The sequence below is a fragment of the Candidatus Hepatobacter penaei genome, from assembly GCF_000742475.1.
In the GTDB taxonomy this organism is placed as follows: domain Bacteria; phylum Pseudomonadota; class Alphaproteobacteria; order Holosporales; family Hepatobacteraceae; genus Hepatobacter; species Hepatobacter penaei.
Genome location: NZ_JQAJ01000001.1, coordinates 1 through 57,671, shown reverse-complemented (window position 1 = coordinate 57,671; position 57,671 = coordinate 1). Strand labels below are relative to the sequence as shown.

Sequence of the window (57,671 nt, the reverse complement as noted above, 5' to 3'; positions counted from 1 at the left end):
GGCAAAATTATGACCATCCACCATTACCACGTGCCAACCGGCCGCCTCAAAACGGGCACGCTGGTTTTCTGATGTGCTGAGCGATGTGGGGCCATCAATGGTAATGCGGTTATCATCAAAAAGAACCACAAGCCGTGACATTTTCATATGACCCGCGAAAGAGATGGCTTCTGCAGACAACCCTTCCATCAAACACCCATCCCCGGCCACCACATAGGTCCAGTGGTCACACACGTCTGTGCCAAACTCGGCGCGTAACAAGGCTTCGGCCAACGCCATGCCCACGCTATGCCCCAACCCTTGGGCTAAGGGCCCGGTGGTCACTTCCACCCCAGGCGTGACCCCATATTCAGGGTGCCCAGGGGTCCGGCTGTGCAACGTGCGAAAGGCCTTGAGATCCGCTAGCGACACCTCAAACCCCGTCACATGAAGAAGACTGTAAAGCAGCATCGACCCATGCCCCGCCGACAACACAAAGCGGTCACGATCAGGCCATTCAGGGTGGTTGGGCGCTACATGCAAAAACTCACCCCACAACACGGCCATCACATCGGCCATGCCCAGCGGCAACCCCGGATGCCCCGAGCCCGCGTTCTCAATGGCGTCAATAGACAAAAGACGCACACTTGCTGCCATGCGTGTAAGCTGGGAATCTGTTAACAATGCCATCTCAACGTTTCACTCTTATCCCACGGCCCTTACGCACGTAAGCCTTTTACAGCCACAAACGATGACGCCCCCAGCGCACTGCGCCACAGGCAAGCCCGATTTTCACAACATCCCCCAACAGAAAGGGCATCACCCCCACCTGAATGGCCACCGGCCACCGCACAAAGGAAGACAGCCACAAACACCCCCACGAAAACACCACCACAAGCCCCACAAGGCACAAGGCCACATGACTGGTGAGTGTATCTAAAGAAAAAGCTTCCCGCAGCCACGCCATCACATAAGGCGCTGCCACCATGCCCATCAAATAACCGCCGGTGGGCCCAAAAAGGCAGGGCAACCCCCCGGCATAGCCGGCAAACACGGGCAACCCCATGGCCCCCATCCCAATCCAGGCAAGAAGCGTGGCCAAGGCCCGGCGCGAGGAATAAGACAACCCGATCACCAGCACCACACAGGTCTGAAATGAAAACGGCACCGGCGCCCACTGCAAGCTGATCTGAGAGCCCGCAAACAAGGCGAACACACCGCCCAGCACCCACATAAACGACGCACTCTCAGCGCGCAAAACCTTTTGAAACATAAGGATCTCCCCATACGCTCTTCCTCACGCCCACTCTAGACCAAAAAAGGCACCCTTGCCAAGCAAAAAATAAAGCCTGACACAGCGTTGACGCAAGGAACAAACACAGATTGATGACAACCTTCACGCCCATCAGAGCCCTGTCCCCGCCCCCAAAGAAACTCCCCCCAAAGGCCCTCTCGCTCGATCATTTTCTGAGAAAAAAAAGACCCTATGCCCCTATGCCTGGTCACAAAGATGGATCGTGCAAAGATGTAAAGAGATGTTGCCTTTGAGGAAAAATCCCCATTTTCTGACGTGTTTCTTCCCTGCCTTCTGGTAACCAAAACTGTGCGAGCAAGCTATTTGCCTACACCCATCCTAAAAAACAGGCAGGCGAAGCTATATCTGTTGACTTTTTGTCAAAAATAAGCTCGAATCTTCGTGTTTTTTGTCATCTCATAGGTTTGACGCCAAAGGGGTCGATCATGCGTTTTTTACATTTCTTTTGTGTACTGCTCACCCTCGCCACACACCAGATGGTGTGGGCGCCGCCACCTGAGGCGAAGGACGCCAGCCCAGGCGATGGCCTCTTACATGAAGCATTAGGGTCGGCCCAAAGGCCCCTCACCGTACACCAGGCCAAAGAACGCATAAAAGACTTGAGCGAGGGTGACGAGCGCGACGTCTTTTTGAAAATAATGCCTTATGGGGGCTCATGTAGAGACGGGCACATAGTCGGAGAGGTCTCTTCTTCTGGTGAAGGGCGAGATCTCCACGAATTCCTAGAGGACTCGGGTTGGGGAATGACCGTGTGGAACATAGATGAAGGAGAGCTGGAACAGGTCGCAGGGGTTCCCCTTCCTGTTGCAAGGCGCGTCACCCACCTTGAGTACACGCACACACATACCACATTTGTGGACTGGCGCCTCTGGCCAAGACTGAAGCATCTGTCCATCGACGATCAAGAGTTAATGGCTGATAGGAAACAAGGTCAAGGGTTACTCGTTGAGATGGGCTTGCTGACCCTCTCTAAGGACAATCAACCTCAATGCCTGACCCCGGGGTTGGCAGCGTTACATATAAAGCGCATTTTTTACAAAGAGGTTGACAACATCGCGTACCTATCCTGCATGCCAAGCTTGGTTACATTGTCGCTTGGCGCTCAGCCCCTCACGCAAGACTTTGTTCATGCTTTAGAGCAAATGGAAGCTTTGCGCATCTTGCATATTGACAGGACCGACATCTCTGATGATACGGCGTGGGAACGCTTTGTGGGCCTACCCCTTCAAACCCTGGCATTAACATTAGACAATAAAAATAAAGACAAGGTATCTGGCCAGTTAGTAAAGCTATCAGACATGAAGGGCCTTCAAAGCTTAAGCTTAACGTCTCATGAGGGGCTAGAAATCCCTATGAAGCTTTTTACAAAAACGTCTATGCCAGCCTTGCGCAAGCTGCATTTGTCTTGGTTCTGTGTGACAGGGGAAAAAGAAAGACCCGGACAATATGAAAAGTGGAAACAAGATAACTTCGAGCTCACAGACGTTAGCCTTCACGAGGTAAGATGGCTCAGTCTACTGACAGCGCAAAACCTAACGCTCTAACGACTTACCGTTTCTTGTGGTGCGTATGAAGACGATGTGGTGGATAGAGGACCAGCTTTCAAAGGCCTGAAGGTTGGCGAACTTTCATTGACGGATGCATGGATGGATGTCCGCCCCTCGTCCATAACAAGGCTTTCTCTTTACAACCGCGTAAACCCAAGCATTTGCGACCAAAAGGCGGCCTTATCTTTCTTGACGCATCTTACATGGCATCACATGGATTTCGAAAATGGCCCCGACATACTAGAGAAGATAATCGCGTGTGCACCCAACCTTAAGGTTCTTTCGTTAAGCATAGATGCCATCATCACGCTGAATCTGAGCCACCAACATGACCTTGAAGAGCTGCGTCTTGAAGGGGGCTGGCGTATCCAAAGGGACCCAGAGAAGCCTGGGGAATCAGAAAAACCTTTTCCTCACCTGCATCATCTAACCCTTTTTATCACCAAGCATTCTTTGAATGAAAAAGAAGAAGATAAGGAAAAATCATTAGCGCACTTGCTAAGGCTCGCCCCCAACCTAGAAAGACTGGATCTTGCCAAGCAAGCAGACATAGAGATAGAGGATATACTCTCCGTCATCCGGGGCGCAAACCTGGGGCAGTTGACCAGCCTGACCATGATAGGAGACGATCTGGAGGCAACGTATGCGCTGCGTCCTGAAGGGTACACACCCCTTACTCTTTCTGAAGAAAGTCGGACATTCCCGCAGGCACCCAAGTTGGCGCGTTTTTCTGTTGAGGGGTTTGATGTTAGCACCAACCCGCTTGAGGGCGCCTCAAAAGGCACCGAAGGCCTGAGCAGAAAGAGCGATGCCCAAGAAAGTGCCACCAAAGACGACGGCGCTGATCGCCACGGCCAGGGCGACACCCACGTGGACAGTGAGGGTGCCGCGGAAAGCTTTGACCAAGCCGGGGGTGACCAAACAGCCTACGACCAGAGAAAAGACGGCACCACCTCATAAAAAAGGGGGTACGCTGGACAGTTAAAGACCCGCATCAAGAGCACCCCACCCCCTGGCCGCCACACACCCTGGCATCAAAGCGGTAGGGCGGGATCTGTGTGCCTTAAAGGGCCTGCCGGGCCACCTTAAAGGATCGGCCGCCGCCCCTTAAAAGGTCTGCGTGTCTCAAGATCTGTGCTTTACAACCCGTTCCTTACGATCTGTTCCTTGCGATCTGTCTTCACCGTCTCTTTGCCGGGCCGGCACATGGGTTGTCATGCATGGGATAACCCCGTTGGTGACCCGTTAGGGAAGGTGGTTACCTCACCAGATTGGCCAGCACAATGGCTGGCTTTCTGACCCCTCACCCTTGGCGCCACCCTTACCCCCCTTCACCGATCCGCGGTGAACCACAAACCACCCACGACCCCGTGCGAGAAAATCAAATGTTGGTAGCTCAAGCACGGCTAGCTCAAGCTCTGGCAGATCAAATACTGGCAGGTCCAATGCTGGCAAATCACACAGTTAAGTGATTGAAAAAATTGACATGTTGGCATTTTTGTTTTACTTAGACATAAAATATCACCTCTTTTTTTACTCTGTGAGACCTTTATGATGCGCTTGCTCTCTTCCTCCGTTTTTTCTGTGCTGTTGGCGCTGGCGTCCCTTGTCACGCCCTTAGGGGCCGCTGACCCGTCCCAGCCTGACAATCCACAAGAGATCATGCCGGCCACGACCGCTTCGGCGTCATCTGCCACCACGGCGTCTCCTCTTGACACCAACACCATTGATCACCTTGCCAAAGGGTGTCTCCTCACTCAGATGACTGTCCGGTACCAAGACCAACATGCGTTACGCACCTTTTTGGGGGGATCAGGACAAGGGGGAGAGGGATCCCAGGTCGTCACAAACATTAAAGAAGCGGGCGAACGCAAGCTTTCCATCGACGGGCTTTTTGAGCAGATGGAGCTCGGTATACCAAAACAGGAAACATGGCAGAGGGAAAAAATAAACTACTCTCTTTTTCTCACCGGCGTTGGATTTCATGCTTTGCAGCACCTCACAAGCGAAAAGCTTACCACCCTGAGGCTTACCCGCTCACCTCTTTCTTATTATGACACTGCTCGCCTGCACCTGCCTTCTTTGAAGGTATTTTTTTGTGACGGGGGTGGTGATCCCCTTGCCCATTGGCGTAAGAATTTCTTTCTTCCCAAACTCCTGCCTCAAGTGCAGATCGTCTCTATATCTCCCCTTCTCAGCCTTGATCGCACCCTGTGTGAAGGTGATAGACCCATTGTACTTTCTTGCCCGCCCCTATTAGGATATGCCGGCCAGGATTATGGGTATGAAGATCTACAAACACCTTCCTTCAAAGAACAACATCCCCTTGTTCTCATTGAAAAATTCAAGACCCCTGATGGGAGAGAATGGGATCAAACCCATTGCCTTAAGCATGGTTTTTTCTACAAAAACCAGCCCAACGACTGGGGCATCACGACCGACCCTTTTTGCATCATCTTTCGCCCGCCACCTAGCCCGAAAGGTGAAGAACTTTCTGAAGACGAAAGACGTAAACAGCTAACACACTTCACCCCAAGTGCGCCACAAGACGCCCGCCCCAGCCAGGAGGGTGAACCCAAGGCAGGGATGTTGGACTTACCTGAGGAGCTCATCCGCCATATTGCAACGTATCTAGATGATCACGATACACTCAGCTTTGGCCTATCGTGCAAATTTCTATGCACCTTGTTGGATATAGATATGTCCACCCTTGGTCTATCGCCCTTAGCGCGTTATCTTACCTTGGCTTCACGTGTAGGGTTGTCTATTCCTCAAGACTATGCCACAGCACAAGGCATCACACAGCTCTATGTGCCTGCTCTCTCCTATCAAAAGGAAGAAGTGAAGGTTTCTGATCACGAGATTCATATCGTCCCTTATGTATGCCTTCAGATGCGTGATCTTGAGGGAAAAGAGGTTGTGCACACAAAACTTTTTATTGATAGGCGTGGGTACATGCGTTTGCCTGATGGCGACCTGGAAACAAAGATACATAACTATATGCATTGCCATCTTCATACTTCACAGACCTGTAAGCCCGAAAACCGTGTCTTGAAGGTTGGTCCTTTTTATGCAAAACCGGCACCTTCGACGGATATACTAGATGACAGCTATGTTATTCCCATTCTCAATCATCGTTTCCAACAGTGGTGGGTGGGCAATCTTGAGTCTATTTTTAAACATAACCCTGACGTGCTGATCAACATCCGTGGACCCAAGACACCCACCGCACAAATGCCCTCAGCACCTCTCATGAAAGATCCGGCGCCAAGCACGGAAAAAGACGGCAGCGTGTAGAGGCCCAGGTGGGGCGGCTGTTTCGTCTTTGGCCCCGCCGCCTGCTTGTCAGGCACGTAAAAACAGCTTATGCTCGACACCACCAAGGCATGGGAGATGTTCTTATGTGGTCTGTATGTTTTGTCAATGGGTTATCGTTATTGAGGTGGCTGGCCTCACCGCTTCTTGTGTGGATGCTGTTGCGGCCGCATCCGCTGTGGGTGGGCGCATTTTGGCTGTTTACAGGGGCGGCGCTCACAGATTTTTTAGATGGGGCGGTGGCCCGACGTTTTGGTGGGCAAACCGATGTGGGCGCCATCCTTGACCCGGTGGCGGATAAGTGTTTGGCCTTGGCTCTTTTTTATCTCCTGTGGTCGTGGCAACTGGTGTCACCGTGGCTGTTGGGGGCGATGATGGCGCGCGATGTGCTGATTCTGGGCGGGGGGGCTGCCCTTAAAGCCCAAGGCATCACCTTTGTGGTGAAACCCTTTTTTGTGGGCAAGCTGCACACTGCTTTGCAGTTTTTCTTTGCCTTCTTGTGCCTAGGCTATGGGGCCTGTTTTGCCATGGCGCCTTCGCCGGCGTTTGGATGGGTGCGTGTGTGCCTGGGCGGGCTGTGGCTCACCACCTTGACATCACTTTTCTTCTATGTCCGTTGGGGGGGGCAATTGTGGATCACATCTTCAAAGGCCGCCTGATTTGGTCGGCCCTTTTTATCGGGGTTTGTGCGTTTTTGTATATGGTGCAAGACGCGTTGGGGCCTTTTTTGTTTGGCCTGGGTCTGGCCTATGTCTTTCACCCGCTGATTGACAGGTGTGAAGCGCGCCTGGTACCGCGGTGGCTTTCTAGCTTTGTTCTTGTGGTGGTGACACTGGCTGTTTTTGCGGCTTTTTGGTTGTTGTTGCTGCCCTTTTTGGGATTTCAGCTGCAAAAACTGTTTTATAAGTTGCCGCTCTACACCAAAGAGGCACTGGATTTTGTGCGCCCGAAAATGGCGATCATCCTCGAAAAAATCCACACAGACCCTGTCTTAAAGCAATCAGAGCTGATGGTGCCCAAGGCCTTGCAAAAAGCCTTTGTCTGGGGCACGGACCAGGTCTTATTTTTGCTGTCCAACGCGCAGGGCATCACCCGGTTCTTGTTTTACACCTGCGTCACGCCGTTTGTCATGTTTTATGGCTTGCTTGAATGGCCCACCATCGTGGCCAAAATCAAAAACCTCATTCCTCATGGCGTGCGGCCCCGGTGGATGGTATTTTTTGAAGGGCTTGATCAGAGCTTGAGCGGCTATATCCGCGGACAGCTGTTGGTGTGTTTATGCATGGGCACGTACCTGGCCATGGCTTTTGTAATGATGGGGCTGACCCATGGGTTTATGCTGGGGGTGCTGACAGGTGTTTTGATCTTTATTCCCTATCTCGGCATGACGCTCGGCACCCTATTGGCTGTGATTTTAACGCTGGTGAACACGCCCAGCCTCACCACCTTGATCGTCTTGATGATTGTGCTCATTGGCGGGCAGTTGCTGGAGGGGTTTCTCTTTATCCCGTTCTTTATCGGCAAGCGCGTGGGCCTTCACCCTGTGTGGGTGCTGTTCGCCATCTTTGCGCTTGGCACCCTTTTTGGGTTTTGGGGGGTGTTATTGGCCTTGCCGATAGCTACGTTTGTGCATGCCCTGATTAAAGAGGGGCTGGCTTTTTATCAATCCACAGCCTTTTTTCAGAAAGCCCCTGCCAAGTCTTAAGATGGTGCACCAAATCCTTCTTCCTCTCGATATTCAAGATCATGACCGAGACGATGCATTTTTTGTGGACCACACCAACCAACAGGCATGGTCGTGGATCCAAGCGTGGCCTCAGTGGCCAGCGCGGGGGCTTTTTCTGTATGGCCCGCCTGGTGTGGGTAAATCGCACATGGGCCGCGTGTGGGCCAAACGAGCTGGGGCACACATCTGGTCACCCTCACACGACATGAGCGCCCTTTATGACGCCCCGTCGCCCCACGTGTTGATCGATGATGTCAACGCGCACACGCGCACCAAAGCCGACGCTGATCACATGCTTGCGGCCTATAACATCCTATGTGAACGAAAGGGGTCGTGTCTTTTTCTGGGCAGCCCGCCCCTCTTCAACACCGACACATGCTCGCCTGATTTGATTTCGCGCCTTAAAACACTTATCACCATTGGCCTGCCCCCACCCAGCGATGCCTTGTGGAAAAAAATTATGCACAACCTGTTTCACAAAGAGCGCCTCACGGTCTCTGAAGATGTGGTGCTCTTTTTGATGCGCCGGCTTGAGCGATCCATGGGACAAACGCAACAACTTGTACGCCACCTGGCCTCAGAAAGCCTGCGTCACAAAAGACCCGTCACCATTGACCTGATCAAAAACGTGTGCGAACACATCCCTGCTTTCTCATAAGGGACACCTCACAGGTCTTGTCAAAAAAATTATCTTATCGACACCTTGGCGACGCGCAAGAAAATAAGGTAGACTGTCAGCAAAGCTGGATCAATGGCAGGACCACGTCATGACTTCACTGTTTTTGGTTGTCTTTTTTTCTTATTTTCTTGGCAATGTTTTTCCTTCTCTCATCCTGTCGCGCGTGAGGGGCTATGGCGATGTGCGCCACAAAGGCTCTGGCAATTTAGGCGCATCCAACGTATGGCGGTCGGGGCACAGGCTTGATGGTGTGATCACCTTTTTAGGGGATGCCGCGAAGGGGTTTTTAAGCTTGCTAATCGCCTATGCCATTGAACCTTCCTCTTTTATCTTAGGGTGCGCCAGCGTCAGCGTTTTGATCGGCCATATTTGGCCTGTCAGCCTTGGATTTAAAGGGGGGAAAGGGGTGGCCACCTTCTTTGGCATCATGGCGTTTTATGCCTGGCCTCTGGCCCTTATGTTCGTGACATTCTGGGCTCTTATTTGCGCCCTCAGCCGCACAGCCTCTTGGGCTTCATTGATTGTGGCCTTGATGGCTCCTTTTCTTTTTGGCGTGCTCTTAGACGCCGGGGTCGGCATATGGGTGGGGTGCATGAGCTTTTTGATTATCATCGCCCATAGAGATAACATTCTCCGGCTTATGCACCACAAAGAGCACACCGTCTCATAAAAAAAGGGAGAAAGGATTTTTTGGTTATGCACGCACCTTATCTTGACAATAAGGAAAAAATGGCCTGGCTGCGCCTGATTCGCTCTGAAAACGTCGGGCCCGTCAATTTTCATCACCTGCTGCACCGCTTTAAAACAGCCCAGCACGCCCTGAAACGCCTTCCACAAATGACACTGAGGGCAGGCCGCACCCAACCTCTTAAGATTCCTTCCCAAGATGCTATCGAGCAAGAGTATGAGAAGATCCAGAGTCAAGGCATTCACCTCATCGCCTTTCCTGAAGATGCTTACCCTGAAAGATTGCGCGCCCTTCATGATGCGCCACCACTGCTGATGGCGTGGGGGGATCTATCCTGGCTGAAAAAAGACATGTTTTCGATTGTGGGCGCCCGCAATGCCAGCGCGCTGGCCCACAAAGTGGCCTTTGAATTTGCCCAAGCGTTAGGGCGTGAAGCCATGGTCATTGTGTCAGGCCTGGCGCAAGGTGTGGACAGCGCTGCTCACAAAGGCTCTCTTGATACAGGCACGGTTGCTGTGCTGGCCCAAGGCATTGATCACATCTATCCTCCCCAAAATAAAGAGCTGCACAGATCCATTCAAGACAAGGGGTTGTTGATCTCTGAATCTCCCTTAGGCACAGAAGCGCATGCCACCTTGTTTCCAAGGCGAAACCGTCTTGTGTCGGGGCTATCGTGGGGGGTGCTTGTGGTGGAGGCTTTGTTACAATCAGGCTCTCTTTTGACCGCGCACTATGCCACAGAACAAGGGCGTTCTGTGTTTGCCATTCCGGGTCATCCTCATGATCCGCGCGCCGGCGGGCCTAACAGCCTGATTGCCCAGGGCGCTAAACTCACCCAAACACCACAAGATATTCTTGAAGAATATCACCACATGAAAACCCACGCCATCAGCCATGTACAAGAGGACGCGGCCGCTTATGATTATGTGGTTTCTGACCACGATGTGGAGGCGGCTTGCCATGAATTGACAGGGATGATCTCTGCCACCGCTGTCTCCATAGAAACCCTTGCACACACCTTGGGTATGCCTTTGCCTTTAATGCAAGCAGCCTTGACAGAGCTGGAGATTGGCGGACTCATCACCAGCGATGACCGAGGGCATGTGTATAAAAAAATGCATGCTGCCTAAAAAAAGACTTACTTTTTGTTAAAAAAACAGGTATACAGCTGGATCACGTTCATTGGGAAAAGATGCTGTGAATCTTGTGTTGGTAGAGTCTCCTGCAAAGGTGAGGAGCTTGAGTCGCTATCTTGGCAAACAATTTACTGTCATGGCCACCTATGGCCACATGAGAGACTTGCCCGCCAAGTCAGGCTCTGTGGATCCAAGTGACGATTTTCATATGACCTTCCAGGTGGTGGACAAAAATAAATCCCATCTAGATAAAATTGAAAAAGCGGCCCAAAAAACATCCACGCTTTTTCTCGCCACCGACCCTGACCGCGAAGGGGAAGCCATTGCCTGGCACGTGGTTGAACACCTTAAAACCAAAACATTGCCCCCCACCGTTCAGCGCATCACCTTCAACGCTATCACCAAAACAGCAGTTCTAGAGGCCCTGAAAGCCCCCCGTGACATTGACCAACACCTGGTGGATGCCTATCTGGCCCGCTTAGGGCTTGACTATCTCGTGGGCTTTACGCTCTCGCCCCTTCTGTGGCGCAAGCTGCCTGGGTGCCGTTCCGCAGGACGTGTACAATCAGTAGCGCTGCGTATGATTTCAGAACGGGAATATGAGATTGAACGGTTCAAGCCTCAAGAATATTGGACCCTTGCTGGCTTGTTCCAAAAGGAAAGACATGATGTCAATGCCTCTCTCTTCATGCTGGACGGCAAAAAATTAGAAAAATTTTCCCTCACCAGCGAAAAAGATGCGCAGGCTGCAGTTAACAAAGCCGAAGCACCGTTTTATACCCTGTCCTCCATTGAAAAAAAGGAAGTCAAACGGCACCCCGCCCCCCCTTTCATGACGTCTACCTTGCAACAAGAGGCCTCCCGCAAACTGGGATGGGGCGCCACACAAACCATGCGCGTTGCCCAAAAGCTTTATGAGGGTGTGAATGGCCAAGATGGCCTGATCACCTATATGCGTACAGACAGCAACACCATCACAGATGAAGCGCTCACCAAAGTGCGTCAGGTGATCGGCAAAACCTATGGTCAAGACCATGTCTCGCCTTCGGTACGTGTCTACAAGAAAAAAGCCCGCAATGCTCAAGAAGCCCACGAAGCCATTCGGCCTACCAACTTTGAGGCGCCCCCTCACACCTTGAAAACCACCCTCGACAAAGATCTGTGGGCTCTTTATGACCTGATTTGGCGCCGCACCATGGCCTCACAAATGGCCAGCGCCTTGTTTGATCAAGTGACGTTTGTGCTCGCCCACCCTGAAAACACCGCACACTTCAAAGCCACAGGACGCACATGCATGTTTCGCGGGTTTCTTGAGGTCTATCTTGAGGATAAAGACCCTGACGATGAAAAGGATGAAGGCGCGCGCACCCTTCCCCCCCTTAAGGAAGGGGATAAGCTTGACCTGAAAAAACTTACACCCTCCCAACACTTTACAGAGCCGCCGCCACGCTTTACCGAAGCCAGCCTCATTAAAAAAATGGAAGAGTTAGGCATCGGCCGCCCCAGCACCTATGCGCGTATCTTGCAAGTGCTTAAAGACAGAAGCTATGTATCTCTTGAGAAAAAACAACTGGCGCCCAAAGAGAAGGGCCATGTTGTCACCTCTTTCTTAACGCAATTTTTTACCCAGTATGTGGAAAACAACTTTACAGCCGGTATGGAAGCTTCTCTTGATGCCGTGTCACGGGGAGATAAGGCGTGGAAGGATCTTTTGAAAGAGTTTTGGGACACCTTCAAACACACCGTGGACAAAACCACAGAGCTCAAAACCGTGGATGTCCTCGAAAAGGTAGAAACAGCCCTTGAAGAACATCTTTTTCAAGGCAAAGATCGCACGTGCCCCACTTGCAAAAAAGGGGTGATGCACCTGCGTATGGGCAAATATGGACCTTTTTTAGGGTGCAATGCCTACCCCGAATGCAAGCATATGAAACCCCTGGATGCCTTAGACAGCCACACTGAAAATGATGCTGAAGAAGATACCTCCTTTCCCCGCAGTTTGGGCGAAGACCCGCACTTGCAGAAGGAAGTCACCGTCCGGCGAGGCCCTTATGGTTTTTATCTTCAGTGGGAAGGCGACAAAAAACCCAAACGCGTTTCTCTGCCCAAAGGGCTCTCGCCCCAACACATCACCCTTGAGGAAGCAACAAAATTAGGAAAACTACCCCTAGATCTTGGCCTTCACCCCGAGACAAAAGAACCCATTACAGGCAATATTGGGCGTTTTGGACCTTACGTTTATTATAAAAAGAAATTTATCTCTATAAAAAATATCGATCTATTGCTCGAAGAGCGCTTTCATGAGATTCTAGAGATCATTGCGAAAAAAGAACAGGCAGGAAAGAAAAAAGATGGTGGATGATGCTTTTCTCTTACGGGCGGCGCAGCTCGCTTATCTGAGTCTTGAACCTCATGAGATTGAGGGCCTTCGTGACGATTGCACGCAGATATTGTCTTTTTTAGATGAGCTTAAACAGGTAGATATGTCACATGTGTCGCCTATGATTATTCCCTGGCCTGCCAAGGCGCCGCTTCGTCAAGACACACCTCAACCCACAGCCGGCGCAGAAACCATCACGCGCAATGCCCCGCAAAAAGAGAACAACTTTTTTTGCATACCCAAGTTTATTACATGATTGTTAACGCCATCAAATAGGAAAGACAGAACTATGGATCAAGAGGTCAAAAAGGAAAGTCAGTCAATGGAATGTACATTGTCCCTACTCAAACCTGATGTTACGAAACGTAATCTGACGGGGCGCGTGAACAGCCGAATTGAGGAAGCGCACTTTGAAATTATTGCTCAAAAGCGTCTTCACCTCACCTTGGATCAGGCGGCTCGTTTTTACGACGTGCACAAGGATCGCAACTTTTTTGAAGATCTGTGTCGATCCATGTGCTGTGGACCTATCGTCGCGCAAGTGTTAAGGAAAGAGAACGCCATTGCTGACTATCGGTCTCTGATGGGGGCCACCAACCCCTCAGCAGCGCAAGATAACACGCTGAGAAAAGAATTTGGCGTTTCTATTGAGGAAAACTCTGTACACGGATCGGACAGCTTTGACACCGCCTGTAAAGAGATCCCCTTCTTTTTTAGCCAGATTGAGCTTCTGCCCTGGGTGAAGTAAACACCGCGATCCTTGTCTTGAAAAAAGACGCCGATTGTATTACCCTTAGAGGGAATTCTTCTAAGATAGTTGCTTGTGGTGGTCAGTAAAACCCCGGTTCCTTTCATGGCGCGCGCGACAGCCGTTTGGCTTTCTCAAAACACAAACCTGACGGACCAACAAATCGGTCGTTCGTGTGGCCTGCATTTTTTAGAGTTGAAACGCCTCAAAGAGGGCGGGCTTCAAGCCGAAAACCCGTTGCTTAATGGTCAGCTCACGCAAGAGGAAATTGATCGCTGTCTCGCAGACGAAAAGGCAACGCTTGTCTTTCAAAATCCTTTGCAAGGATTAAAAAAGCCTGGCAAAGAGCGCAAATATACACCCATTGCACGACGCCAAGATCGCCCCAAGGCCATCGCTTGGCTGATTAAGCATCATCCTCAGCTCAGTAATGCTCAGATTGCAAGCCTGATTGCCACAACATCGAAAACCATCCAAGCTGTGAAAAACCGGACGCACGTTTCAGAAGACATCCAGCCTCACCATCCTGTGTTGCTGGGTTTATGCACGGAAAAGCAGCTTCATGATGCCCTCGATGCTGTAAGCGTTGAGAAATCTGACCTCTCTTAAGTCAGCTTTCCTAGAGGAAACCGCGATTGCACACCTGTGCACTAACGTTTGAAAGCAAGTGACGTGAATGTTTTTGTTAAAAATAGACCCATGCCCGCAAACCGGCCTCTTTTTTTGAGGAAAGGTTTTTCTCTGCCTGCTTTTTTATGGCAAATGATCAAACCTTTTCGATTTTGGTCCTTAAGTATGGGGTTGGTGTCTATTGTGTGGGCCATCGATTTTTCTGTGCGCCCCTATTTATTGAAAGTTATGCTTGACCAAATTCAAAGCCTGCCTCCACAACAAGCCTATGCCCACCTTCTTAAACCAGCGGCTTTTTATATCTTTCTCACTTTTTTGATTGGGTGCATGTTTCGGTGGTATGATTTTGCGTGGATTCACCTGAATGCCCCCCTCAAAAGGCATGCGGGCCTTTTGCTGATGCAGCGCATGATGCGCCATGCGCATCCCTTTTATCAAACCCACCTCTCCGGCAACCAGGCCAACAAAATCCAAGATGTCATGAGCGGCATCCCTGACCTTCTTAAAATGCTTTCAGATCAGTTTTTGGCCCAATTTTTGGCGTTGCTCATTGCCATCACCACCCTGTGGACCGTGAATGTGCGTTTTGCCATCGCCTTAAGCCTGTGGTGCGTTGTCTATATTGGCGCCACCTTAATCTCTGCGCCCAAGGCCCAACATTTATCAAGAAAATATTCAGAAAAACGGGCATCTGTGTTGGGTTCAATCGTGGATCTGCTTACCAACATGGTGAGTGTGCGCTTTTTCACCGGCGAACATAAAGAAAAGCAAATCTTGAAGAAAAAGCTTTCCTCCCTTGTCAATGCCGCCCAGGGACGAGATTGGTTCTTTTTCTGGATTTTCTTTTTCCAAGGCATGTCGTTTGTGGCATATCAAAGTGCCTGCATTTTGTGGTTGCTAAACGGGTTTCATCAAGGGGGCGTATCTGCCGGTGATTTTGCCCTGATCTTGACCATCAACATCACCATCGTGGATCGTTTGTGGTCGCTCTCAAAAGATTTTTCTAAATTCACAGAGCTGCTGGGCAGCGTCACCCAAGGCCTGGCGCTGGTCTATACCCCCATTGAAATCAAAGATAAGCCGGGCGCCCAACCTCTTGTGGTAAAAGCCGGGCGGATTAGCTTTCAAAATGTACAGTTTCAGTATCGCGGGGAAGAGCCTTTGTTTCAGAACAATTCTGTCACCCTTCAAGCTGGGCAAAAAATTGGCCTGGTGGGCCGCTCGGGCAGTGGCAAAACAACCTTTGTTAACCTGATCTTGCGCCTTTTTGAAATTAAATCAGGCGTCATTGCCATTGACGGCCAAAACATTCAAGACGTCACGCAAGAATCGCTTCGCAATCAAATTGCCATTATTCCCCAAAGCCCCATTTTGTTTCACCGCAGCATTGCCGAAAACATTCGCTATGGACGCCATGACGCTACCAATAAAGAGGTGCTAGAGGCCTCTAAAAAAGCCCTTTCCCATACGTTTATCAAAAAAATGCCTGAGCAGTACGACACCATGGTGGGCGAGCGAGGACTCAGGCTATCTGGCGGACAACGTCAACGCATTGCCATCGCACGCGCCTTTTTAAAAGATGCCCCGATTCTTATTCTCGATGAAGCAACGTCTGAGCTTGACTCCCTCACAGAAAGCAATATACAGCAATCGCTTGAAACATTGATGGCCGGCAAAACCACCTTGGTGATTGCCCACCGCCTCTCAACCCTGATGTCCATGGATCGTATTTTGGTTTTTGATGATGGCAACATTGTCGCCGAGGGCACACACAAATCTTTGCTCAGAAAATCCCCGCTTTATAAAGAGCTATGGAGCAAACAGGTGGGGGACTTTCTAACCGGCAGCTAAACGTGCAACCAACGCCCCCGTGCCAAAGAGGTTTAGACAGAAAGACTTCAGCAGAAAGGTGTGAGCACCTCCTTAGGCACGCCTTTTAAAGGGGCTTTTCTAGAAAACATAGCTGACACCCACCATCACGGCATGGGCACGCCAATGTTTCAGGCTTTGGTTGATTTCCCAGCCCACACTGTCATAGGAAATGCTTTTTGCGCTTGAAAGATCTGTATAGAGATATTCCAAGTGAGCCGCTAAGCCCAGCAATTGGGCACGCAGCCCCAGCCCCAAGGACGGCGCCCACGCAGATGTTTTTGCGTTGTGCGTATAAACCGTTGATCCTGACACTTCCTGACGATAGGTATACCGCAGCTGATGCCAGCCAAACGCCACCTTGACATAAGGGCTCACCACCCCCAAAGACAGCCCACCGCTGACGGCCAGCCCGGACATCCACCCCTTTTGGAGACGACTGTATAAAATAGGCCCTACGGGGATCATCATCGATGCCGCATCACTCACAGATTGATCATAACCCACATAGGCTTCCGTGCGCACAAAGGGGAACAAAAAAGACCACTCATAGCCTGCAGACACATAACCCAGGGGGCCATGGCTGCGAAAGGATTTTTCATAGGCCAGCGCGAACGTATCCACCAAATCGGTGCGCTGACCTTGCGACGTTTGCATGCCCCCCATTACGCCCACACAAGGGCCGCTGGCCATGCCGTCGGCGCACCACGCCAACATGCAAAGACCCACACCCAGATATGGTTTATATTGTTTCTGTTTTGCGCCACAAATCCGCCCCATCATGCACCTTCTCCCAAAAAAACGTTGCCCATAGTGTAAAAGAAAACCACCCAAAAACACAGATTCTTAGCTAACCCTTTGTCTTTGCGACAAGCTAAGATAGCCTCTGCCACCATGTTCCCTGCATTCACTTTGTCAAAGCGGGAAGATTCTCACACCATAAAGGGCTATATATTTTCTTCCTCACGGCTTGGCTGCTGCATAAAAGAAAACGCGCGATGAAAGCTGTTTTGACATCTCTTCACGAAATCTTGAAACCCTTGTTTGCATGTGGCCACACGGGCTTTTATGCTCTCCATCAAACGGGGCTCGTCATCAAGATGAATACCCACAACAGGTAAATCATGTTCTGCAGCATAGCTCACAAAAGGTGCATACTGCGCCCACAATGACGAGGCTTTCAGCTCTTTCATGGTCTTAGCCGACGTAAGCACAAAAATGCCCGTCACATCCGTGTCATACGGTGTGTAAAAAATCTCATTCCATGGGCCCAAAAACCATGACGCCAACCACCCCTTTGTCATCACATCTTGAGGCCTTTGAATCCCTTGATTCATGGCAGCGTATAAAGACAAGTCTTCACAGTCACCGCTTTTATACACAAAGCGCTCTGTGCTTTGCAGCTCAATCGATTGCGGTGTGCTTAAGTCATGAGGTGAAGCCGCCAAGATATTGTGGCTTTTAAGATCAAGAATAAGCCCACCACGCCTTTCATCTGAAAAAAACATTCTCAGTGAAGACAACAAACCACATGAACAAGACGTGACCGTCGACACACCATGACCATCCAGCTCCCTGGCATCGATGGCTTTCCACAGATCGTCATCTTGCGCAATGTGACGCGAGTCATGATAGGCACTGAAGGTAACCCTTTGCTCTTTGGGCACACCAGATGCAACTGTCCTACACGCAAACGGTTTGTCTGTATGTACAGCACCTCGCGCAAGACCCACAGGATGAAACCATGCCACCTCATCCCAGGCCTCTAGTGCCTTCTTTTCCTTTTCTGTACGCGCGAGCGGCTTCTCAAAGTGAATCACCTGTGCCTTGTGCACATCTTGAGGCTCTCTGGGAATAACGTTTGCCAAACGATCCCGCTCCAGCTCTTTGAAGGCTTCGTTTTTGAGAATCGCAGCGCGCGCCTCCCGCCCCGGCAAATGAACCTCTACAACACCCTTGCGAAGCGAGGGGGTGAGCACTGTGTGCCCTTCTTGTAAAATATGCACCTCATGCACAGCCTCAACATGAAAGGCAAAAAGCAATGTAAAGAAAAAAAAGAAGAAGGCTCTCATACGCAATCCATCCCGATATAGCTTTAGAAACGTGCCCATGATGTCACCTTTGCACAGCTTTGTCCTCAAAGCGCCTTAACTGCCTCTGTCAAAAGGACAAAAAAATGATTTGCCAGCATTTTTATTAAAATTTTTTCTATATAGGCGGCTTCGTTAAGAAAAGAGATCACAAAAAATGGCCTTCTTTGCGAATGGCCCTCTTGGCGGACCTCGTCCTTGGGGAACTTTTTTTAGGCCCTTTAACAACATCTCCTGTGGATAAGCTTTTTTTGCTGGATCTCTTGCCAGGGCGCCCACGTTTAGCACCCTTGTGAAGACTTCTCTTGATTGTGCCCTTTGGTCATGCCTTTGATCGCGTCTTTTGGCGCCGCATCTGAAACGCTTACCCAAACGCTCGAACGTCAACGATGAAGCAGTATGGCGTCCCCTAGGGGATTCGAACCCCTGTTGCCGCCGTGAGAGGGCGGTGTCCTAGGCCTCTAGACGAAGGGGACATAAACGATGTCCAAAAACGCCAACGTTTTCCCCAGAGCGCACCTTACGGCGCCTCACCAGGGCCTATTCAGTGTTGCCGAAATCTGCGCGAAAGGCAAGGCCCCTTTTGGAAAGCTATCTTTCCTGAGGGTAAACCTTGCCTTATGACGCCCCCGCGAAGGCGAGGGTTTTTAGCTCATCACCCAGCGGTCGGACGGCCCGGCGCCGCCGAACCACCCGTATGGCGAGCGCTGATCGCAGGGGCTTCAGTCTTCTTGGTTTACTTGACGCCAGGACCTGCATCAGAGTGTGTGTTTCTTGGGCTGCCGATTTGGCCGCGGGCATAATCTTTGCTTTGTTGAATTTGGCCACGGGCATAGGTTTTTCCTCGTTGCAGTTGCGCGTGCGCTTCCTGCCTTAGCTCATCCTTAAATGCCTCTTTTTCTTCTTTGAGAAACATTTTTCCTTCTTTGACTGCTTCTCTTATGATGGGTTCCAGCTCCTTGTAGGCTGCATGCCCGGCTTTTTGTATCGCCCTTTGTGTTTTATGTTTCAATGCCCTGCTTTTTTTGGCAGGAATGAGGCCCTTGCGCCTGGCCTCAAGATCCCCCACAAAGCTTAACCCCATCACGCCCACAAGCGCCATCATCAATACTTTTTTCATACCATCTCTCCTATGCTGACAAAATTTGTCTCTATAAGATAATTTTTGACATAAGTCATTGAAAAATCATTAATTTTTCAAGAAAAGGTCATGAAAATCCTCAAACACTCACACAAGGCGCTTGCCTCACCCCCCTCACTGACGGGAGGCATGAAGGGGATCAGTGAAGATAGCCATGGGTGCGCAATGCATCCTGCGTTTCTGATACAAGGTTGTGTGCAATCCCTGTCACTTGCACACCGAAGACTTGAAGGGGATGATATATCTTCCATGCCTCCCACGCACATAAGGCGTTGGCAAGCTCTCTGGGGGCAAGATTGTCAGGGCCCAGCACCACATTAGCCCAAGTATGATTCTCAATAGGAACCCCTTGATAATCTTGAGGCATGGCACAAGACAAGCCCATATCTTGCATGAGGTAGGCTAACACACCGAACCCTTGATGGCAGCTTTGTGGATCCTGCCTCGCCCCTTCATCTGAAAAGAAGGTGTTCTTAATGCGCTGTATAGCCACGTGACGCATCCCTGCCCACAGTAAAAAGGCAGTATTGATGCGATGACGGTCATCGTTGTCCGCAACCGTTTGTTTGATGTGGTGAAGGGTCTTGAGCACCATAGCCTCTACAGCCAGCTCATTCAGGGAAAAAAGAGCTTTGGGAGATGCCAAAGAGTGGCCTTCTTCTTCAAAGATGGCCAAGTGCTTGTTAAACCCTTTGCGAAAGGCTTTGATGCGTTTGGCATCCCTGCCGCCGCCCCCTGGGCGCCCCATCAGCCACAAGGCATGCTTGATGGGATTCACAACGGCTGCATGAACTGATTGTTCTCTCCCCCAAGCATCCAAGGCCTGCGACCAACGCCCTGTGTCAGGGGCGCCAGCCGGTCTCAACCCCACACGTCGCCGTAACGACCCACGCCTTTCAATCAGGGGAGATGCACCACTTTGAGATCCAAGGCCTGGTAAGGAACCCGCGCTGCCCCTGAGTAAGGTGCCGGCCAGATGCTCATCCGTGCCGCTTACAAGGGCTGCAAAAGAGGTGCTCTCAGCAGATGTCCTCTCTGTGTCAGATAGAGGATTACCTCCATGAACGCCGAGGGATGTGGGGCAAGGGCGTTGCAACGCCCCCCACACAATGTGTTCTCCAGGGCTTGATCGATTGGCCTCAAGACGCCTTGCCACCTCAGACGTTAACCGTGTGCTTATCGTGGAAAATCTTGGTTGTGCCTGGGGGATAGGAGAAGATACAGACGATGCACCTAGGGGCTCAGAGCCACCACCGCTGAACCTCTGTGACCCCGCCTCCACAGCTGTTTCAGGGGCTTGCCTAAACTGCTCAAACGTCATGGGGGGATGCGTTGGAGGCAACGTTGCGGAAGAAGATGAGGGTAAAGGAGAAGGCCTTTGGGGCCTCTGTGGTGACGGGGAAGCCGATCGATGGCCACGCCCGAACACATTCCTCATGCGTGACAACGACCGTGATCGCGAGGCTCCTCCAGGCCCCTGCACACCAGGCGGCAACGTGGCAGCTTGACGCCCCCCCTCTTCAATGCCCGCAATAGAGGGCGCTGTCACGCGAATCTCAGGAACGGTCAGATGTGCGGTTGGAAGATGCACATTTAGACGGGAATCTCGAAGGGGCGCTGGATCGTCTCCTGCCGCCACGGGGGGATGCCTTTCCCCCCCTGTCCTTTGGTTCCTTCCCGATCTCAGCCACCTCAAGGGGGTCCCCAACGTGCTCATCAACTCTTGCAAGCGACCGGGCTCTCTATCACCTTCCTCGGTAAAGGAACCCGAGCGTGGGCGTTGTCCCCCGTGAAGGGTTGGCGTGTCTCCCAAAGAACGACGGCGCCTTATGTGCTCTCTCGGCCGGGGTGGAGGAAGGTCGCCAGGCCTTTGATCTTGACGCACACGCGCCTGATAAGCCTCATGAAGCCCGCCTTCAAATATCAATCCCTCTTGCCGTTGCGGTGCCCATCCCTGCGCATGGCAATAGTCTTCGGCGGACACATATCCCTCAAACACATTCCCGCTTCCCCAACACGATGGGTGGGCAACAAGCATAACAAAAAGAAACCACGTGGCACGCGCGTGCACCATGACCATTCCATCCCGATTTTGTCTCTTTTATTGTGTGTTCCTTTTGTTAAGATCAATATTCGTGACTTAGATGTCTCTTTTAAATATTTTTTATTTGCAAAACTCATGTCATCCGCGGCAAATCCCATGTCACCCGCGACCGCAACCAACCCTATCTCCACGCCATTTTCCGAGTCCACTCTTGCCGATCCTTGGATGGCTGTGCTATGTAGAAGAAGATGTTTTGAGTGGAGGGTTCTTGTGGGCATCAACCAACTGCTTGTTCAGGGTCCAAGTGCTGAGCTTTCGCGGTACATTCAATTGTTTCATACATTACCAGGCGCCGGCGCGCCCCTGCTTTCAGAGCTCAACAAGGTGGCTCACGCTTTGTGCGGGCACCAAGCCTGGCGTTTAATCACATCAGGGCTTCCCCGTCGCCAAGCGGCCGCCATTGTGGTGAGCGTGGCCCGCAAGCTTAACTTAAACAAGACCACCATAGCCTATCTTGATCTACTGACCTCCAATGGTCGTCTTGGCCTGCTGCCTGATTTGCTGCATTATCTTGAAGCCCAGCGCTATGAGACGGTTCATCTTGCCACATCAGCACCTTTGTCTGACACAGAAGTCAAAAACAAAACAGCTGCATTGGAAAACACGTTTCAAAAACCCGTTCGCTTGCATACCCATCACGAACCCAGCCTGCTGGCAGGCAGTGTGTGGGTTTGGCGTTCGAAAATGGTGGACAGCTCTTTGCGATCTGCCCTTATGCGCCTTAAAGAAGGCGTTTTGTCCCATGTTTAGGTAAAAGGAAATTGTTATGACCCTGTCGTCATCAGAGGCTCTCTCCGTTCTTCAAGACCACATCAAACATTTTGATCACATGACAGAAACCCGTGAGGTGGGCCGCGTCTTATCGCTGAGTGATGGCATTGCCACGGTTTGGGGCCTTGATGGCGTGAAATATGGGGAACGGGTGATTTTGGGTGACAACGTTCAGGGCATCGCCCTCAGTCTCCATGCAGAAACCACGGGCATTGTGCTGTTGGGCAGCGGCCAAAACTTGCAAGAAGGTGATTTGGCCAAACGCACAGGCGAAATGGTGGAAGCCCCGGTAGGGATGGGCATTTTAGGACGCGTGCTTGATGGCTTAGGTCGCCCCATTGACGGCAATGGACCACTGACGGATGTGTCAACGGCCTATATCGATGCTAAGGCCCCTGGCATTATTGAACGTGAATCTGTCTCCACCCCTCTTCAAACCGGCGTTAAAGCCATCGATGCCCTGGTGCCCATCGGACGCGGACAGCGAGAGCTGATTATTGGCGACCGGCAAACCGGCAAAACAACTCTGGCCATCGATGCCATCTTAAACCAAAAAAAAGCCTTTGACGCAGGTGATGAAAACAATCAGGTGCACTGTATTTACGTAGGCATCGGGCAAAAGCAATCCACCATCGCCCACCTTGTGCAGGTATTGAAAGAAAAGGGCGCGATGGCATACACCACCGTGGTGGCCGCCAATGCCTCTGACCCTGCTTCCTTGCAATACCTTGTGCCCTATGTGGGCTGCACCATGGGGGAATATTTTAGAGACCGGAGCAAGCACGCCCTGATTATTTATGACGATCTTTCCAAGCACGCTGTGGCTTACCGCGAAATGTCTTTGTTGCTGAAACGCCCCCCCGGACGCGAGGCTTACCCAGGAGATGTTTTTTATCTTCACGCCCGCTTGTTGGAGCGTGCCGGAAAAATGAGCGCTGATGCGGGTGGCGGTTCATTGACAGCGTTGCCGATTATTGAAACCCAGGCGGGCGATATTTCCGCCTATATCCCTACCAACGTTATTTCCATCACGGATGGACAGATTTTTCTTGAATCGAAATTGTTCAACGAAGGTCTGCGCCCCGCGATTAACGTGGGCACGTCTGTCAGTCGCGTAGGCTCAGCTGCACAGCGTAAAGCCATGAAGCAGGTGGCGGGTAAAATCAAGCTTGAACTTGCGCAATACAAAGAAATGCAGGCTTTTTCTCAGCTGTCTTCCGACCTAGACAGCACCTCAAAACAACTGCTCACTCGTGGGCGTGCCCTCACCTTGCTGCTGAAACAGCCGCCCTATTCTCCTTTGTCTATGGCAGAGCAGGTAGTGCTTTTGTTTGCAGGTACGAGGGGATATCTCGACGATCTTCACGAGGATGCGTTTATACGTTTTTCTGATGAATTTCTCGCCGCCCTGCGTGAGGATAAAAGCCTCATTCTAACCAGCATTGAAAAGGATGCCGCCCTTTCTGCGGCTGTGGAAAAGAAGCTTAACACCTTCTTGGTGACGTTTATGGAAAGGTTTGTATAGATGCCCACGCTTCAAAGCCTCAGCCAGCGACGTGATGCGGTGACGTCCACAAAAAAAATTATGTCAGCCATGAAAATGGTGGCTGCCGCCAAATTGAAACGATTTGATGCCCTGTTCAAAGAAACGCGCAAGCAAAAACACGCGCTGATGATGGCCGCGGGCCCTGCCGCCCTTACCCTTGAAGATTTTCCACATTATACGCACCACGTGAACAACAGGCCGTCCTTATGGATCATCCTTGGCGCTAACAGAGGGCTCTGTGGACACTTTCACACGCAATTGATTCGCTCTATCGAAACTCACATCGCACAGGAAAAAGAGCCGCCTCTTATGTATGTTTTTGGCGACCGGCTGGCATCCCAACTCAAGGGGCGCGGACATACGCTTTTCAAGACAGAAGCCCAGTTCAAACAGGTGCAGACAGACGCTATGGCCACCCTCTTAGAAGAGGCCGTGCACCTTTATGACGACAAAAAGATTGGGCGCATTTGTGTTGTCTCTACACACTTTAAGAACGCCTTATCTCAAGATGTAAAATTGCTGTCTTTGAATGATCTCTTGGCGCCACTCACCGCTTCTTCCCACAAACCAGGTCTGCTGCCTGACGTGACCCTTGAGCCTACACGGGCTTTGTTTGTCCGACATTGGATCCAGACCTACCTTGTGTTTGCGCTCTATCACCTTTTTGTAGAAAGCATCTTAAGTGAAGAGGGCTGCCGCATGACAGCCATGGATGGCGCGGTACGCAACAGCGAAGAGATCTTGGAAGACATTGGCCTAAGCTATAACCGCCAGCGTCAAGCGATGATCACCAAAGAACTGACCGAAGTTATTTCAGGAGCACAGGCCCTATGTTAACAAAAGAATCTACCCCCCCTTCCTCACGTGTATCAACGCCTGGGAAAGCCACAAAGGCTGCGTCTGTAAAAAAAGAGCGCGTGGCCAAAACACCTGAGAGCAAACCATCTGGTAGAAAGCCACGTGTCGGCAAAACACCTGAAAGGAAAGCGCCTGGCCGCAACCCCCCTGGCGAAAACCCTTCTGGCAATAAAACACAAGCCACCCACAAAAGGGGCGTCATCACCCAAATACAAGGGCCCATTGTGGATGTTCATTTTGAGGACCATGTGCCGCCCATTCAAGGCGCGCTTGCCGTTAAGATGGAAAATGGACCCGATCTTATCTTAGAGGTGGCGCAAGACATTGGAGAAGAGTGTGTGCGCACCATCGCCATGGATGCCACGGAAGGGCTTTACCGCGGACAACCGGTGGAGGATTTGGGCCGAGAAATCCAAATTCCTGTCGGCCCTGAAACCTTGGGACGCATTATTAACGTAACCGGTGAGCCCATTGATGGCCGCGGGCCCGTCAAAACCAAAAAGCAGTGGAATATTCACCGCGCGCCCCCCACGTTTATCGAACAGTCCACTGACGCTGAAGTGTTGGGCACAGGCATCAAGGTGATCGATTTGCTGTGTCCCTATTTGAAGGGCGGCAAAATTGGGCTGTTTGGTGGCGCCGGCGTGGGCAAAACCGTGCTGATTATGGAGCTGATCAACAACATTGCCAAAGCACATGGTGGGTATTCTGTGTTTGCCGGCGTGGGTGAACGCACCCGGGAAGGCAATGATCTTTATCACGAAATGATCGACTCAGGCGTGATTGACCTTGAAGACGACACCTCGAAAGCCGCCCTTATTTATGGCCAAATGAACGAACCGCCAGGCGCGCGTGCCCGGGTGGCCTTGTCAGGCGTCACCATGGCTGAATACTTCCGCGACGCTGAAGGCAAGGATGTATTGTTTTTTATTGATAACATCTTCCGCTTCACCCAGGCCGGCGCTGAAATTTCAACCCTTTTGGGGCGCATGCCCTCTTCGGTGGGCTATCAACCCACACTGGCCACAGAAATGGGAGCCCTTCAAGAGCGCATCACCTCCACCACCAAGGGCTCGATCACCAGTGTGCAGGCGATTTATGTGCCGGCAGATGACTTGACCGACCCTGCGCCTGCCACCTCCTTTACACACCTCGATGCTCGCACGGTGCTCTCGCGCACCATTGCCAGTTTGGGGATTTACCCAGCCGTTGACCCCCTTGACTCTACGTCGCGCGTCCTTGACCCCGCCGTGGTGGGGGACACACACTATGACGTGGCACGTTCGGTGCAAAAAATATTGCAAACCTATAAGTCTCTTCAAGACATCATCGCCATCTTGGGGATGGAAGAGCTTTCAGAGGAAGATCGGATCACCGTCAAACGCGCCCGGAAAATCCAGCGCTTCCTTTCACAGCCCTTCCAAACAGCCGAAACCTTCACCAACATTGCGGGCGTGTTTGTATCGAGGGAAGACACCATTGATGGCTTTAAGCGCATTGTGGAGGGTGAATTGGACGATGTGCCCGAAGCGGCTTTCTTTATGACGGGCACCATTCAAGATGTGTATCAAAAAGCCAAGGATTTAGGGGAATCATGAGTCACGCCAAAGCCGCGAACCTTCACCTCACCTTTTCAACGCCTGCGGGATCTGTGTTTGATGACAGGGTGGAAGCTGTGTTTTGCAAGGCCTTGGATGGTCATATGGCCCTTTATAAAGGGCATGCGCCTTTGTTGAGTGTGTTGAGCAAAGGCCTCTTGCGCCTTATGCTGCCAGGGAAAGACGAGCCGGTGATTTATGAAACACATGAGGGCATCATCAGCGTCCGTCCCCACAAAGTGAAGATTTTCAGCACCCATGCGGTTCTTTTTGACGAAGATACGGTCACAGACCCGCACCCATCCACCTATGTATGGTAGCCGCCCTCGTTGCCCCCACGCCGCCGCACCAACCTGTATTTGCGCATGCCTTCTCTGTTGCACGCTGCGCTCCTTCCGCCCGTGGGTGGCTCACCTTGCCTGTGTGCTAAGCTGTTTAGGGCTTTCCTCATGTGTGGGAAGCTGGTGGTTTGGACACACCCCCCCGCAAGCAGCCTATCCTGACATTGCCAGTGTGCCGATGAAAGACATGTGCGCCTTTCAAGCTGATGATCTTTTTCATCATAAAGATCGCGAGCTTGTACGCTTAACGCAAGAAAAAACCACCCTCACCGCGCGCGGCCATGATTTATGGGCCCAAACCTTTTCGCACGAACGCCCTCTCCCGCATGCCCCCCAAGGCCCTGAGGAAAAGGCAGCGCCAACGCCACACCCCCCCTAAAGCACCACCCGTGCCCCCACACCTGGGGTAACCCTGAAAACGCCTGCCAACCCTTTTCTTATGAGCGTCCTTTCCCGGCTGTATGCCCTGCTTTTCGAGGAAACGGTGATCGTTTTTTGGAAAAAGGAAATTACGTTCCTCTCTTCAAAGGAACCCTTTTTGGAGAAGAAGTCACCTATTCTTTTTACAAACGGCTTGGGTTATGTATAATCCCTCTCACACACATGGCTTACCAGGGGCGTTATGCTAAAAAAAACACACCACGATCATCACCATGTTCCCCATTTTTATCGCCATGTGGGGCGCATTTTTTTATTGTATTTTCGTTCTCACGAATCACGCTGGGCCCTCAGTCTTTTTGCCATGCTTATTGCCTCTATGGTGGCCTATTCAGCCATTCACGGGGCCTTTAGCTATTGGCAGCGTGCTATTTATGACTCTTTCCAAGCCTATGACCTGCCCCAGTTTCGTTTTTTGATGATTGTATTTGTGGGCATTGCCGCCATCAATATCATTATTTTCATGGCGCGATCGTATATCGAGTCCCTTTTGAAAATTTTTTGGCGGCGTTTTCTTTCCCACCATTATATATCCATCTGGTTGAGTGACGTGCGCTATTATCTTCTGCAGCTTATGCCGGGTGATACGGACAACCCCGATCAGCGCCTTTCTGATGACCTGCTTTATATCACAACCAACACGCTCACTCTTTTTACAAAAATTATGCAAGAAGTGTTTACCCTGATTGTGTTTTTGGGGATTTTGTGGCAGATCTCGGGCCCCCTGTCTTTTTCGTTGTGGGGTTATCATATCGTGATCCCTGGCTATTTGGTGTTTGTGGCGTTTTTTTATGCCGTTCTTGGCACCGCCATCACCAAACACGTCATGAAACCCCTGTTGCCCCTTGATGTGGAGAAAGAGCGACGCGAAGGGGATTTGCGCTATGCCTTGGCTCGCATTCGCGAACACAGCGAAAGCATTGCCTTTCTTAACGGTGAGGCAAAAGAAAAAAAGACCACCGATGGGTTTGTGCATAACCTTTATCTCACCACACGGATCATTATGCGCAAAATGCTTTATGTCAACTTTTGGATCAATGGCTATATGCAGGTCAGCATCATTGTGCCCATGCTGTTGATGGCGCCGCGCTATTTTGGTGAAAAGCTCACCATCGGCATTTTGATGCAGGTGCTCTCTGTGTTTCGAAGTGTAGAAAACGCCTTTACCATCATTGTGCAAAACTATCCCGACATTATTGAGTGGAAAGCCAGCCTCACCCGTCTGATTGCTTTTGAGCGCACGATGCACCAACCGCTGCCTCATAAAAATATCGTATACCAAAGCCATGAAAAGCCCGAGCTTGTGATCCACAACCTCACCTTAACAACGCCCGCAGGGAAAAAAATACAACATGTGGGGGACAAAAACTTGGCGCCCAGCTCTTCCACCTTAATCAAAGGGCCTTCAGGCATTGGCAAAAGCACGCTCTTGCGTGCGCTTCAGGGCATGTGGCTGTTTGGGGAGGGCACCATTGATTATCCTGCAGCGCGTTTTTTCTTTTTGCCCCAAAAACCTTACCTGCCTTTGGGCAAATTGAAAGATGTGATAACCTATCCCCAAGAGGCGAGAGCTTTTTCATCCACCTTGCTGGTGCAAGTGCTTGAGGACGTAGGACTGGCACATCTCAAAACGCGTTTAGAGGATGAGGCTTTTTGGCCTCAGGTGCTTTCCGGTGGAGAGCAGCAGCGCCTGGGTTTTGCGCGATTGCTACTTGCCAACCCTTCATGGATTTTTCTGGATGAAGCCACCTCAGCCCTGGATGAATCATCAGAACAAGCCCTTTATCAGCTGATCCAAACCCGCTTCCCCAAAGCCACGTGTATCAGCGTGGGCCATCGTCCTGCCCTCGAAGCCTTGCATCAAGACGTGTGGCTGTTCCCGCATAACGCCTCTCACAACGACTCTCACGCGTAACCCATCTTATGCACACACGCTGGTCGCGAGTTTTCTCGCTTTTCACCACTTTTTTGACACATGAGCAAGATCGTTTCATCCTGTGGACGCCCGTGCTGCTAGGTCTGGGCATTGCCCTCTATTTTTCACTCACGTTTGAACCCCCCTTTTGGTGGGCCCTCGGGGCAGCGCTGTGTGCCGGAGGGTGTGTGGGTGCGGTGGTGCTCACCTATCATCGATCGTTGTTTCTCCTTCATATTGTGTTGCTGGGCCTTGCCTGCGTGTGCCTTGGCTTTAGTGCCGCCTTGTGGCGAACACAAGCCCTTAATACACCCATGCTCAACACCCACGTCAAACGCGCCACGCTTGAGGGTGTGATTGAAAACGTTACTTACCTTCGCTATAAAGGCGGGCCACAAGCGATAAAGGGGGCGCGGGTGATTGTACGGGTGACGCGCATTGTGCCAACCCTGGCCCTTCACAAAGTGCGGCTGTGGATTCCGTGTGGGTGGAAAACGCTGCGCGCCGGACAGCACATACGGGTGAAAGCCAACCTCACCAAGCTCCCCCCACCTACGTGGCCCTATGGCTATGACATGCGCAGAACGTGCTATTTCCAGGGGATCGGCGCGAAGGGGTTTTGCCTCACCCCTCCTTCCCTACGGCACGCCCCGCCGCCCTTGTGGCGTACGATGTGGATGGAGCCATGGCGTGAGCGTCTGACCCATGTTTTGTTTGAGGTTTTGCCCATGCCCCACGCCAGCGTGGCAGCGGCCCTGCTCACGGGCCACACAGCAGGCTTGCCTTCCTCTGTGCGCGCTGACTTTGCCGATGCCGGCATGGCCCATTTACTGGCCATCTCAGGTCTTCATATGTCGATTGTGGCCGGGCTTATCTTTTTTATGGTCTATACGTTACTCGGCCTGTGGCAACGGGCTGTGCTGTTCTGGCCCCTGCATAAAATAGCTGCGGTGGCCACCGTTCTTGGCACATTTCTCTATCTTCACCTCTCTGGCGTGCATATTCCTGCCACGCGCGCTTTTTTCATGACCACCATGGCCATGACAGCCCTTTTGCTTGATCGATCGCCTTTATCCTTAAGGCTGGTGGCTTTTGCAGCCACCTTTATTCTTATTTTTCGCCCTGAAAATTTGCTATCACCCAGTTTTCAACTATCCTTCGCGGCAGTCACCAGCCTTGTGGCGGTGTTTGAGCGGGTCAAAGCGCCCACGCGTTTTCAACAGCGCTGGTTTCACACGGGCCTTTCGTGGTTGGGGATCAGCCTCTTGTCTACACTGATTGCGGGGCTGGCCACCCTCCCGTTTACTGCGGCCACCTTTCATCAAGCCACCCTGCTGGGCATGGTGGCGAACCTGGTGGCCATTCCCCTCACCACCTTTGTGGTGATGCCACTAGGGATGACCCTTATGTTGTGCTCACTGATGGGCGTTGCTTCATGGGTCGCCCCCTTTTTTGCCCTTGCTCTTTCAGGGCTGATCGCCATTGCCCAAACTGTGGCGGCTTGGCCTCTGGCCTCTGTCACCGTGCCAGCTGGCGCGCCGTGGGCCTTGGGTCTTATCACCCTTTCAGGATTGTGGATGCTGTTGTGGCAAACGCCGCTGCGCTGGCTGTGTGCGCCCCTGTTATTAGGCGGATTTTGGGCGCTGTGGACCCCCCACCCCCCCCACATTTTTATGGAAAGTGAGGGCAAGTGCATGGCTTATTTTGAGTCTGCCACTCACACCCTTTGGGCTTCATCCCTGCGCAAATGCCGGTTCGCCCTTGATACGTGGCAAAAAGTCACAGGCGCCACAACCTTGCGCACCTTACCCTTTCAAAGGCCTGAAGCCCCCTGGCTGGGCAACACCCATGGCTGTTTTCAGCGCACACCCAAAGGCATCAACCTTTTGCTTGCTCAAAGCACCCGCCACCTTCCCTTTTGCGGCGCGGCAGATATTGTATGTGCCCTCGAGCCGTTGCGTTTCAGGTGCGAAGGAGGGCGGCAAAAGCTGCGCCTTGATCGCTTTTCTGTGTGGCGTGAGGGCAGCGTGTGCGTGTGGCTTTCCCCCAACAAAACCTTTCTCAAGCGCTCTTGCTATGATCTTCAAGGCCGCAGGCCGTGGACATACCAGCCGCCGCTTCACAAGAAACGCGCGCATCATAACAACAAAAAACAGCACACCCCTCATCACAAAGGACGCACTGTCTTTTTTAGACCCACAAAGATTAGGTCAATCGCGCTAAGGGATCCTCAAGGCGCCTCCACCGCAAATTTAGCCACTTCTTTTGAAAAGTCATAGGGCTGGTAGTCATCGATGCCAACCTCATCATTGGCGTCACGGTCAATGCTCCATCCTGACATCAATGACATACCTTTTCCTTGGCAAAATGTATTGAGGCTGGTTTGATTGGCCAGGGTAAACACTTTGTCGTTATTGTTTTTACCAAACATGGGACAGGCCCCCATATGGGTCCAAATATCATCATCCGACCACTCATCGCTAAAGATTTCCTTGATCTGCCCATGGGCAGCTTCCAAAGCCACCACCGAGGCATCATAGAGATTGTCACCAGAGCCCTCACCAAAATCTTTCAGCAGGCACTGCACCACGGCGGGCACCACCCCATTACCTGACAAAAGCTTCAAGAACTTTTCACCATGGCGCGTGAAACCCTGAACGTTCGTGGAGGCATCTACAGGCAAGGTATAGATAAGAAGCGTATCGGGACGACCTTCTACAAGCTTGACCACAGCTTCCACATGACGACCCAAGGCTTCGGTGTCGGCTAAAAATCCACCGGCATAGTAAAAGTCCAGCGTCTTAACGCCATAGTTATCAAGAATACCTTTGTAGATATCGGTCAGTTTGCTGACATCGATAGACGCATTGGCGGCCGGCGGCAACCCATAGGGACCACCAACCGAAATGGCGCTGTCAGGATAGTTGCTCAAAAACTGGCGTAAGTAATCTGATTGCGCAGCGTCCCCATCTTCGTTGATATCTGTGTTGGGGTTATAGATCATACTATGACCCGCCCAACAAGCTTTGTCTTCACGCCCCTCGATAAACCCAGCAATCAGGGTTGTTAACCCGGCTTTATCCACCATCTTCATGGTGCTGGGCTTTTTACACCCCACAACGTCCACATAGGGGGCAGCCATGCGATCACCAGGTGTCGTGCCCGATGTTGTGGTCACAAGAAGCGTTTCAGAGGCAGCGGATTTATTGCCAGCCGCATCAAACGCCAACACTGTGCACCCATAGGTTTTGTCAGACAACAAACCAGAAATCTTTGTGGAGGTGGACACCGTGCCCATGGTGGCCGAAGACGGCATATCATCATAAGGATAATAAGTCACGTTATAGCCCACAACGCCCACATTATTGGTGGATGGATCCCACTTCAACAAAAAACTATGGGGCTTTACGTTTTCCGATACCAGCATCTGCGGAACCGTGGGCGGCTCATCATCACTTCCACTTCCACTTCCAGCAGGATCAAAGCCGTTAATCGTAAAGTCTGTGGGAAGGGCCGCACTCGCCCCCGTGCCATCTGAAAAGTTGAAGCCAATTTTGACACTCTTTGCTTCCCCGGCCTTCAACGGCAAGAGCGCATCTGAAAAATAACATACCCATTCTGAGGGCTGGCCGTTTTTCTCATCTTTTAAAAGAAAACCTCCGGTCCCTGTATCTTGAACAGGCTGATACGCGTGAGAGAAACCCAGCTTCGCATACGCTAAATCCTGGGGTCCCAGATTTTCCACCGTCACGGAGCACGCGCGATANNACGCATCATCCCCATCCCACGATGCCTCCACCTTCACCACGGGGTCCACAGCCTGCACCGCCGTTACACAGCCCACAAGCATCAAAAACATATAAAAAACGTATAACATATGGATAAACCTCAATTTTTTACACCACAAACCTTTTTTATCTAAAAAAGATAGTATGTCAATATTTTTATCAATATTTTATTCAAACTGCAGCTAAAAACAGGGAAACAGGTGACCTCACACCTTTCTTTGCGCATCAAGCATCCCTGTGTGTGGGCACAAAAAAACGGCACCCCCTTGGCAAAAGGGAATGCCGCTTATGGATGTATGCATCCCATGAAAAACAGGGAGGCAACGGTAACCTCAGGTCAAAGAAAATTGAGCCACCTCTTTGGAAAAATCATAGGGCTGGTGGCCATCAATGCCCACCATACTCTTAGCATCACGGTCAATACTCCACCCTGACATCAAAAGCATACCCTTCTGCCGACAAAACGCGTTGAGATCTTTTTGGTTTTCCAACGTAAAGACTTTCCCGTTGTTGTTTTTGCCAAACATCGGACATGCACCCAAGTGCTGCCAAATTTCTTGGTCATTCCATTTATGGCCAAAAGCTTTCTTCATATGAGCATGAGCACCTTCCAAAGCCACAACAGAGGCTTCAAATAAATTATTACTTGACCCTGCTCCAAACTCCATCAACATGCATTGCACAGCGTTAGGGAAAATAGCTTCTTCAGCCAAAAGAGTCAAAAAACTTTCACCATAATAATTAAACCCTTGTAACCCTGGAGATCCATCCACAGGCAGTGTATAGATGATACGTGTTGTAGGCCGATTCGCTAATAGTTTACGTATTGCCTGTATATGAAGCATAAGTGCACCTGTGTTAGCCAGAAAGCCTCCTTCATAATCAAAATCAAGCGCTTTGGTGTCATAATTGTCCAAAATCCCCTCATAAAGGTTGCACAGCTCATCTGGTGTAATACCCTTAATAGAAGCCATCGGCAAACCAGCAGCACCACCAATAGAGATAATACTATCAGGGTGCTCAGCAAAAAATTGGCGGAGGTAGTTTGATTTTGTGGCATCAGCTGATTCCTCCATCCCTGTGTTAGAATCGTAAACAAAGGAATAGCCTCCCCAGCAGGCTTTCTTGTCACGTGCCACCACAAATCCTGTAAATAAACCCGTGACACCAGAAAGACCGACCATAGCCGATGCATTAGGTGTGGGATAACTCAAAGCATCCACGTAGGGTAAAGCCTCTCTGCCTGTCACTTCCGGTGTTACACCTTCTTGACTTGTAATCACGGAAAGCCATTCAGAAAGCTCCGATTGATTGCCAGCCTTATCAAAAGCTAACACACGACAGTGATACGTTTCTTCAGGCTCTAACCCTTCAATCTTAATAGATGTCAGGGCCGTCGATATATGAAGCACTGAGTCTTCTTGAGAGGCAAGGCGATAATGAACGTTATACCCTGCAACGCCGACATTGTCAGTTGAGGGGCTCCACTTAAATATAAAACTGTAGGGTTTGATGCTTTGTACTTCTAAATTCTGAGGTACAGATGGTGGTATTGTATCTTCTTCTGGATAGTCTTCTTGATCATTAATGATGAAAGATTGGGGCGGATCTAACTCATTGCCGAGACCATCTGAAAAATTGAAACCAATTTTAACGCTTTTCTTTTCACCTGCTTTGATGGGTAAGATCCAATCCGACACATACGTTGTCCAACAAGATCCAGGCACATCATCGACATTCTGTAGGGCAAAAGGACCTGTACCCGTGTGCTTAAAAGGTCGATGGTCGTAAAAAAAGCTTAATTTGACATATGACATATCTTGGGGTCCAAGATTGTTTAACGTCACCACACATACACGATACCACTGCCCCTCCGCTTCCCAATCTGCATGGGCTGAAACAACAGGGATGCCATCCCCCTCTTTGGGCTCTTCTTTAAGATTGATACCATAGGCACATTGGGCCATCCCTAACACCATACAAAAAATAAACAACATAATCATAAACACCTTGACTAAACAACATAACCATAAACACCTTGATTAAGGCTGGTTCAATTTTTACACAAAAACTACAAAAAATCAAACTGTTATGTCATTTTAAGCATTTTAAGCGTCAATCAAAGGTATGCGTTATACACAAGGATACATAGCTCACACCAAAAACACTGCAGGCGTGCCGGGACAAAAAAATCAATGCACGCACAACATAACACAAGATCGATATGCTTGTTTATGAAGGCTAAAAGGTTTTAACGTCGTTGCGGTAGGTGCGATAAATGTTCAACAGGCCGGCAATATTGCCAAACAACAAGAACACAATCAGCCCCCACGGCTCTGAATGCAACCACTCATCCAAAAATGTGCCTACGCCATAACCCACAAGAACAGCCACCAGCCACTCAAGGGCCACCCGCCAGCCTAAAGAAAACCAGGCACCCCAATGTGTGTCACGTCGCCTGGCGGGGTTTCCGTTTTCTTCAAGTTTGGTAATTTTTCGTTTCACGTTTTTGATCTCGATCATGCCTATCCCCTGTATATGATGCGATACTATGTTTAAGGTTGAGAAAATCATGCCACGCACCTCGTTTTTGTAAAGGTGATCTCAAAAGGTACGCAGGATGAAAGGTGACAATGGTTTTTATGGGCCCGGATACGTAAGGGTTTTGATACACATGACGCTTGCCCCGCATGCGCGTGATACCTTCTTTAGATCGCAGCAACGCGCGCACGGCCGTGTTTCCCAATAATACTAATACCGCTGGACTCACTAGCGCAATATGTTTTTCAATAAGCGGCAAACAGGCTGCAATTTCTGCTGGCGTAGGCACACGGTTGCCAGGCGGACGCCACGGCACAATATTGGCGATATAGACATGGCGACGATCCAGCCCAATAGCGGCTAGCATCTGATCTAAAAGCTGACCTGATCGCCCCACAAACGGTTTGCCCTGGCGATCCTCTTCTGCGCCCGGGGCTTCACCCACCAGCATCACACGGCTTTGCGGGTCACCATCTGAAAACACGGTTGTTTGCGCCGTTGCTTTTAAGTCACAGCCAGCAAAGGTGTCGACAAAAGCCCGCAGATCCTCAAGAGAGGCAATATCGCGCACAGACGCTTCCCCCGTTACCGAAAAGGAAGGAGGAGAAGACAAAGCCGGCGACGCGGACGACAACCGCACAGAAGTTTCCATTACAGAAGGGAGCGTCGACAAAGAAGACAAGGGTGAAGAGGCCTCTGCCGAAGAGGTTTGGTGGTCACGGTTTTGTGAGTCACGCACGTGTGACGTGCGCACAAAGGAGGCTATGGATCGTAAGGAAGGCATAGGCGCACCCACCGGGAAAAAACCCTCATCAACCCCCCACTCATGATACAGCCACAAACGACTGGCCAGTGAAGACACCCTAGACACACAAGCCCCCCATGCCGCTCACAAGCAATGGATCAGCGGCGATCCCCAAACAAGCGCAGCAAGGCAAAAAACATGTTGATGAAGTCGAGATATAAAGACAACGCCCCCAAAACAACAGACTTTTTTCGCACATCCTCCCCAGCACTGGGTTGGTAAAGCCTGGCAATCATTTGCACATCATAGGCCGTAAGCCCGGTAAACACCAACACCGCAACCACAGACAACGCCATCTGCAAAGGTGTGCTGCCCACAAACAGATTCACAACCGAAGCCAACACAAGGCCCAACACCCCCATAAACAAAAAGGACCCCCAATTCGTGAGGTCACGCTTGGTGGTATACCCATAAAGGCTCATGCCGCCAAACATGCAAGATGTAATCAGAAACACACGTGCCACGCTTTCCATGGCGTAGATGAGAAAAACAGACGATGTGGTGGCCCCCATAAGGGCCGCATATCCCCAAAACAGCATCTGTGCTGTGGACGCACGCAAGCGGCCAATGCTGGCCCCCAAGGTCACAGGCACTGCCAACGTAGCAATCAACAACACCCACACAAGAGGCGTCCCCAAAATCACGCCATAAAGAGCGGGCGTACTGGCCACAACATAAGCCACCAGGCCTGTCAAAGCCAACCCCAACCCCATGGTAGAAAACACCTTTTGCATATAGACGCGCAAGCCTGCGTCAACCAAAACGCCGCCACGCCCCACCGACTTATTCAATGAACGATCCATGACTTTTTCTCCTCACTCACCACACCAGGAAAGGTACACCCTCAGTGTATGCCCATTATATCGAAAAATCAAAAATAAAATCACCTTGGCCCAATAATACGCCCACCCGCATAAAATGCATACAACGACAAGACATAACGTGCGTTTAGCCATCGCTATACACAGCAAGGTGTGCACAAAAAGAAGGCCATGGCGCGCCCCCTGTCAAGATTTTGATCAACTCCCCATCATCCCCATCAAGAAATGCGTCTAACACAGGCCACACCTCTTCGGGGGCACGCGCCAGGCATGCATGAACAAAACGTCCCACCAGCACATCCGCTTCCCGCATGCCCCTGTGGGTTCCCTTGAAATGCAAACGTTTTTTCATGGCTGCTGACATGATAAACGCACCTCAATCCTTAAATTTGCGAAGCTTTTTTCTTGGCATAGGCCTTTGCAACGGCCAAGGCCACCCCCTGACCAAAGGCGTGCGATGCGCGCACTTTTTCTGCCAGGCTCAACAGCTGTTCTTTCTGTTTTGCGCGCGCTTGGGTGTGTTGCAACAAATAGTTTACATGAGGCCAAACCCCTGCTTCACAGCACGCCTCTTGCAAACATTCAGGCACCACCGTGGTGCCCAGCAAAATGTTGGGTAGACTGACAACCGGCGTTGTGAGCACTCGGCGCAGCCCCCACGCCAACAGTGGCGTCACTTGATAGGCCACAACCATGGGACACTCCGCCATGGCCAGCTCAAGCGTGGATGTGCCTGAGGCCACAAGTGCCAGCGTGGCAGCGCGCATAAGCGACAAGCGTTGTTTCACATCCTCAAAAGCCACCACATAACCTTTGCCCAAGGATATATCTACATATTTCTGCACCTCTTGTTTCAGATGCGGCAGTGTCAACACCACAATTTGCGGCGGTGGGCTACAGGTCTGAGCCTTTTGCCCGATGGTTAGGAACAGAGAGGCCATCGCCTTCAATTCTTGCATGCGGCTCCCCGGCATCAACAGCAAAATGGGACGCTTAGGCGAAAGGCCAGGACACAGTGCTTCTAAGGGAACATCCCGTGAGGCATCATACCCCCAGTCTGCTGTGGGATGACCCACAAAGGTGGTGGCCAAGCCATGCTTTTCAAAGTAGGGCCCCTCAAACGCAAACAACGTGCAGAGATGATCAAGAAAAGCTGCCACTTTACGCGCGCGTCCTGGGCGCCATGCCCACACAGAAGGCGCCACACAATGCACTTTCACCAAGGAGGATGGCGCACTTTTTGCCAGACGGAGCGTAAAATCAGGCGCATCTATGGTGATCAGGATGTCTGTTGGCCGCCGCCGCAACTGGCGCCTCATCTTGATCAACGCCCGCACAAGGGTCAGCCCCTTTTTCACAAAAGAGAGACCGCCCAGGCTCAGGGTAGCCAAAGGCACCTCAGAGGTAAATGTGCCGGCCTTCATCATGGAAGGTCCGCCGATGCCCCAGAAGGTATAGGCTGTACCGCTTTTCTGCAATGCCTCAATCACAGCTTTGCCCAGCACATCCCCCGAGGGCTCACCCACCACAATGCACACCGACAAAGGCCGCGTCTGACCACGCTGTTGGGGCACGCCTTTCTTGATATTATCTTTGACGCCCTCTTTATTTGTCACCACAAAAAATATCCCTCATGATAAACGAATCTTCACACCCCCCACATGATCAGCCCTTCACGGTCTGCTAATGCTTTCATGGGGGCCGGTTCTAAGAAAATAATCTGTTTCGCGCGAAAAGCAAGGCCTGCGAAGCCACAATCTAGCAAAAATCTCAGGGTCTGCATACCCACCACCGGAGGATCCAGCCGCACATCCTGTGTTTTTTTGGCGCTTTTAATCAAAAAAGCCTTTTTATGCTCACGCATCAAGGGCTGTGTGCGTTGAATGAGGCCATCGGTACCTTCGGCAGCTTCAATGCCCACAACCCACCCCAATTCTGTGACAAGGGCTTGCCCCACATCAAAAGGAGACAACGCATCTAACACATCAAGACCCTTGTGGATATGCCCCTGGTCTTCACGGGTGGGCACATGGTCAGAAAAAGCGCCTGCGCCAGGCAGCGTGTGAGGCAGAATCGACTGTGGGCTCACCACCTCCATACCTTCTTTGGCCAATTGTGTGGCGAGAAAACGGAGCCAATGATCGTCCCCTTTTGGTTGCTTCATGAGGGCACCCAACCAGCGGCTTCCTTGCCAATCCACACGCAGTGAACTTAGTGAAGGACGCTGAAACGCCCCGGCCATCACCACCTGCGCCACGTGATGCTGACGCAGAAAAGCCAGGGCCTTGCCCACCTGCCCCAGCGATAGAGAAAGGTGCGGCGCTGACCAGGTGGCCTCCTGATGATCGTGCCCATAGCTGAGCACCACAAAAGACCGTCCTCCTTCTTGCAGCCGGCGCGCGAGCAGGAGGGGAAACGCCCCTTCCCCTGCAATGATGCCTAAGGCCTTCATGGCGGCTCCTTATTTCACCCTGATGATAGACTCAGGCTAGCATACCCTGCCGCATTGCCCTAGCTCTTTTTGGTGGTGGCACTGGGTGATGTTATAAGAAGAAGCCCAGCGCCATAAGAGGGGGCCATCCCTATCCTCAAGACAGGATGCACAGCGTTCCCCCACAGCCCACCTACCACGGCTTTCCTCTTTATTGTTGACAAATGGGCACGTTTTGATAGGTTGCGAGCGACGATGGATGATACGTGGATGGCTTCATGAAAAAGAGAATGTTGAGGGGGACGGCAGCGGTGCTGTGTCTTTTTTTTATGCACGCCGCTCTTATGGGCAAAGGAAGCGATGGCGAAGCAGGCCCGGCTGACGGCCATGCATCTGGAATGCGCGCACGCTATGATGGCCATGAAAGATATGAAACGCTTGCCCCTTCTGAAAAGCCAGCCAGTCCAACCTTTTTTCAGCGGATGAAGCCTGGGGATACCTGTTGGCTCACTGTCCGCACGCGTGAGGAAGGACAGCCTTCACAAGAAGCCGCTCTGTGCTATTACATGCCCCCAACAGACACCGCCTACAAAGGCACCTTCTTTCGTATCTTCACACAACAATTCGACCCTGTGTCACCTGCCAAAAAAAAGGAACACAAAGTGCCTCCAACACTTTCAGCTGCGTCGTCTGTGGATGATGTGTATGATTTGCTTACACAGCGGCTCCCCACCGACAGAAAAGCCGAAAAGGAAGAGTACATCCTCTATTGGATCTGTCATGAAGTCTATTTGAGTCAACGGTGTCAGGCTGTCTTCCCCCCACTGCGAAGTAAGCGCCTTACGTGCCTCTATTTTGGATCTGGGTTTTTATCTTCTTATCACCTTGAGGGCGTTGATGCCCCTAACCTTAAACGGTGTATCTATGCAAAGGAAAGCCCTAACCTGGCAGCTGCCCAGAAAGCCAGTCACCCTGCAAAAAGTGATGCTGACCCTGTGGGCACCTACCACGTTGAGACACCATTCTTTCCTGCCATGGCCATCACAGAAACCGCGAAATTTTTTTCAACAACGAATGTGGGTATGTCCCCCATGCATCCTTTTCCCCATGATCGCCTTTTCCCTCACCATGGTGATACGTTATCTGGCGTCACGTTTTGGGGACGCTTTATTGCCATTCCCCGCCACAGCCTTGACAGGGCCGAAGGGCCATGCCCCCCCACCCTTTTCTGTGCTGGGAATGAGTGGGGCTATGTCGATTCTCTCCCCCCTCCAAAGGCCCCCACACGCATGCCTCAAGGTCGTAGCTCAAAGGGCAAACGGGCCAATGCCCCCGTTGGTGGTAGGTCCGATTCAACGGCTTTGTTGATTCCTGAACATGAAGACCCCCTAGAGGAAGATCCTCTGCCACAAAGGTTTTCTAGCCCCGACCCAGACCCACAGTCTTTCTTCTCTCACATAGCCCTATGCGCGGGCCCGGGTCCCATTCGCGATTGGCCCGTGTTCTCTGCAGACGCTTTTGTTTTTTCTGTAACGCACCCGGTGACAGATGATGCCCTGGCCGCCATGGATCTTGCCAACGGCTATCGAGCCTTAGCGTCTTTCCTGAAGCTTTCCCTTCCAGAAACAGCCCTTACAGATGAGGCCATCCATGCCCAGGGCGTTCCCTTTCTTAAACTTAAGAATACGGACATTACCTGGAAGGAACTCTCAATTGTGTTGGTCAATCTTGAAGGTGAGGTTTTGGCCTCACGGGATGTGGAGCTCACCATCTGGCGCACACAGAACGTGAAGGGCACAGATGGGGTGGATGCCCTTCATGCCCGTATTGACTTAGCCGCAAAACCTGGTCATACGCCACTCCCTCTCATCAAGGCGGGACCCATCTATATTAAAACACCAGAACAGTGCACAATCCGTTTTGGAGATAAGGAGTCTGTGATCATCCTCTCACGCTATCTTGAAATGTGGTGGGCAGAAACGAGGCAACGCATCGGCACATCTGCCAAAAGCGTAAAATCAGCCTCATGAACGCAGGGGGCACAAAGGCACCAGATCTGAGCAGGCGTTATGTGCAAGGCGCCCCACGTGCCCTATTATCTACAGATTTATTTTCTTTTTACACACATTATGCGAAAATAAGAGGAAGAGCATTGCGTTTCAGAAAGCATCACGTATGGCCGCGTTAGGCATTATGTTTGGCTCATACCGAAGCCCAGCCTTGGGCACGCGGGCAGTCGCGTTTATCAAACGCTTAGGCGAAGACGTCGGTCTTAACCCCCATATTATCAGCGCCGCTGAGTTAGACATCCCTTTTCTGCGTGACCCATATCACAGCCTTTCCCCGAAACCTGAGGCCCTTGAGGCCTGCAGAAAGCTGATTTTTGGGTGTGACAGATTTGTCATTGTGTCGGGTGAATATAACCACCTCCCCCAACCGGGCTTGCTCAATATGATGAACTTTTTTTATCAAGAATATACAGGGAAACCCGCGGCTCTTGTGACCTATTCTGTGGGCGAATGGGGGGGCATAAGGGCACAAGCACCTTTGCGCACCTTTGCTTCGGCCTTAGGACTTATACCCATGTCATCTATGCTGGCCATCAAAACCACCACAAAAACCTTAAGTGAGGCGGGTGAGCCGTTGATAGACGGGCTACAAAAGCAAGGACAAACGTTTATGCAAACTTTTCAGGACCATTGTGACAAGGTCGTGTCGTGACCTTGACATACAGGTTATGGTATAAACCTCTTACGAAATATTAGGTTATCTTTGTCACAATGGAACAAAAGAGCAGAGGAAACACATTATGATCACCATGCGCCTCAAATCATGGCTACACGGCCAACTTGTGGCCAAAGATCACTTAGGCAACCGTTATTATCGAAAAAAAAACTATCGTGGTCATTGGAAAAACGAGCCGCGCTGGGTTCTGTATGCTGGCATGGCTCACGCCACCAAAGTGCCGCCGCTATGGTATGGATGGCTTCATCACATGACAGAGTTTCCCGAAACCGCCACAAAGATGGCCTACCCCTGGCAAAAACCCCACAGACCTAACCTGACGGGCACCCCTTACGCCTTTCATCCTGCACGTACGCCTTCTATTGCCAAAAAGAGCTACCCTTATCAAGCGTGGCATCCGCCTCAAACCCCTGCTATCGATGATCATGAAATATAAAACAACACTAGAAACCATATTGGGGGGCGTTGTCATGGGTGCTGCGCTCCTTTTCCTTATTTTTGCAGGTAAAAAAACAGATGTGCATCGTGCCATGAGCACCTATGACGTGTTGGCCTATTTTCAATCCGTTGAAGGTTTGTCGGAAGATGCGGCCGTGCGCATTGGCGGCGTCAAGGTCGGACACGTCAAAGCCATTTCGCTCAATGCTGAAAATTTTATGGCCAAGGTGGTCATGAGCATCTATACCCAATTCTCTATCCCTGATGACAGTAACGCCAACATCACAAGCACAGGCCTTTTGGGTGGGAAGTTTGTCAGCATTCACCCTGGCAACAGCACCCACATGCTGAAATATGGCGGCACCATCGAACGCACGCAAGGTTCTGTGAGCTTTGAAAAAATGATCAGCCACCTTGTGTTTGGCTTAGACAAAAAATAATCTCCTGACGCGTACCTCTTGCCTCACCCTTTTCTGGTCAAATACCTTGTGCCTCCCCTTGTGGTTATCCCTTATACGCTTACACTGCGTTGTCATCACCCCTTGCCGCACGCACGAGACGATCCCACAAGGCCTCATACACACCCCCCTCACGGGGTAACGTGGCCACGGCAATGGCGCGACACGGACTTTGATCCAGCTCATGCAGGCCTTCAAAAAGACGAGCGGCAGCCTCTTGGCTATCGCCACGCGGACTGAGGTTAAACACCCATGAGGCTTCTGGCCAGGCTTGTGGCCCAAAGCTGAGCACACCTTCCCCCGGCAGCACAGAAGTGGCGTGTAGGCGCAGTGGCTTTGACGGTGCATAGTGGGACGCATGTTGCCCTGGCGAGCTGTGATCCCCGGGACGACGCGTCACCGCCTCCCCTAACAGGGTTGATAGGGCCTCACAAGGCACCCCCCCGGGACGCAACAGCACAGGCCGTGGGCCGCGCACATCTAGCACCGTTGATTCAATGCCTAAGCGGCATACCCCCCCCACCACCGGCACATGGGGCAAAGAGCGCAGCACGTGAGCAGGATGCGTAGAGCTTAAAAAGCCTGAAGCATTGGCGCTGGGCGCCACGAGTGGAAAGCCACAGTGTGTGAGAATCTCTTGAAACACAGGATGCGCCGGCATCCGCACAGCCACCGTTGAAAGCGCCTGCCCCCCCGCCAGCACAGAAAGACGCGTGTGAGGTGCTCGATTCAACACAAGCGTCAGCGCACCCGGCCAAAAAGCGGCAGCCAAGCGCTCTGCCAGGTCTGTCCACTGTGTGTCCTTTTTGACAGCCGCGATGTCGGCATAATGCACAATCAAAGGGTTGGTGGCAGGGCGGCGCTTCGCCTCAAAAATACGTTGCACCGCATCATCACGATAAGCATGCCCCGCCAGGCCATACACCGTTTCCGACGGAATCGCGCAAATGCCGCCTTCTTTCAGCAACGCGCTGGCCTGAGTTGGCGATAATAATAAAGGCATCACCCCCGCCTAGGCATCATCATGGTTGTGCACGTGTTCTAAAGAATGCATGCCGTGCTCAGCCACCACGTTGGTATCCTGTTTTTCCAACAATTTCTCCAAAAAGCCAAACTGCCTTTTGAAAAAGACCGACGCCGACTCATCATGAGTGATATCGGATACGGTTTTCTTCATAAAATCAACGCTGTCTTCTAGATAGGGACGTGTATAGCTTTCTTCCAACCACGGCGGCAAATCATCAGATTTATAAAAATGGATAAAGGCCCAGTAGGTGACCGACAACAGCAACATGGCTTTGACAAACGCAAACAGAGTCCCCAAGACGCTATCTACGGGTTTGAGTGGGCTCATACGCACCCAATGCACCAGCCAGTCACTGATAAAAAAGGTGAGCAACAAAAAGATGAAAAAGACAGCACATGCAAGGCCAATAAAAGCCCAGAGAGAATTCCCCACATAGTGCTCTAGCAACGGCTGCAGCGAAGGCAACACCAAAAGGGACCCAACAGCCGCCAGCACCCACCCTAAAATGCCTGTGAGTGAGCGCAAAAAACCGCGCATAAAGCCAAAAACAACAAAAAAAGCGATTACACCCAACACAAGGCCATCAAAGATCATAATGAGATAACCCTCATCTCTTTGTTTTCTTCACAACGCCGGCAAACACAAAATTACCACCAGCATATGCTATTTTACACTCTTTTTAAAAAAAATTCAAAAAGAAGGCCAAAGATGTCTAAAAGAAGCGTATAAGGCCTTATCAACAAGTGTCATTTTCGATATTTTTTCCAGCGCCGCCAGAGATGTCACCTGGTGTTTATCCAAACCACAGGGCCGTATCCCATGAAAATAGGATAAATCAGGACAAACATTGATAGAAAATCCATGATAGCTCACCCCCTGCCTGACACGCAGCCCTATAAAGGCAATCTTTTTTTGGCCCTGCGGCGTCTCACACCACACCCCCACATCTTGATCGCCCACAAAGGTTGCCCTTAGACCCAGCTCCTTCAAGGTGGCCACCACCCACACACCCATAAACTGGAGCAAATCCTTAAGAGTGCGCGCTTTGTCCCTTAGCGGGCACAAAAAATACACCACACGCTGACCCGGACCATGATAGGTCACCTGTCCACCGCGACCCGTTTTAAGCACAGGCACACCGCGTGTATCTGTCACATCTTCATAAGAGCCACTGGTGCCTAAGGTGTAAACAGACGGGTGCGTCAACAGCCACACCAAAGGCGGCGATGCGCCTTCAGCCACACGAAGAACATCACGTTCCATTGCCGCCATGGCTTCTGCATAGTCTATGGGCTTGTGCGATACCTTCCACACAAAGGGAGGGAGACCCTCACTGTCCTGTGGATCCAAAACCACCCTGGCCTCGCTGTGTGTCCCCGCTTAAGGGCATCGCTTCACTCAGTGTTGCCTGCACAACAGGGGCAATCACCAGTTGGGCAATGCGCATGGCAGGCTCCACGCAAAAACTGACATCGCTATGGTTCATCACAATAACCTTCACCTCGCCGCGATAATCTTGATCAATAGTGCCCGGCGCATTGAGTACCTGCAGCCCGTGCTTGAGCGCAAGACCTGAGCGGCTCCTCACCTGACCTTCATAACCCGGCGGCAACGCCAGTGTGATCCCCGCAGGAATAAGACGCCACGTACGCGGCGAGATATCTTGCTGCACGCTCAGTGCTGCATAAAGATCCATACCCACGCTACCAGGCGTTGCATAGGCCGGAAGCGGAAGGTTTAGACCCTCACCCACTCTTTGTATGGGCACACGCACAATAGACACAGCGCCACCTCTTTTTCTCTACATTTGTCTTGACTATAGCACAGATCCAACAAAAGATAAGCCAACATAGGAGAGGTGTCACTTGGGCAACCTGTGGCCCTTTTTTCTATTTTTTGCGCACACGGCGCGGTTTCACAAGAAGGAGCAAAAACTATGCGTGACATCACCGAAGCAGACTTTGACCAGGAGGTGTTGAAGGGCAAGGGTTTTTTTCTTGTTGATTTTTGGGCGCCATGGTGTGGACCCTGTCAGAACCTGATGCCAACGTTAGAAGCAGCGCTGGCATCGCTGCAAGATAACATCACAGGCATCAAAGTCAACATTGATGACAGCCCAGAAGTGGCCGGGCAATACAACGTTATGACCATTCCCACCCTAATGATTTTTCACAACGGCAATCCGGTAGACACCCTTGTGGGCAGCCAGCACACCGAGGATGACCTGAAAGACTGGATCACAAAACACATCTAATGGTAATGCGCAATCAGCTTGCTTGTTGATGGGCAGAAGCTTCTTTCTTCGCAGAGGCGAGGGTGTCTTGGGGTTTGTCTAGGCCGGCGACGTGGTGCCACAAAAGGTGAGCCATATCTTGGCGCGAAGAAAAGTCGCTCGATTTGAGGGCCGGCCCAAAGGACACGGTGATGTGCACACAGCCCATGCGACAAAGCCCCCACAGATTGGCAACCAAGGTTTGATCCCCCCGCCAGCTGTATCGTTTTTTAAAGCAATCCGCCATAGGCAAACCGTTAAGCTTGGTAAGCTTAAGAGACACCGGCTGAACCCACATATCACACCCTTTAGGCATGAGAATATGAAAAAACGTGCTCTTAAACGGAAAAATCTTCACGCCGTCACCACATGTCCCTTCAGGAAATAAAATAAATTTTTCTCCCCGAGTGAGACGTTTCGTCAGCTCTTTCAACTCTTTCATCAGCGTGTTTCTGTGGCGGCTGATAAAAAGAGTGCCCATCATACGTGCTGCCGAGCCAATGATCGGCCAGCGCTTTACCTCTTTTTTGGCAATAAACCCCGCCTTGATCAAAGAACCTAGCACAAGAATATCCATGTAGGATATATGATTGGCCACAAACACAGTGGTGCGCATAGAGGGAGCACCTTCTACGCACACATGGATGCCCACCACTTTGTAAACCCACCTGTAAAACATCATGCCAAAACGGCGTGCCCACGGCCGATGGATCACAAAAACAAAGACCATGATGACGAAATAAAAAGGAATGCCCAGCCACACGAATGCAAACCTCAAGGCGGCCCTTACAGGAGACAACATGGCTAGCTTGCGTTGAGGGGAAACCGAGACGTTTGCTCACTATGGGCATTAAAGTGTTGAGCAAACTTAGGCTTGAGACAGTTGCTGTCTACCACCACACACACATCGATGGTATTGAACTCTTCATCAATAAAAATGCCGTCTCCCACGCCGCCACCGATGCGTGTATATCCCCGCAACAAGGGGGGAATATCTGCCAAGGCCTTCTTTGTGTCGACAGCCTCCTTGGGCATGTGCACCAATGGCTTAAAATACTGAGGCAATGTGCGCGTTCTGTAAGATTCGGGCAGGAGATGGTGATGATAGAGATAGGACAAACCATGAGCCACCTGAGAAGGATCTGTCCCGTGAAAGCTGCCACACCCAAAAAGATATTGCACATCATAATGGAGAATGTATTCAGCCAACCCGCGCCACAAAAGACCCATCACGCTTTGTGTGCGATATGCGCGGTCCACACAGGAACGGGACACTTCCAAAATCTCACCCGGCATGGCCAGCAACGAGGTCACATCAAACTCCCCTTGCGTATAGAATGAGCCATGTTTACGAGCCCCTTCTCGGCGCAAAAGACGGTAGGTACCCACAATCTTATTTTTGTCTTTATCTTGCACTACAAGGTGTTCGACAAAGGCATCAAAACTGTCCTCATCACGGCCACGCGCCAGCGACGCGCTCTCATTGGCCCCCATTTCTTTATAAAACACGTCATAACGAAGTTTTTGTGCACCTTCAATATGTTCAGCCCGTGACGCCAGATAAACACGGAATTTGCCAAATTGTATAAAAAAGGGAAGATGCGCTGTGTCCATAGGGGTCTCTACCTTGCGTTTTTTGCTTTGTCTATGGGAAAACCATAGAGCTCAATTCTATGATCCACAAGATGATAGCCCAAGCTTTCTGCAATTTTTTGTGTCATACGATTGATGTCTTCATCCTGAAATTCAATCACCTCATTGCTCTCAATATCAACCAAATGATCATGCTTGTCCTCAGAAACAGGCTCATAGCGCGCCGTGTCTGAACCAAACATATGACGCTCTAAAAGACCAAGATCTCGAAAAAGTTTGAGGGTTCTATAGATGGTGGCAATGCTGATAGAGGCATCCTCCTTAACCACCCGGCGATGCAAGCATTGAACATCGGGGTGATCATTGGATGCACACAGAATGCGTGCAATCAGTCGGCGCGCCCGCGTAACCTGGACACCTTTGGCTTCTAGTGCTTTTTCAAAAGAGTCAGACACACGATTGGCCTCACACCCATCCTTGAGCCTATCGTACCATGATGCCAACATAACACACAAGACGCCCCCCTGATTTATGGCAAAAATCAAACCGAGCCTTGAGGTTTAGGCAAAAAGGTTGTAGACAATTGGTCCCGCAAAACGGGGTACGGCGGTGTGGGCACCTTGATCTCTTCTTCATCCAAAATCTCTTTGAGCATGCGGTTATAGCCTCGCCTCACAAATTCTTGCTCAGCCGGGTTGGTCTTGATCCGTGCTTGAAACACAAGCGCATAGTCACGAATTTCGTTCACGCCGCGCACCTCAATGGGCCCCGCCAACTTTGAGCGATAAATGCGGTTTTGCCGCAAGTTTTGATAGGCGCGCTCAAGGATTTTTTGAATACGCTCAGGATCTTCATCATACGGCACCACAAGGTTGATCAAAACGCACGAGAAATGGCGGCTGCGATTGCCCAAGATTTTGATATTCCCAAACGGAATGGTCAGCAAGGTGCCGTTGTCTGCGCGCACCCGGATAATTCTTAAGGTCAGTTCTTCCACAATTCCCAATTTGCCATCAATATCCACCCAATCGCCTACCACCACATTGTTATCTAAAAGACACAAGAGACCCGCAAAAAAGTCTTTCACAAAGGATTGAAGCCCGAAGCTGAACACCACAGACAGCAAACCCAGGTTCGTCACAATGGGCGTAATGTTATATTGAAGACGCACCAGCACAGTCAGCGATAAGGTAATCACCATGGTCACCCGCAACGCCGTTCTCGACACCATCAACAAGGTGCGCATACGCCCTTTGGTGTAAAATGATTCAGTCACATAGGGCAAACGTTTGGGCTCAAGATAATGGCGCAATATGCGATCCCCAAAGTGAACAAACAGCCACGCGCCCACAAGCAATAAGATGATATCCGCCAGCTGATCATAAATGTTGGTGCCAAGCGTCACTTTGAGATAATAGAAAAAACGAAAATCCCACAGCTCAATGGCCATGACGCCAGTCACGCCATAGGTAAACACATAGAAAAACCGGTTGGCTTGCGTCTTTGTCCTTAGCCAGCGAAACAAAAAGGATTTGTGATCATCATGACGATGACTCATTAAATACCACACACGTAACCGCTGAAAATTAAGATAGAGCACCGGGATCAGCGGCAACAACAACATCGTCAGCGTGAGGGGCCAGAAAAACCGCTGAAAACTTTCTTCATCAAAAATGAACAGCGCATAAAGAATGATAGGAAAACTGTTCCACAACATCCAAAAGGCTGTTGTAAGCAAGGGAAATTGACGTTCTTGTGTGTTTTTTATCCAACGCAAAATGGGGCGCTTAAGATTATGCACAAACGCCATGGCCGAGATGGTCATCCCCAGGCCAAAGACAAACATCACCAAAATGCTCACTTCACGTGATAACTTGAAAAACGAAAAAAGCTCTACGATCCAATCGTTAACAATCCAGAAAAATAGAAAACACTGCAAATCAAACAGCAGCGCTTTTTTGCGCTTTTGCCCGCCTGGGTTAAAAAAAGACAAGGGAATATAACGAAACACCACCCCTTGGATGCGCCACAATGCCAGCCACAAAAACAGGCCCGTGGCAAAGGCAAGCATGGCATTTTTCAGATCTGTCACCCCTTCGATCAAGAAAAAGAGGCTGATCTGCACCACAAACATCACACACAAAGGCAAGCACGCAGCAGACACATAAATCAAGAAAGAAACCACCGACTGAAGGCGTGGCCGCGATGAAAGAGACGCCAGTGTCCATTTCAACAAATCACCCTCTAAAAACCGGGTTAACCACCAATGCACCACCACAGCACAGAGCACAGCCAACAGCGTTGTCACCGCAAAACTGATGAGCACAAGGGACGTCTCCACCCACAGGCGCCACGACAACTTCCACTTCACCAAATCGCTTATATGACGACTGAGGTCGTTCAATCCTTTTTGAAGCTCTATGCTTCGCTCTTCCAGGCACTGCACAAACAAAGAGACATAGGTTTTGACAAAAGGAGCCCCCTTCACTTCCTCTTTCTGCTCAGGCAGGCGACCCTTGATCGATGTCAGCGCCTTTTGCACATCCCCCAAATTGGCTTCAATGCGCGCCAAATCAGAAGACACATTCTCCCCCGGTGGCGCCTTTTTGGTAGAACTGCCCTCAGAGGAGGCAGAGGCCTGAGACAACAACGCCCCGTATACCCCCCCCAACTTCATGGGTTTAGCGGCGTCTGCGTCTTTCTTGGGTTGCGCTTCCTCAGCCCACACTGCCCCTAAACACAGGCACCACGCACAAAAAAACGCAAGAAAACGGAAGCGAGCGAGCCTAGGAAGGCGAAACATAAAAATAGGCGTGGTAGAAGAACCAGATTTGCTTTATCATAAAGACAACTTTGAGAAAAAAAAGAGGAAAAATGCAATGAACCTTTCCGCCTCTTCCCCTGTCTCTCTCCTTGAAGGCATGTTTTTCCAGCTTTCTGATCGTGGCGAGCCCCAAAAAGTGGCCCTCAGCACCTTCACGCAAGACAAAAATGTGGCCATCTTTGGTCTTCCTGGCGCCTTCACCCCCTTGTGCACGGCCGACCATGTGCCAGGCTTTGTAGCAGCCTACCCCAAGCTGAAAGCACAAGGGATTGACCACGTGGTATGCGTGTCTGTAAATGATCCCTTCGTTATGCGCGCGTGGCAAGATTCTCTGCAGGCAAAAGACTTAGTGTTTTTGGCCGACCCCGAAGGCATGTGGCTTGAAAAAATGGATCTTCTATTTGATGGCACCGCCTTTGGCCTGGGCTGGCGCGCCAAGCGCTTTTCCCTCACTGCGAAGAACGGCACAATCCAACACATGTGGGTGGAGCCTCACGTAGGCACCTGTGCTGTGTCTTCAGCCGATCATTTGGTAACGCAGCTCAGCAACCGTTAGTGCGATTTCCCTGGTCGGGTCCTTTGCTTTATTTTTTCTGCATACGCGTGATGCCATCCCAATCCTTTCCTGGAGGATATTTGAGAAAATGCTCGCAGCGTTCCACAAACAGGCTGGCCACGGAATCCTCGTGAAACCCTTGATAGATGAAGCGATATCTTTTGAGGGCCCGCGACCACTCTTGGTGTTGATAGTATGTGAACGCTTGCTCCATATAAAGGGCCAAATCCGCCAAATAGCCGCCGGATGAAAAGCCTTCCCGGGTATGCAACAATTCATAAACCAACACCCCTTTTTCCTTGCCCTTAACCGCCACGCGATCAATCACGCGGAAGACAAAATGATCTTTTGCCCCAAGGTAGGTTTGCTCATCCACCAAAATTTTGGTCCCATACACTTTATTCAGCGATTCAAGACGTGAGGCCAGATTGACAGAATCGCCAATGACGGTGTATTGAAACCGCTCATCAGAGCCAAAATTGCCCACGATCACATCGCCTGTGCACAACCCAAATCGGCTTTTAAAGGGGGGTTTATCTTCTTTTTCCCACGCAATGTTCATTTGCTTGAGATGGCTATGACACGTCAACACAGCCTGACAGGCGTGCACAATATGAAGGCTGTCGCTAAGCGGTGCCCCCCAAAAAGCCATCACCGCATCGCCAATATATTTATCCAGCGTGCCTTGGTTATCCTGAATAATGCGTGTGCACGCTTGAAAATATTCTGAAAGATTGCTCACCAACGCTTGCGGCACGAGTTTCTCAGAAATACTGGTGAAATCTTGGATATCTGAAAACATAATGGTGACCCGTTTTTCGTGACCGCCCAACAAAGCCTCTTCACGGGCCCCTAACAACTGCCTCACCAGCACCATGGGCACAAACTTGCCAAACGCATTTAAGGCGCGGCTCACACCACTAAAGGCTTTAGAGATCCGATCAATTTCATAAAAATAGGACGGTTTGTGGGAGGACACCTCAAAGCGCATCTGCTCAAATTCTCCCAAAGAGCGAGCCACAGATTCAATTGGCCGTGAAATGCGCAAGACAATTTGTGCCAACAGCAAGCTGAACACCACAATCACACACAGTGTCAATAAGCCAGCTTCCCATTGTGATTGATAAAAACCTAAACGCTGATAGTCATTGCCGCACACAATGCCCAACGAAATGTCTTCCAAAAAAGGAAACCCTTCGGTGTCAGACTCAAGGGGGAAAAAAAACACCTTGCTGTCTTTATCATGATTTTCCCAGACATAATCAGGGTTCTCTTGATACTGCTGAAACGCTGGCGCCCAAGATGGATGGAGATCCGACACCGTTTTGGGGATCACTCCTTTCTGCGAAAAAGACAACCCTTGCTCCATGGAAGAATGCGCCAGGCAAATTCCTTTCTTATTGAGCAGAAACAGCGCTTTCACATTGCCGATAGAAAGACTTTCTAAGAGGTTTGAAATTTTCTCCACATCAATATTCAGAGAAACAGCGCCCAAAAACGCACGGGTTTGACTGTGAAAAATAGGATAAATAATTAAGATCACCACCCCACCAAAAACAAATCCAAGGGGTGGCGACAGCGCAGGCTTAGCTGCTTTTTTGGTATGCTCAAGCCATGCGTCTTTTTCTTTGAAGGAAAGGACAGGGTCATGGGTATGGACCGTGTGCAGCGTTGTACCTAGCTTTCCATAAAATGACCATGTGACCTTGCCACCAGAGGCTGTTTCATCAACCTGAGAAGCAAAGAAAGCAGCTTGTGGCAAGGTGCCAGCTGCCTCTTGCTTTGTTTCTTTAAGGTAAAAATGCCAGAAGAGAGAATTTTTTTGGTTCACTTTCATAAAGTTCACCACATCCCCACGGGGATTAATAAAAGAAACGCCCCGCAAAAAATTTGTATTGGAAAGATAATGAATCACCAGGGGCTCAATCAAAGGCTGCTTGACCAAAAAACGTCCTTCAAGAATGCCTTGGAGACTTTTTCCTACATAAGCCGAGCTTTTAAAGCGCCCTCGAATCGTTTGTGTGATGTATTCAAACAGAGCTTCTCGCTTCTCACCTGCTAGCAGTGTGAAATCATCAATAAAAGCTTCATTCATATAGGACAAAAGAAAGAGGGCACTCAACGACATGGCGCTTACGAAGGTGCACACCAAAATCACATAAATTTTTCTGAAAAAAATCAATCCTTGTGACAAAAAGCTGGGCAACGTTTTTGGCGAAAAAATAAAGACCTCTCTCACACCCATCAAATAGCGCGCAAGGCCTGATTATTGATGAAAAAAGGAAAAAAACTGTAGCCCTTGTGAAAAAGAGAGCACTACTTTTGCTGTTTCCTGCCTACACACATGCATAGCTACGCCCGTGAGATACGCTCTGCAGAAGGGTTATGATGCTCGTTTTTGTGATTTTGCCTTCTTAAACTGCATGTTCACTCGTAAACCGCCTTGAGGGGAGACAGACGCATAAACATCGCCGCCCATATTATGCACAAAGCTACGCACAACCGCTAGGCCAAGACCCGTGGAGCCCTCTCTTAACGGTCGCTCATCTGATAAACGCACAAAGGGATCAAAAATAGACGCCAGCATCGAAGGCTTCACCCCCGGACCGTCGTCCTCCACATAAAAAGACACAACATCTTCATCTTCCTCAAGGCAGCAATGAATACGCTCCTTGGCATAGAAAAGCGCGTTTTCCATAATGTTCTGAATACACCGCTCTAAGGCATGTTCGCTGATGAAGAGACGATAGCCTTTGGGAATGCTGAGGGTTATTTTTTTCTTATGCTGAGCGTTCAGACGTTTCAGCACACGAAACACCAACGCAAGCACCACCACTTTTTGCGGCGCATCCAGCATGCCTGTTTTCAAAAAATCGATGTAAGACGCCAACATTGCCTCCATATGAGAAATATCCTCATGCAATGAGGCCACGCCTTGCGTTTTCTCGTCCAAAAGCGCCAACTGTAACTTCATACGCGACAAAGGCGTGCGCAGATCATGGGACAACCCCATCAACATCGCCATCTGATCTTTGTTTTTCTTGAGCAATTTTTGATAGAGTGAAACCAACGATTTTCCAATTTGACGAAACTCAAGGGCCCCCCGCGCGAAATAACCCTGCAAATCTCCCCCACGCTCAAGATGGGAGGCAAGCCGTGAAAGTTGCGCCAACGGCACCAACTGACGATGCATAAAAAAAGCAGCAATCATAGCACACAGCACCGCAGATACGAGCGACCATAAAAACCACCACAAACTTGTTTTCCCCAACACGCGCTTGGTGGGAAACGACAACTTTAACACATCCCCTGGCAGCTGAATCCACACATGGGTGATATCAGGTCCCATAAGCAGGATGTAGGGATAGGGCAAAAGATGCCGAAGTGCTCGCTCAAAACGAGATTGAAAAACGTGATATCCCCGAGGGATGGGGGTGGGCATCGCGGTCATATGATCAGCCAGTAAGCCCCACTTCCCTTCAATGACATGAAGCCGCTCCTCTGGCGCAGAGGGGGATGTTTCAAATGTATGGGCTGCCGTAGCCAGGCGATAGGCCATGCCTTCAGAAAGGTGGCGTGTGATGGTTTCCCAGTGACGACCAAAGAAGATATAGCCCGAGACAATTTGAATCAAAAAAATCGGAACCAGCACAATCAAGGCCGAACGTCCCCAAAAATGTCGAGGGAAAAAACGACGTAAAGACAAAGAAACCATCATCAGGCACTTGCCTTGAGAATATAGCCCACACCGCGTACTGATTGAAGACACGGCACACTACACACCTGCCCCAGCTTGGCACGAAGGCGGCCCATACGCACATCAATGCTACGCATAGACACGGGGAGATTGAGGGTCTGGGCAATAAAGGCACGATCTAGTGGTTTGTTTTTGTGACGCATCAAACACAACAACAGCTCAGCTTCTCCTTCGGTGAGATAAACAGGTGCCTCCCCTTTGGTGCCCTTAAGCACATTATGCTGTGGGTTAAATCTGAAAGGCCCCGCATCCATATCACCCATTTCCAAAGGTTTAACGCGCCCCACAATGGATTGAATACGCAAAAAAAGCTCTTCAGGTTCAAACGGCTTAGGTAGGTAATCGTAAGCCCCTAAAGAGAGGCCATTTAGTCGATCTTCAATGCCGCCCCGGGCTGTTAAAAACAACACAGGGGGATAGGTTTTTTGGGAGGATAAAAAAGAAAAACCATCCTCTCCCGGCAACATCACGTCTAAAAGCATCATGTCAATGGCAAACAAGCCTAAGGCCACACGTGCCTGCACCACATCTTCAGCACACGACACGAAAAAGCCTTTTCGCCCCAAAAAATGGCACAACAAATTGCGTAATTTAGGATCGTCGTCCACAACCAAAAGGTGGTGACAAGAAGGCTGCTGCATGGCGATGAACCCCCCAGGTTAAGCCCTTATGGTAACAACATCTCCTCCCGCATGCAACCGCCCTGGCAAGCTGGGAAGGCCAGATTTTTGGTCCTAAGGGTTACACCACGAACGCACTTATAGTAACCTTGAGGCGTGCGCGCTCGTAGCTCAGCTGGATAGAGCACAGGATTCCTAATCCTGGGGTCGCAGGTTCGAGTCCCGCCGAGCGCACCACCCTGAGCCAAGACCTTTAGGATTTTTCTTAAAAAAGAATTTCAAATCAGGGAACAAATAAACAAAAATTAAGCACGGAATCGGTTGATCACCCCCCCATTCAAGAAGCCCAACACAGGCATCCAATATTGCTATGCAGACGCGTGTGTGATCCAAAAAAAAACTTAGTTGACTGGGAAAAAATAGTTTTCAATAAGCTATGCAGAAGCACTACCCACAAGCATCATGAGGCTAGGTAAAATAGTCAAGATACTACAAACGGAGTGCACAACATAAGGGTCTGACAAAATGATTGCCATAAGATCACCCGTTTTTTGGCTTTCAAAAAATGATATGTCCAGACCGCATTCTTATGTCATCGGTCTGCGTGAATTTTCATGTGGATTCCATTTGGACAAGAAGGGTTCGTGCAAGTGCTTCAAGTGGAATCTTGAGATGCGGGTGGTCTCCATGTCTTTCGCACATTCTCAGCAATTCACTGCAAACGAATAAAAGACAAATGCGGCCCTCCTGCTCAGAAAAGAGAAAGGGAAATCGAGCACGTAAAATCTTACACATGGTTGGACAGGAGGCCGTGTAACCATAAAGAAAAGCAAAATCTAAATAGCGTGGCCCCATGCCCCATCCTTCCCAATCAAAAAGCGTCCCATCTTGTGCGACGTTGCCCCAGTGAATATCCCCATGGATTGTCTGCCAATGGTTAATTTTGGTGCAAAGATGGTTGCCGTAACGTTCATGAATGCGCCGCGTCACAAAATCTTGACGACAACTTTGAAAAGATGTTTGAGCACCTGAAAGACAATCGAGTTGTTTTTCAAGCCTATCAAACCATGAGTCGGTAGGAACGGCTAGATTTTGCGGCGTCGCAGTTTCTGACATGGCCGGACTTTTCACAAAAGCCTCTAGCCAACATGTTTGGCAAGCTTCGTTTTGCGTATAAACCTTAATGAGCTTCGGAGCACGAAGACAGGCGATCTGATCTTTTTTAGAGAGGCGTCTTCGAAAAAGTTCTCCAGCTTGGAAAGAAGGGTGATGCGTGGCCTGTGCCCAAACAAGACCTGTACCTGGAAGGCTAATAGCCTGGCCCACACTTTTTTGGTGCCAACCATAACAGCACTTTCCATGAGGCGTGGCGTTAAGAGATTTCTGAAAAAGACGAAAATCGCTAAGAAGCGTCACGGTACTTCCCTGAGTGCTTCGTCAATAGACCCACAATGCTTCGCCTCTTTTCTTCAGAGAGAGGGGCTAACTTAGAGACATCGAAACGTTGATGTCGTTGTTGAACAGAGGTCGGGCTTGTGAAAGTGGCAGAAATTCCAGGAACAGATTTGGCAAAAAGTAAACAAGCCTCAGCAGCCGTCAGTAATGCACCGAGTTGTTTAAAAAAAGCAGATTTCAATACAGGCGGCAAAAGCCCTCCGTGTAGGGGGGAGCTTCCAAAAATGTCAACTTTTTCCCTAAGGGCCATATCAATGGGTCCTCTTTTTTGAAAGTAAGCACTGATAGGTTTTATTTTTACCAAACTGAGAGGTAGCTGTATCGCCCGAAAGTGGTGACCCGAGCCAACACCACACATCATGTCAAGAATGTCAGAAGGTACGAGCTTTGCAGCGCCCTCTGTCTCCTCAAAGCCAGACCACGCAGCTATCCCATAGCCCTTCAGAATGCCCTGTGCACAAAGCTCTTCTAACGTCATAAAAATCTTATCATTAAGTCTCTTGCTTTATGTTCGTCTTGCTCTCCAAAGCATCTTTCAGGGTTATGTAAAATACAAGATCAAGGAATGATGAAGCAAGCTCTAGCTCTGATAGGCGCAAAGGAAGAGTCTTATGAGATACCCTGAGAAGCATCTCTCAACGCATCAAAAAGGTCGAGGTTGTGTGTTTTTTTAGCCGCATGCTTTTCTTTTGCCTTGCTTTCCCAGATGTCGTGCCACGATTCCAC

General features: G+C 50.5%; 54 protein-coding genes and 2 tRNA genes (1 of these 56 running past the window's edge). 28 read left to right on the top strand and 28 right to left on the bottom strand.

The window, feature by feature from the left end; all coding sequences use genetic code 11:
• Positions 1–669, bottom strand: partial view of a transketolase gene (gene tkt / locus IG82_RS0100335; RefSeq protein WP_031933723.1) — the 5' portion only. The gene continues 1,353 nt to the left of window position 1, outside the view; 669 of the gene's 2,022 nt are visible here — the first part of the coding sequence; its start codon is at positions 667–669; the stop codon falls past the left edge of the window.
• Positions 670–715: 46 nt separating this feature from the next.
• Entirely contained in the window at positions 716–1,252 is a 537-nt protein-coding gene (locus IG82_RS0100330; protein WP_082191977.1) for a biotin transporter BioY, read from the bottom strand.
• Between the two features lie 467 nt (positions 1,253–1,719).
• Here IG82_RS0100330 and IG82_RS0100315 point away from each other — a divergent pair, with 467 nt between their 5' ends.
• The 13 genes from IG82_RS0100315 to IG82_RS0100250 all read left to right on the top strand — a co-directional run bounded on the left by IG82_RS0100315 (position 1,720) and on the right by IG82_RS0100250 (position 15,994).
• Positions 1,720–2,838, top strand: coding sequence for a hypothetical protein (locus tag IG82_RS0100315; protein ID WP_156095267.1), 1,119 nt, complete (start codon positions 1,720–1,722; stop codon positions 2,836–2,838).
• Between the two features lie 192 nt (positions 2,839–3,030).
• Positions 3,031–3,801 (top strand): hypothetical protein, encoded by a 771-nt coding sequence (locus tag IG82_RS0100310; protein ID WP_156095266.1) that lies wholly within the window; start codon positions 3,031–3,033, stop codon positions 3,799–3,801.
• Between the two features lie 591 nt (positions 3,802–4,392).
• Positions 4,393–6,138: an F-box protein gene (locus IG82_RS0100300; protein ID WP_031933717.1), complete on the top strand. Its 1,746-nt coding sequence runs from the start codon at positions 4,393–4,395 to the stop codon at positions 6,136–6,138.
• 104 nt (positions 6,139–6,242) lie between these two features.
• Complete coding sequence (locus tag IG82_RS0100295; protein WP_172642841.1) at positions 6,243–6,815, top strand: CDP-alcohol phosphatidyltransferase family protein; 573 nt, start codon at positions 6,243–6,245, stop codon at positions 6,813–6,815.
• Entirely contained in the window at positions 6,788–7,861 is a 1,074-nt protein-coding gene (locus IG82_RS0100290) for an AI-2E family transporter (protein ID WP_031933715.1), read from the top strand. The genes IG82_RS0100295 and IG82_RS0100290 overlap by 28 nt, the downstream gene beginning before the upstream one ends.
• 1 nt (position 7,862) lies before the next feature.
• Positions 7,863–8,540, top strand: a complete 678-nt coding sequence (locus IG82_RS06775; protein ID WP_052545524.1) for an HdaA/DnaA family protein — start codon at positions 7,863–7,865, stop codon at positions 8,538–8,540.
• Between the two features lie 109 nt (positions 8,541–8,649).
• Positions 8,650–9,231 carry a glycerol-3-phosphate acyltransferase gene (locus tag IG82_RS0100280; RefSeq protein ID WP_031933713.1) on the top strand — a complete coding sequence of 194 codons (582 nt, stop codon included), beginning with the start codon at positions 8,650–8,652 and terminating at the stop codon, positions 9,229–9,231.
• A 26-nt stretch (positions 9,232–9,257) separates the two neighbouring features.
• Positions 9,258–10,379, top strand: a complete 1,122-nt coding sequence (gene dprA, locus IG82_RS0100275; protein WP_052545523.1) for a DNA-processing protein DprA — start codon at positions 9,258–9,260, stop codon at positions 10,377–10,379.
• Positions 10,380–10,446: 67 nt separating this feature from the next.
• Positions 10,447–12,747 (top strand): type I DNA topoisomerase, encoded by a 2,301-nt coding sequence (gene topA, locus IG82_RS0100270; RefSeq protein WP_172642840.1) that lies wholly within the window; start codon positions 10,447–10,449, stop codon positions 12,745–12,747.
• Positions 12,737–13,021 (top strand): Asp-tRNA(Asn)/Glu-tRNA(Gln) amidotransferase subunit GatC, encoded by a 285-nt coding sequence (gene gatC, locus IG82_RS0100265; protein WP_031933710.1) that lies wholly within the window; start codon positions 12,737–12,739, stop codon positions 13,019–13,021. The genes topA and gatC overlap by 11 nt, the downstream gene beginning before the upstream one ends.
• Before the next feature lie 33 nt (positions 13,022–13,054).
• Positions 13,055–13,513, top strand: coding sequence for a nucleoside-diphosphate kinase (gene ndk / locus IG82_RS0100260; protein ID WP_245591045.1), 459 nt, complete (start codon positions 13,055–13,057; stop codon positions 13,511–13,513).
• Between the two features lie 105 nt (positions 13,514–13,618).
• Entirely contained in the window at positions 13,619–14,122 is a 504-nt protein-coding gene (locus tag IG82_RS0100255) for a cell cycle transcriptional regulator TrcR (protein WP_031933708.1), read from the top strand.
• Positions 14,123–14,308: 186 nt separating this feature from the next.
• Positions 14,309–15,994 carry an ABC transporter ATP-binding protein gene (locus IG82_RS0100250; RefSeq protein WP_245591044.1) on the top strand — a complete coding sequence of 562 codons (1,686 nt, stop codon included), beginning with the start codon at positions 14,309–14,311 and terminating at the stop codon, positions 15,992–15,994.
• 99 nt (positions 15,995–16,093) lie between these two features.
• On the opposite strand, the gene IG82_RS0100245 is transcribed toward IG82_RS0100250, so the two are convergent.
• The 5 genes from IG82_RS0100245 to IG82_RS0100210 form a co-directional block, all read right to left on the bottom strand.
• Positions 16,094–16,729, bottom strand: a complete 636-nt coding sequence (locus IG82_RS0100245) for an outer membrane protein (RefSeq protein ID WP_216476110.1) — start codon at positions 16,727–16,729, stop codon at positions 16,094–16,096.
• A 230-nt stretch (positions 16,730–16,959) separates the two neighbouring features.
• Positions 16,960–18,123: a hypothetical protein gene (locus IG82_RS0100235; RefSeq protein WP_156095265.1), complete on the bottom strand. Its 1,164-nt coding sequence runs from the start codon at positions 18,121–18,123 to the stop codon at positions 16,960–16,962.
• Positions 18,124–18,502: 379 nt separating this feature from the next.
• Positions 18,503–18,578, bottom strand: a tRNA-Glu gene (locus IG82_RS0100220).
• A 260-nt stretch (positions 18,579–18,838) separates the two neighbouring features.
• Positions 18,839–19,222: a hypothetical protein gene (locus tag IG82_RS0100215; RefSeq protein ID WP_031933704.1), complete on the bottom strand. Its 384-nt coding sequence runs from the start codon at positions 19,220–19,222 to the stop codon at positions 18,839–18,841.
• 160 nt (positions 19,223–19,382) lie between these two features.
• Entirely contained in the window at positions 19,383–21,317 is a 1,935-nt protein-coding gene (locus tag IG82_RS0100210) for a hypothetical protein (protein WP_172642839.1), read from the bottom strand.
• Positions 21,318–21,557: 240 nt separating this feature from the next.
• On the opposite strand from IG82_RS0100210, the gene IG82_RS07195 reads away from it, so the two are divergent.
• The 8 genes from IG82_RS07195 to IG82_RS0100165 all read left to right on the top strand — a co-directional run bounded on the left by IG82_RS07195 (position 21,558) and on the right by IG82_RS0100165 (position 31,093).
• On the top strand, positions 21,558–22,097 hold the full coding sequence (locus tag IG82_RS07195) for a F0F1 ATP synthase subunit delta (protein ID WP_031933702.1): 540 nt from the start codon (positions 21,558–21,560) through the stop codon (positions 22,095–22,097).
• 16 nt (positions 22,098–22,113) lie between these two features.
• Positions 22,114–23,643 carry a F0F1 ATP synthase subunit alpha gene (gene atpA / locus IG82_RS0100200; RefSeq protein ID WP_031933701.1) on the top strand — a complete coding sequence of 510 codons (1,530 nt, stop codon included), beginning with the start codon at positions 22,114–22,116 and terminating at the stop codon, positions 23,641–23,643.
• Positions 23,644–24,501 (top strand): F0F1 ATP synthase subunit gamma, encoded by an 858-nt coding sequence (locus IG82_RS0100195; protein WP_031933700.1) that lies wholly within the window; start codon positions 23,644–23,646, stop codon positions 24,499–24,501. It begins immediately after the preceding gene.
• Entirely contained in the window at positions 24,495–26,120 is a 1,626-nt protein-coding gene (gene atpD, locus IG82_RS0100190) for a F0F1 ATP synthase subunit beta (RefSeq protein ID WP_082191972.1), read from the top strand. The genes IG82_RS0100195 and atpD overlap by 7 nt, the downstream gene beginning before the upstream one ends.
• Entirely contained in the window at positions 26,117–26,440 is a 324-nt protein-coding gene (locus tag IG82_RS0100185; protein ID WP_052545519.1) for a F0F1 ATP synthase subunit delta/epsilon, read from the top strand. Before atpD ends, IG82_RS0100185 begins: the two co-directional genes overlap by 4 nt.
• Before the next feature lie 133 nt (positions 26,441–26,573).
• The gene (locus IG82_RS0100180; RefSeq protein ID WP_156095263.1) at positions 26,574–26,840 is read left to right on the top strand and encodes a hypothetical protein; all 267 of its coding nucleotides are present in this window, start codon (positions 26,574–26,576) and stop codon (positions 26,838–26,840) included.
• Positions 26,841–27,083: 243 nt separating this feature from the next.
• A complete protein-coding gene (locus tag IG82_RS0100170) occupies positions 27,084–28,814 on the top strand; it encodes an ABC transporter ATP-binding protein/permease (RefSeq protein ID WP_031933696.1) in 1,731 nt (576 codons plus the stop codon).
• A gap of 8 nt (positions 28,815–28,822) precedes the next feature.
• A complete protein-coding gene (locus IG82_RS0100165) occupies positions 28,823–31,093 on the top strand; it encodes a ComEC/Rec2 family competence protein (RefSeq protein WP_031933695.1) in 2,271 nt (756 codons plus the stop codon).
• Here the strand turns inward: IG82_RS0100165 and IG82_RS07365 are convergent.
• The 8 genes from IG82_RS07365 to IG82_RS0100115 all read right to left on the bottom strand — a co-directional run bounded on the left by IG82_RS07365 (position 31,045) and on the right by IG82_RS0100115 (position 39,221).
• On the bottom strand, positions 31,045–32,241 hold the full coding sequence (locus tag IG82_RS07365) for a fibronectin type III domain-containing protein (RefSeq protein WP_408605311.1): 1,197 nt from the start codon (positions 32,239–32,241) through the stop codon (positions 31,045–31,047). The genes IG82_RS0100165 and IG82_RS07365 overlap by 49 nt on opposite strands.
• A gap of 693 nt (positions 32,242–32,934) precedes the next feature.
• A complete protein-coding gene (locus tag IG82_RS0100150; protein ID WP_216476109.1) occupies positions 32,935–34,302 on the bottom strand; it encodes a fibronectin type III domain-containing protein in 1,368 nt (455 codons plus the stop codon).
• 541 nt (positions 34,303–34,843) lie between these two features.
• Positions 34,844–35,107, bottom strand: coding sequence for an AtpZ/AtpI family protein (locus IG82_RS07025; RefSeq protein WP_168338495.1), 264 nt, complete (start codon positions 35,105–35,107; stop codon positions 34,844–34,846).
• Positions 35,082–36,014: a uracil-DNA glycosylase gene (locus IG82_RS0100140; protein WP_216476108.1), complete on the bottom strand. Its 933-nt coding sequence runs from the start codon at positions 36,012–36,014 to the stop codon at positions 35,082–35,084. Before IG82_RS0100140 ends, IG82_RS07025 begins: the two co-directional genes overlap by 26 nt.
• A gap of 32 nt (positions 36,015–36,046) precedes the next feature.
• Entirely contained in the window at positions 36,047–36,751 is a 705-nt protein-coding gene (locus IG82_RS0100135; RefSeq protein WP_031933691.1) for a Bax inhibitor-1/YccA family protein, read from the bottom strand.
• Positions 36,752–36,896: 145 nt separating this feature from the next.
• Complete coding sequence (locus tag IG82_RS0100125; RefSeq protein ID WP_052545514.1) at positions 36,897–37,133, bottom strand: succinate dehydrogenase assembly factor 2; 237 nt, start codon at positions 37,131–37,133, stop codon at positions 36,897–36,899.
• Positions 37,134–37,152: 19 nt separating this feature from the next.
• Positions 37,153–38,388: a lipid-A-disaccharide synthase gene (gene lpxB / locus IG82_RS0100120; RefSeq protein WP_052545512.1), complete on the bottom strand. Its 1,236-nt coding sequence runs from the start codon at positions 38,386–38,388 to the stop codon at positions 37,153–37,155.
• Between the two features lie 29 nt (positions 38,389–38,417).
• Positions 38,418–39,221, bottom strand: coding sequence for an LpxI family protein (locus IG82_RS0100115; RefSeq protein ID WP_031933688.1), 804 nt, complete (start codon positions 39,219–39,221; stop codon positions 38,418–38,420).
• 269 nt (positions 39,222–39,490) lie between these two features.
• Here IG82_RS0100115 and IG82_RS0100105 point away from each other — a divergent pair, with 269 nt between their 5' ends.
• From IG82_RS0100105 to mlaD, 4 genes are all read left to right on the top strand, one after another.
• A complete protein-coding gene (locus IG82_RS0100105) occupies positions 39,491–41,230 on the top strand; it encodes a hypothetical protein (RefSeq protein ID WP_156095261.1) in 1,740 nt (579 codons plus the stop codon).
• Between the two features lie 145 nt (positions 41,231–41,375).
• Positions 41,376–41,921: an NADPH-dependent FMN reductase gene (locus IG82_RS0100100; protein ID WP_031933685.1), complete on the top strand. Its 546-nt coding sequence runs from the start codon at positions 41,376–41,378 to the stop codon at positions 41,919–41,921.
• 88 nt (positions 41,922–42,009) lie between these two features.
• Positions 42,010–42,381, top strand: a complete 372-nt coding sequence (locus IG82_RS0100095; protein ID WP_052545510.1) for an NADH-ubiquinone oxidoreductase subunit NDUFA12 family protein — start codon at positions 42,010–42,012, stop codon at positions 42,379–42,381.
• Positions 42,365–42,823 carry an outer membrane lipid asymmetry maintenance protein MlaD gene (mlaD, locus tag IG82_RS0100090; protein ID WP_082191968.1) on the top strand — a complete coding sequence of 153 codons (459 nt, stop codon included), beginning with the start codon at positions 42,365–42,367 and terminating at the stop codon, positions 42,821–42,823. Before IG82_RS0100095 ends, mlaD begins: the two co-directional genes overlap by 17 nt.
• 79 nt (positions 42,824–42,902) lie before the next feature.
• On the opposite strand, the gene IG82_RS0100085 is transcribed toward mlaD, so the two are convergent.
• From IG82_RS0100085 to dut, 4 genes are all read right to left on the bottom strand, one after another.
• Positions 42,903–43,844, bottom strand: a complete 942-nt coding sequence (locus IG82_RS0100085; RefSeq protein WP_031933682.1) for an L-threonylcarbamoyladenylate synthase — start codon at positions 43,842–43,844, stop codon at positions 42,903–42,905.
• Positions 43,845–43,853: 9 nt separating this feature from the next.
• Positions 43,854–44,462 (bottom strand): CvpA family protein, encoded by a 609-nt coding sequence (locus IG82_RS0100080; protein ID WP_031933681.1) that lies wholly within the window; start codon positions 44,460–44,462, stop codon positions 43,854–43,856.
• Positions 44,463–44,558: 96 nt separating this feature from the next.
• On the bottom strand, positions 44,559–45,182 hold the full coding sequence (gene lipB, locus IG82_RS0100075) for a lipoyl(octanoyl) transferase LipB (protein ID WP_031933680.1): 624 nt from the start codon (positions 45,180–45,182) through the stop codon (positions 44,559–44,561).
• A gap of 16 nt (positions 45,183–45,198) precedes the next feature.
• The gene (gene dut, locus IG82_RS0100070) at positions 45,199–45,651 is read right to left on the bottom strand and encodes a dUTP diphosphatase (protein ID WP_031933679.1); all 453 of its coding nucleotides are present in this window, start codon (positions 45,649–45,651) and stop codon (positions 45,199–45,201) included.
• Positions 45,652–45,804: 153 nt separating this feature from the next.
• Here dut and trxA point away from each other — a divergent pair, with 153 nt between their 5' ends.
• The gene (gene trxA, locus IG82_RS0100065) at positions 45,805–46,122 is read left to right on the top strand and encodes a thioredoxin (RefSeq protein WP_031933678.1); all 318 of its coding nucleotides are present in this window, start codon (positions 45,805–45,807) and stop codon (positions 46,120–46,122) included.
• Positions 46,123–46,135: 13 nt separating this feature from the next.
• Here trxA and IG82_RS0100060 read toward each other — a convergent pair whose 3' ends face one another.
• The 4 genes from IG82_RS0100060 to IG82_RS0100045 are packed head-to-tail and all read right to left on the bottom strand — an operon-like array spanning position 46,136 to position 50,536.
• Positions 46,136–46,918 (bottom strand): lysophospholipid acyltransferase family protein, encoded by a 783-nt coding sequence (locus tag IG82_RS0100060; protein ID WP_168338498.1) that lies wholly within the window; start codon positions 46,916–46,918, stop codon positions 46,136–46,138.
• Positions 46,919–46,944: 26 nt separating this feature from the next.
• A complete protein-coding gene (locus tag IG82_RS0100055) occupies positions 46,945–47,754 on the bottom strand; it encodes a GNAT family N-acetyltransferase (RefSeq protein WP_052545503.1) in 810 nt (269 codons plus the stop codon).
• 8 nt (positions 47,755–47,762) lie between these two features.
• On the bottom strand, positions 47,763–48,239 hold the full coding sequence (locus IG82_RS0100050) for a Fur family transcriptional regulator (RefSeq protein ID WP_082192000.1): 477 nt from the start codon (positions 48,237–48,239) through the stop codon (positions 47,763–47,765).
• 35 nt (positions 48,240–48,274) lie between these two features.
• Entirely contained in the window at positions 48,275–50,536 is a 2,262-nt protein-coding gene (locus IG82_RS0100045) for a mechanosensitive ion channel family protein (RefSeq protein WP_031933674.1), read from the bottom strand.
• Between the two features lie 76 nt (positions 50,537–50,612).
• Between IG82_RS0100045 and IG82_RS0100040 the strand changes: the two genes are divergently transcribed.
• A complete protein-coding gene (locus tag IG82_RS0100040) occupies positions 50,613–51,113 on the top strand; it encodes a peroxiredoxin family protein (protein ID WP_168338499.1) in 501 nt (166 codons plus the stop codon).
• Positions 51,114–51,141: 28 nt separating this feature from the next.
• On the opposite strand, the gene IG82_RS06770 is transcribed toward IG82_RS0100040, so the two are convergent.
• The 3 genes from IG82_RS06770 to IG82_RS0100025 form a co-directional block, all read right to left on the bottom strand.
• Positions 51,142–53,307 carry an adenylate/guanylate cyclase domain-containing protein gene (locus tag IG82_RS06770; protein WP_172642837.1) on the bottom strand — a complete coding sequence of 722 codons (2,166 nt, stop codon included), beginning with the start codon at positions 53,305–53,307 and terminating at the stop codon, positions 51,142–51,144.
• Positions 53,308–53,496: 189 nt separating this feature from the next.
• Complete coding sequence (locus tag IG82_RS0100030) at positions 53,497–54,831, bottom strand: sensor histidine kinase (protein WP_031933671.1); 1,335 nt, start codon at positions 54,829–54,831, stop codon at positions 53,497–53,499.
• Positions 54,831–55,511, bottom strand: a complete 681-nt coding sequence (locus tag IG82_RS0100025; protein WP_052545498.1) for a response regulator transcription factor — start codon at positions 55,509–55,511, stop codon at positions 54,831–54,833. Before IG82_RS0100025 ends, IG82_RS0100030 begins: the two co-directional genes overlap by 1 nt.
• A 139-nt stretch (positions 55,512–55,650) precedes the next feature.
• Between IG82_RS0100025 and IG82_RS0100020 the strand changes: the two genes are divergently transcribed.
• Positions 55,651–55,727: transfer RNA gene (locus IG82_RS0100020), tRNA-Arg, on the top strand.
• 375 nt (positions 55,728–56,102) lie between these two features.
• On the opposite strand, the gene IG82_RS07125 is transcribed toward IG82_RS0100020, so the two are convergent.
• Entirely contained in the window at positions 56,103–56,606 is a 504-nt protein-coding gene (locus IG82_RS07125; RefSeq protein ID WP_156095259.1) for a phosphotransferase, read from the bottom strand.
• Between the two features lie 286 nt (positions 56,607–56,892).
• Complete coding sequence (locus tag IG82_RS06760) at positions 56,893–57,423, bottom strand: aldo-keto reductase family protein (protein WP_052545495.1); 531 nt, start codon at positions 57,421–57,423, stop codon at positions 56,893–56,895.
• Between the last annotated feature and the right edge of the window lie 248 nt (positions 57,424–57,671).

What these genes read in the sequence shown, in the direction of transcription:
- IG82_RS0100300 (WP_031933717.1), top strand. Translation starts at nt 4,393, where the DNA reads ATGATGCGCTTGCTCTCTTCCTCCGTTTTTTCTGTGCTGTTGGCGCTG.
- IG82_RS0100105 (WP_156095261.1), top strand. Translation starts at nt 39,491, where the DNA reads ATGTTGAGGGGGACGGCAGCGGTGCTGTGTCTTTTTTTTATGCACGCC.
- IG82_RS0100125 (WP_052545514.1), bottom strand. Translation starts at nt 37,133, where the DNA reads ATGTCAGCAGCCATGAAAAAACGTTTGCATTTCAAGGGAACCCACAGG.
- IG82_RS07125 (WP_156095259.1), bottom strand. Translation starts at nt 56,606, where the DNA reads ATGTCAGAAACTGCGACGCCGCAAAATCTAGCCGTTCCTACCGACTCA.
- IG82_RS0100085 (WP_031933682.1), bottom strand. Translation starts at nt 43,844, where the DNA reads ATGCCTTTATTATTATCGCCAACTCAGGCCAGCGCGTTGCTGAAAGAA.
- IG82_RS0100185 (WP_052545519.1), top strand. Translation starts at nt 26,117, where the DNA reads ATGAGTCACGCCAAAGCCGCGAACCTTCACCTCACCTTTTCAACGCCT.
- atpA (WP_031933701.1), top strand. Translation starts at nt 22,114, where the DNA reads ATGACCCTGTCGTCATCAGAGGCTCTCTCCGTTCTTCAAGACCACATC.
- trxA (WP_031933678.1), top strand. Translation starts at nt 45,805, where the DNA reads ATGCGTGACATCACCGAAGCAGACTTTGACCAGGAGGTGTTGAAGGGC.
- IG82_RS0100165 (WP_031933695.1), top strand. Translation starts at nt 28,823, where the DNA reads ATGCACACACGCTGGTCGCGAGTTTTCTCGCTTTTCACCACTTTTTTG.
- IG82_RS0100045 (WP_031933674.1), bottom strand. Translation starts at nt 50,536, where the DNA reads ATGTTTCGCCTTCCTAGGCTCGCTCGCTTCCGTTTTCTTGCGTTTTTT.
- mlaD (WP_082191968.1), top strand. Translation starts at nt 42,365, where the DNA reads ATGATCATGAAATATAAAACAACACTAGAAACCATATTGGGGGGCGTT.
- IG82_RS0100315 (WP_156095267.1), top strand. Translation starts at nt 1,720, where the DNA reads ATGCGTTTTTTACATTTCTTTTGTGTACTGCTCACCCTCGCCACACAC.
- IG82_RS0100030 (WP_031933671.1), bottom strand. Translation starts at nt 54,831, where the DNA reads ATGATGGTTTCTTTGTCTTTACGTCGTTTTTTCCCTCGACATTTTTGG.
- dprA (WP_052545523.1), top strand. Translation starts at nt 9,258, where the DNA reads ATGCACGCACCTTATCTTGACAATAAGGAAAAAATGGCCTGGCTGCGC.
- IG82_RS0100040 (WP_168338499.1), top strand. Translation starts at nt 50,613, where the DNA reads ATGAACCTTTCCGCCTCTTCCCCTGTCTCTCTCCTTGAAGGCATGTTT.
- IG82_RS0100095 (WP_052545510.1), top strand. Translation starts at nt 42,010, where the DNA reads ATGATCACCATGCGCCTCAAATCATGGCTACACGGCCAACTTGTGGCC.
- ndk (WP_245591045.1), top strand. Translation starts at nt 13,055, where the DNA reads ATGGATCAAGAGGTCAAAAAGGAAAGTCAGTCAATGGAATGTACATTG.
- IG82_RS0100050 (WP_082192000.1), bottom strand. Translation starts at nt 48,239, where the DNA reads ATGTTGGCATCATGGTACGATAGGCTCAAGGATGGGTGTGAGGCCAAT.
- IG82_RS0100280 (WP_031933713.1), top strand. Translation starts at nt 8,650, where the DNA reads ATGACTTCACTGTTTTTGGTTGTCTTTTTTTCTTATTTTCTTGGCAAT.
- IG82_RS0100250 (WP_245591044.1), top strand. Translation starts at nt 14,309, where the DNA reads ATGGGGTTGGTGTCTATTGTGTGGGCCATCGATTTTTCTGTGCGCCCC.
- IG82_RS0100080 (WP_031933681.1), bottom strand. Translation starts at nt 44,462, where the DNA reads ATGATCTTTGATGGCCTTGTGTTGGGTGTAATCGCTTTTTTTGTTGTT.
- IG82_RS0100245 (WP_216476110.1), bottom strand. Translation starts at nt 16,729, where the DNA reads ATGTTGGCGTGGTGCGCCGACGGCATGGCCAGCGGCCCTTGTGTGGGC.
- IG82_RS0100115 (WP_031933688.1), bottom strand. Translation starts at nt 39,221, where the DNA reads ATGAAGGCCTTAGGCATCATTGCAGGGGAAGGGGCGTTTCCCCTCCTG.
- IG82_RS0100025 (WP_052545498.1), bottom strand. Translation starts at nt 55,511, where the DNA reads ATGCAGCAGCCTTCTTGTCACCACCTTTTGGTTGTGGACGACGATCCT.
- IG82_RS0100170 (WP_031933696.1), top strand. Translation starts at nt 27,084, where the DNA reads ATGCTAAAAAAAACACACCACGATCATCACCATGTTCCCCATTTTTAT.
- IG82_RS0100330 (WP_082191977.1), bottom strand. Translation starts at nt 1,252, where the DNA reads ATGTTTCAAAAGGTTTTGCGCGCTGAGAGTGCGTCGTTTATGTGGGTG.
- IG82_RS0100195 (WP_031933700.1), top strand. Translation starts at nt 23,644, where the DNA reads ATGCCCACGCTTCAAAGCCTCAGCCAGCGACGTGATGCGGTGACGTCC.
- IG82_RS0100135 (WP_031933691.1), bottom strand. Translation starts at nt 36,751, where the DNA reads ATGGATCGTTCATTGAATAAGTCGGTGGGGCGTGGCGGCGTTTTGGTT.
- IG82_RS0100215 (WP_031933704.1), bottom strand. Translation starts at nt 19,222, where the DNA reads ATGAAAAAAGTATTGATGATGGCGCTTGTGGGCGTGATGGGGTTAAGC.
- IG82_RS0100235 (WP_156095265.1), bottom strand. Translation starts at nt 18,123, where the DNA reads ATGGGCACGTTTCTAAAGCTATATCGGGATGGATTGCGTATGAGAGCC.
- IG82_RS0100295 (WP_172642841.1), top strand. Translation starts at nt 6,243, where the DNA reads ATGTGGTCTGTATGTTTTGTCAATGGGTTATCGTTATTGAGGTGGCTG.
- IG82_RS06775 (WP_052545524.1), top strand. Translation starts at nt 7,863, where the DNA reads ATGGTGCACCAAATCCTTCTTCCTCTCGATATTCAAGATCATGACCGA.
- IG82_RS0100255 (WP_031933708.1), top strand. Translation starts at nt 13,619, where the DNA reads ATGGCGCGCGCGACAGCCGTTTGGCTTTCTCAAAACACAAACCTGACG.
- IG82_RS06760 (WP_052545495.1), bottom strand. Translation starts at nt 57,423, where the DNA reads ATGACGTTAGAAGAGCTTTGTGCACAGGGCATTCTGAAGGGCTATGGG.
- IG82_RS0100210 (WP_172642839.1), bottom strand. Translation starts at nt 21,317, where the DNA reads ATGGTGCACGCGCGTGCCACGTGGTTTCTTTTTGTTATGCTTGTTGCC.
- IG82_RS0100100 (WP_031933685.1), top strand. Translation starts at nt 41,376, where the DNA reads ATGGCCGCGTTAGGCATTATGTTTGGCTCATACCGAAGCCCAGCCTTG.
- IG82_RS0100055 (WP_052545503.1), bottom strand. Translation starts at nt 47,754, where the DNA reads ATGGACACAGCGCATCTTCCCTTTTTTATACAATTTGGCAAATTCCGT.
- gatC (WP_031933710.1), top strand. Translation starts at nt 12,737, where the DNA reads ATGGTGGATGATGCTTTTCTCTTACGGGCGGCGCAGCTCGCTTATCTG.
- atpD (WP_082191972.1), top strand. Translation starts at nt 24,495, where the DNA reads ATGTTAACAAAAGAATCTACCCCCCCTTCCTCACGTGTATCAACGCCT.
- IG82_RS07365 (WP_408605311.1), bottom strand. Translation starts at nt 32,241, where the DNA reads ATGCTGGTATCGGAAAACGTAAAGCCCCATAGTTTTTTGTTGAAGTGG.